This is a genomic window from Burkholderia sp. BCC0097, from assembly GCF_902832985.1.
Lineage (GTDB): Bacteria > Pseudomonadota > Gammaproteobacteria > Burkholderiales > Burkholderiaceae > Burkholderia > Burkholderia orbicola.
Map to the genome: position 1 here is coordinate 1 of NZ_CADFDM010000004.1, position 56,638 is coordinate 56,638.

General features: G+C 65.7%; 52 protein-coding genes (1 of these 52 cut by a window edge). 31 read left to right on the forward strand and 21 right to left on the reverse strand.

Annotated elements, in window-relative coordinates; translation table 11 throughout:
* The first annotated feature begins 179 nt into the window (after window positions 1-179).
* From HWX07_RS13815 to HWX07_RS13830, 4 genes are read left to right on the forward strand one after another with little or no spacing between them, the layout of a single operon-like run.
* Window positions 180-914, forward strand: coding sequence for a DUF2345 domain-containing protein (locus tag HWX07_RS13815; protein WP_244129977.1), 735 nt, complete (start codon window positions 180-182; stop codon window positions 912-914).
* Between the two features lie 11 nt (window positions 915-925).
* Window positions 926-3,115, forward strand: a complete 2,190-nt coding sequence (locus HWX07_RS13820; protein ID WP_012339062.1) for a DUF3274 domain-containing protein — start codon at window positions 926-928, stop codon at window positions 3,113-3,115.
* 6 nt (window positions 3,116-3,121) lie between these two features.
* The gene (locus tag HWX07_RS13825; protein ID WP_175876582.1) at window positions 3,122-4,741 is read left to right on the forward strand and encodes a DUF2875 family protein; all 1,620 of its coding nucleotides are present in this window, start codon (window positions 3,122-3,124) and stop codon (window positions 4,739-4,741) included.
* 19 nt (window positions 4,742-4,760) lie between these two features.
* A complete protein-coding gene (locus HWX07_RS13830; RefSeq protein WP_012339060.1) occupies window positions 4,761-5,021 on the forward strand; it encodes a PAAR domain-containing protein in 261 nt (86 codons plus the stop codon).
* Window positions 5,022-5,090: 69 nt separating this feature from the next.
* Here HWX07_RS13830 and HWX07_RS13835 read toward each other — a convergent pair whose 3' ends face one another.
* The 3 genes from HWX07_RS13835 to HWX07_RS13845 are packed head-to-tail and all read right to left on the reverse strand — an operon-like array spanning window position 5,091 to window position 8,735.
* Window positions 5,091-6,305, reverse strand: coding sequence for an aromatic ring-hydroxylating dioxygenase subunit alpha (locus tag HWX07_RS13835; RefSeq protein WP_226104992.1), 1,215 nt, complete (start codon window positions 6,303-6,305; stop codon window positions 5,091-5,093).
* Window positions 6,206-7,786, reverse strand: a complete 1,581-nt coding sequence (locus HWX07_RS13840; protein WP_012339058.1) for a GH3 auxin-responsive promoter family protein — start codon at window positions 7,784-7,786, stop codon at window positions 6,206-6,208. Before HWX07_RS13840 ends, HWX07_RS13835 begins: the two co-directional genes overlap by 100 nt.
* A 13-nt stretch (window positions 7,787-7,799) precedes the next feature.
* Window positions 7,800-8,735, reverse strand: a complete 936-nt coding sequence (locus HWX07_RS13845) for a fatty acid desaturase (protein ID WP_175876583.1) — start codon at window positions 8,733-8,735, stop codon at window positions 7,800-7,802.
* Between the two features lie 113 nt (window positions 8,736-8,848).
* Between HWX07_RS13845 and HWX07_RS13850 the strand changes: the two genes are divergently transcribed.
* Together HWX07_RS13850 and HWX07_RS13855 are read left to right on the forward strand one after the other, a co-directional pair.
* Entirely contained in the window at window positions 8,849-9,733 is an 885-nt protein-coding gene (locus HWX07_RS13850) for a metal-dependent hydrolase (protein ID WP_226248162.1), read from the forward strand.
* Entirely contained in the window at window positions 9,730-10,650 is a 921-nt protein-coding gene (locus HWX07_RS13855; RefSeq protein ID WP_175767125.1) for a hypothetical protein, read from the forward strand. Before HWX07_RS13850 ends, HWX07_RS13855 begins: the two co-directional genes overlap by 4 nt.
* On the opposite strand, the gene HWX07_RS13860 is transcribed toward HWX07_RS13855, so the two are convergent.
* The gene (locus HWX07_RS13860) at window positions 10,638-11,756 is read right to left on the reverse strand and encodes a hypothetical protein (RefSeq protein WP_244129978.1); all 1,119 of its coding nucleotides are present in this window, start codon (window positions 11,754-11,756) and stop codon (window positions 10,638-10,640) included. The genes HWX07_RS13855 and HWX07_RS13860 overlap by 13 nt on opposite strands.
* Entirely contained in the window at window positions 11,749-12,438 is a 690-nt protein-coding gene (locus tag HWX07_RS13865) for a hypothetical protein (RefSeq protein WP_012339053.1), read from the reverse strand. Before HWX07_RS13865 ends, HWX07_RS13860 begins: the two co-directional genes overlap by 8 nt.
* Here HWX07_RS13865 and HWX07_RS13870 point away from each other — a divergent pair.
* From HWX07_RS13870 to HWX07_RS13900, 7 genes are all read left to right on the forward strand, one after another.
* Complete coding sequence (locus tag HWX07_RS13870; RefSeq protein WP_244129979.1) at window positions 12,437-13,996, forward strand: fatty acid desaturase family protein; 1,560 nt, start codon at window positions 12,437-12,439, stop codon at window positions 13,994-13,996. The two genes, HWX07_RS13865 and HWX07_RS13870, sit on opposite strands and share 2 nt — an antisense overlap.
* Window positions 13,997-14,324: 328 nt before the next feature.
* Window positions 14,325-14,588 (forward strand): hypothetical protein, encoded by a 264-nt coding sequence (locus tag HWX07_RS13875; protein ID WP_175876584.1) that lies wholly within the window; start codon window positions 14,325-14,327, stop codon window positions 14,586-14,588.
* Between the two features lie 107 nt (window positions 14,589-14,695).
* Window positions 14,696-15,697 carry an FHA domain-containing protein gene (locus tag HWX07_RS13880; protein WP_175767121.1) on the forward strand — a complete coding sequence of 334 codons (1,002 nt, stop codon included), beginning with the start codon at window positions 14,696-14,698 and terminating at the stop codon, window positions 15,695-15,697.
* Window positions 15,694-19,746, forward strand: coding sequence for a TOMM system kinase/cyclase fusion protein (locus HWX07_RS13885; RefSeq protein WP_175876585.1), 4,053 nt, complete (start codon window positions 15,694-15,696; stop codon window positions 19,744-19,746). Before HWX07_RS13880 ends, HWX07_RS13885 begins: the two co-directional genes overlap by 4 nt.
* A gap of 33 nt (window positions 19,747-19,779) precedes the next feature.
* Window positions 19,780-20,124 carry a BMA_0021/BMA_0022 family TOMM bacteriocin gene (locus tag HWX07_RS13890; RefSeq protein WP_175876586.1) on the forward strand — a complete coding sequence of 115 codons (345 nt, stop codon included), beginning with the start codon at window positions 19,780-19,782 and terminating at the stop codon, window positions 20,122-20,124.
* 16 nt (window positions 20,125-20,140) lie between these two features.
* On the forward strand, window positions 20,141-20,503 hold the full coding sequence (locus HWX07_RS13895; RefSeq protein WP_175876587.1) for a BMA_0021/BMA_0022 family TOMM bacteriocin: 363 nt from the start codon (window positions 20,141-20,143) through the stop codon (window positions 20,501-20,503).
* 93 nt (window positions 20,504-20,596) lie between these two features.
* The gene (locus tag HWX07_RS13900; protein ID WP_175876588.1) at window positions 20,597-22,834 is read left to right on the forward strand and encodes a TOMM precursor leader peptide-binding protein; all 2,238 of its coding nucleotides are present in this window, start codon (window positions 20,597-20,599) and stop codon (window positions 22,832-22,834) included.
* A 67-nt stretch (window positions 22,835-22,901) separates the two neighbouring features.
* Here HWX07_RS13900 and HWX07_RS13905 read toward each other — a convergent pair whose 3' ends face one another.
* The 5 genes from HWX07_RS13905 to HWX07_RS13925 form a co-directional block, all read right to left on the reverse strand.
* On the reverse strand, window positions 22,902-23,993 hold the full coding sequence (locus HWX07_RS13905) for a porin (protein ID WP_175876589.1): 1,092 nt from the start codon (window positions 23,991-23,993) through the stop codon (window positions 22,902-22,904).
* A 181-nt stretch (window positions 23,994-24,174) separates the two neighbouring features.
* Window positions 24,175-24,897 carry an SDR family oxidoreductase gene (locus HWX07_RS13910; protein WP_175876590.1) on the reverse strand — a complete coding sequence of 241 codons (723 nt, stop codon included), beginning with the start codon at window positions 24,895-24,897 and terminating at the stop codon, window positions 24,175-24,177.
* Window positions 24,875-25,996 (reverse strand): 2,3-butanediol dehydrogenase, encoded by a 1,122-nt coding sequence (locus tag HWX07_RS13915; RefSeq protein ID WP_175876591.1) that lies wholly within the window; start codon window positions 25,994-25,996, stop codon window positions 24,875-24,877. Before HWX07_RS13915 ends, HWX07_RS13910 begins: the two co-directional genes overlap by 23 nt.
* A 1-nt stretch (window position 25,997) precedes the next feature.
* Entirely contained in the window at window positions 25,998-27,302 is a 1,305-nt protein-coding gene (locus HWX07_RS13920; RefSeq protein ID WP_175876592.1) for an MFS transporter, read from the reverse strand.
* A gap of 18 nt (window positions 27,303-27,320) precedes the next feature.
* Window positions 27,321-27,854, reverse strand: coding sequence for a 2,4'-dihydroxyacetophenone dioxygenase family protein (locus tag HWX07_RS13925; protein ID WP_006480150.1), 534 nt, complete (start codon window positions 27,852-27,854; stop codon window positions 27,321-27,323).
* Window positions 27,855-28,029: 175 nt separating this feature from the next.
* On the opposite strand from HWX07_RS13925, the gene HWX07_RS13930 reads away from it, so the two are divergent.
* Window positions 28,030-29,010 carry a helix-turn-helix domain-containing protein gene (locus tag HWX07_RS13930; protein ID WP_175876593.1) on the forward strand — a complete coding sequence of 327 codons (981 nt, stop codon included), beginning with the start codon at window positions 28,030-28,032 and terminating at the stop codon, window positions 29,008-29,010.
* Window positions 29,011-29,226: 216 nt separating this feature from the next.
* On the opposite strand, the gene HWX07_RS13935 is transcribed toward HWX07_RS13930, so the two are convergent.
* On the reverse strand, window positions 29,227-30,174 hold the full coding sequence (locus tag HWX07_RS13935; protein WP_175876594.1) for an aldo/keto reductase: 948 nt from the start codon (window positions 30,172-30,174) through the stop codon (window positions 29,227-29,229).
* A 356-nt stretch (window positions 30,175-30,530) separates the two neighbouring features.
* On the opposite strand from HWX07_RS13935, the gene HWX07_RS13940 reads away from it, so the two are divergent.
* The 4 genes from HWX07_RS13940 to HWX07_RS13955 are packed head-to-tail and all read left to right on the forward strand — an operon-like array spanning window position 30,531 to window position 36,458.
* Window positions 30,531-33,035 (forward strand): type VI secretion system Vgr family protein, encoded by a 2,505-nt coding sequence (locus tag HWX07_RS13940; protein ID WP_175876595.1) that lies wholly within the window; start codon window positions 30,531-30,533, stop codon window positions 33,033-33,035.
* A 13-nt stretch (window positions 33,036-33,048) separates the two neighbouring features.
* Window positions 33,049-33,954 (forward strand): DUF4123 domain-containing protein, encoded by a 906-nt coding sequence (locus tag HWX07_RS13945; protein WP_175767107.1) that lies wholly within the window; start codon window positions 33,049-33,051, stop codon window positions 33,952-33,954.
* A 56-nt stretch (window positions 33,955-34,010) separates the two neighbouring features.
* Window positions 34,011-34,688: a DUF3304 domain-containing protein gene (locus HWX07_RS13950; protein ID WP_175876596.1), complete on the forward strand. Its 678-nt coding sequence runs from the start codon at window positions 34,011-34,013 to the stop codon at window positions 34,686-34,688.
* 36 nt (window positions 34,689-34,724) lie between these two features.
* Window positions 34,725-36,458, forward strand: a complete 1,734-nt coding sequence (locus HWX07_RS13955; protein WP_175876597.1) for a DUF2235 domain-containing protein — start codon at window positions 34,725-34,727, stop codon at window positions 36,456-36,458.
* A gap of 80 nt (window positions 36,459-36,538) precedes the next feature.
* Here the strand turns inward: HWX07_RS13955 and HWX07_RS13960 are convergent, their stop codons facing one another.
* Window positions 36,539-37,159: a LysE/ArgO family amino acid transporter gene (locus tag HWX07_RS13960; RefSeq protein ID WP_011548718.1), complete on the reverse strand. Its 621-nt coding sequence runs from the start codon at window positions 37,157-37,159 to the stop codon at window positions 36,539-36,541.
* Window positions 37,160-37,268: 109 nt separating this feature from the next.
* Between HWX07_RS13960 and HWX07_RS13965 the strand changes: the two genes are divergently transcribed.
* Window positions 37,269-38,162, forward strand: a complete 894-nt coding sequence (locus HWX07_RS13965; RefSeq protein ID WP_006480142.1) for a LysR family transcriptional regulator ArgP — start codon at window positions 37,269-37,271, stop codon at window positions 38,160-38,162.
* A gap of 48 nt (window positions 38,163-38,210) precedes the next feature.
* On the opposite strand, the gene fnr is transcribed toward HWX07_RS13965, so the two are convergent.
* The 3 genes from fnr to HWX07_RS13980 form a co-directional block, all read right to left on the reverse strand.
* Window positions 38,211-38,957 (reverse strand): fumarate/nitrate reduction transcriptional regulator Fnr, encoded by a 747-nt coding sequence (fnr, locus tag HWX07_RS13970; protein WP_027809557.1) that lies wholly within the window; start codon window positions 38,955-38,957, stop codon window positions 38,211-38,213.
* A gap of 103 nt (window positions 38,958-39,060) precedes the next feature.
* Entirely contained in the window at window positions 39,061-39,528 is a 468-nt protein-coding gene (locus tag HWX07_RS13975) for a universal stress protein (protein ID WP_175767105.1), read from the reverse strand.
* Between the two features lie 528 nt (window positions 39,529-40,056).
* Window positions 40,057-40,464, reverse strand: coding sequence for a DUF3005 domain-containing protein (locus tag HWX07_RS13980; RefSeq protein WP_175876598.1), 408 nt, complete (start codon window positions 40,462-40,464; stop codon window positions 40,057-40,059).
* Between the two features lie 278 nt (window positions 40,465-40,742).
* Here HWX07_RS13980 and HWX07_RS13985 point away from each other — a divergent pair, with 278 nt between their 5' ends.
* Window positions 40,743-40,976, forward strand: a complete 234-nt coding sequence (locus tag HWX07_RS13985; RefSeq protein WP_006480138.1) for a hypothetical protein — start codon at window positions 40,743-40,745, stop codon at window positions 40,974-40,976.
* A gap of 137 nt (window positions 40,977-41,113) precedes the next feature.
* A complete protein-coding gene (gene epsC / locus HWX07_RS13990; protein WP_175876599.1) occupies window positions 41,114-42,034 on the forward strand; it encodes a serine O-acetyltransferase EpsC in 921 nt (306 codons plus the stop codon).
* Window positions 42,035-42,197: 163 nt separating this feature from the next.
* On the opposite strand, the gene HWX07_RS13995 is transcribed toward epsC, so the two are convergent.
* The 3 genes from HWX07_RS13995 to HWX07_RS14005 all read right to left on the reverse strand — a co-directional run bounded on the left by HWX07_RS13995 (window position 42,198) and on the right by HWX07_RS14005 (window position 44,658).
* Window positions 42,198-43,001: an SDR family oxidoreductase gene (locus HWX07_RS13995; protein ID WP_012339036.1), complete on the reverse strand. Its 804-nt coding sequence runs from the start codon at window positions 42,999-43,001 to the stop codon at window positions 42,198-42,200.
* Window positions 43,001-43,636 (reverse strand): GTP cyclohydrolase I FolE, encoded by a 636-nt coding sequence (folE, locus tag HWX07_RS14000; protein ID WP_011548713.1) that lies wholly within the window; start codon window positions 43,634-43,636, stop codon window positions 43,001-43,003. Before folE ends, HWX07_RS13995 begins: the two co-directional genes overlap by 1 nt.
* Before the next feature lie 95 nt (window positions 43,637-43,731).
* Window positions 43,732-44,658 (reverse strand): LysR family transcriptional regulator, encoded by a 927-nt coding sequence (locus tag HWX07_RS14005; protein ID WP_006480134.1) that lies wholly within the window; start codon window positions 44,656-44,658, stop codon window positions 43,732-43,734.
* A 116-nt stretch (window positions 44,659-44,774) separates the two neighbouring features.
* On the opposite strand from HWX07_RS14005, the gene pobA reads away from it, so the two are divergent.
* The 7 genes from pobA (at window position 44,775) to HWX07_RS14040 (ending at window position 51,748) form a co-directional block, all read left to right on the forward strand.
* Entirely contained in the window at window positions 44,775-46,007 is a 1,233-nt protein-coding gene (pobA, locus tag HWX07_RS14010) for a 4-hydroxybenzoate 3-monooxygenase (protein WP_175876600.1), read from the forward strand.
* A gap of 144 nt (window positions 46,008-46,151) precedes the next feature.
* On the forward strand, window positions 46,152-46,868 hold the full coding sequence (locus HWX07_RS14015) for a 3-oxoacid CoA-transferase subunit A (RefSeq protein ID WP_175876601.1): 717 nt from the start codon (window positions 46,152-46,154) through the stop codon (window positions 46,866-46,868).
* A gap of 20 nt (window positions 46,869-46,888) precedes the next feature.
* A complete protein-coding gene (locus HWX07_RS14020) occupies window positions 46,889-47,545 on the forward strand; it encodes a CoA transferase subunit B (RefSeq protein WP_006482308.1) in 657 nt (218 codons plus the stop codon).
* Between the two features lie 88 nt (window positions 47,546-47,633).
* Window positions 47,634-48,992, forward strand: coding sequence for a 3-carboxy-cis,cis-muconate cycloisomerase (locus HWX07_RS14025; protein ID WP_175876602.1), 1,359 nt, complete (start codon window positions 47,634-47,636; stop codon window positions 48,990-48,992).
* Window positions 48,993-49,008: 16 nt separating this feature from the next.
* Window positions 49,009-49,794 carry a 3-oxoadipate enol-lactonase gene (gene pcaD / locus HWX07_RS14030; RefSeq protein ID WP_175876603.1) on the forward strand — a complete coding sequence of 262 codons (786 nt, stop codon included), beginning with the start codon at window positions 49,009-49,011 and terminating at the stop codon, window positions 49,792-49,794.
* Window positions 49,795-49,804: 10 nt separating this feature from the next.
* A complete protein-coding gene (pcaC, locus tag HWX07_RS14035) occupies window positions 49,805-50,194 on the forward strand; it encodes a 4-carboxymuconolactone decarboxylase (RefSeq protein WP_175876604.1) in 390 nt (129 codons plus the stop codon).
* A gap of 195 nt (window positions 50,195-50,389) precedes the next feature.
* Window positions 50,390-51,748, forward strand: coding sequence for an MFS transporter (locus HWX07_RS14040; protein ID WP_175876605.1), 1,359 nt, complete (start codon window positions 50,390-50,392; stop codon window positions 51,746-51,748).
* A 131-nt stretch (window positions 51,749-51,879) separates the two neighbouring features.
* Here HWX07_RS14040 and HWX07_RS14045 read toward each other — a convergent pair whose 3' ends face one another.
* Both HWX07_RS14045 and HWX07_RS14050 read right to left on the reverse strand, forming a co-directional pair.
* On the reverse strand, window positions 51,880-52,128 hold the full coding sequence (locus HWX07_RS14045; RefSeq protein ID WP_011548706.1) for a hypothetical protein: 249 nt from the start codon (window positions 52,126-52,128) through the stop codon (window positions 51,880-51,882).
* Window positions 52,129-52,236: 108 nt separating this feature from the next.
* Entirely contained in the window at window positions 52,237-52,854 is a 618-nt protein-coding gene (locus HWX07_RS14050) for a LysE family translocator (protein ID WP_006480126.1), read from the reverse strand.
* Between the two features lie 626 nt (window positions 52,855-53,480).
* Here HWX07_RS14050 and HWX07_RS14055 point away from each other — a divergent pair.
* On the forward strand, window positions 53,481-53,705 hold the full coding sequence (locus HWX07_RS14055; protein ID WP_244129980.1) for a 2OG-Fe dioxygenase family protein: 225 nt from the start codon (window positions 53,481-53,483) through the stop codon (window positions 53,703-53,705).
* A gap of 6 nt (window positions 53,706-53,711) precedes the next feature.
* Window positions 53,712-54,971, forward strand: coding sequence for an MFS transporter (locus HWX07_RS14060; RefSeq protein ID WP_175876606.1), 1,260 nt, complete (start codon window positions 53,712-53,714; stop codon window positions 54,969-54,971).
* 251 nt (window positions 54,972-55,222) lie between these two features.
* Here the strand turns inward: HWX07_RS14060 and HWX07_RS14065 are convergent, their stop codons facing one another.
* Window positions 55,223-56,002 carry a TetR/AcrR family transcriptional regulator gene (locus HWX07_RS14065; RefSeq protein ID WP_175876607.1) on the reverse strand — a complete coding sequence of 260 codons (780 nt, stop codon included), beginning with the start codon at window positions 56,000-56,002 and terminating at the stop codon, window positions 55,223-55,225.
* Window positions 56,003-56,120: 118 nt separating this feature from the next.
* Here HWX07_RS14065 and HWX07_RS14070 point away from each other — a divergent pair, with 118 nt between their 5' ends.
* Window positions 56,121-56,638, forward strand: the start of a protein-coding gene (locus HWX07_RS14070) for a bifunctional 3-(3-hydroxy-phenyl)propionate/3-hydroxycinnamic acid hydroxylase (protein ID WP_244129981.1). The gene runs 1,177 nt beyond the window's last position; the window shows 518 of its 1,695 coding nt (coding positions 1-518); its start codon is at window positions 56,121-56,123; its stop codon lies beyond the right edge, outside the window.

A 56,638-nucleotide genomic window follows, 5' to 3' on the forward strand; every position in this document is an offset into this window, starting at 1 on the left:
CTTGAAACCGTTCGAATCCGCGTTTTACCCCCGGTTCTGCTGGCGCCATTACGCCGCCCATCCCCGGCTCCTTTACGCCGCCCCGCGACAGCGAATGCGCGGAGCTGTTCAAGGCGTTGGGAGATTACGCCGGACAGCACGGTGGCACGGCGACCGATGCGACGGGGCAGCAAGCTGTCGTGACCGCCTTCAAGGGTTGGGCGCCGGGCGGCCATGCGTCAGGCGGCGATCGTGCGCCGAACGCCGACGCAGGCGATTCTCAGGCGCTGATGGCATTTGGCGCAAAGGCCGGTGCGCTCAATATCACTCCCAAGACTTACGTGACCTACGCCGGCGAGAACATCGATCAGATCGCGCAGCAGAACCTGCAATTCGCCGGGGGGCAGCGCGTGATCACGACGGCTGGCAAGGGCATCCACCTGTTCGGGCGCGGAGAAGGCGTCCGCGCGATTGCGGGCGAAGGCCCCGTTGTCTTGCAGGCGCAACAGGACACGCTTGCGGCGACCGCGCAGAAGGGGATACAGATCATGTCGGTCGGCGACGAAGTGTTGATCTCGGGCAAGTCGATCCGGCTCGTCGCGGAAGACGGAAGCTACGTGAAGGTTGGTGGCGGCGTCGAGGTCGGTTCCGACGGTGCGTTCACCGCATACACGGCGGGACATGATTTCGTCGGTCCGAAGACGGACCACGTTGCGCCGCCGGCGTTCAATCGCGGAGGAGCCGATCAGAAGTTCCGCTTGCGGTACCCGGGCACCGACGGTGACGATGGCACGCATCCCGTGCCGAATCGTCCGTACAAGATCACGCTGCGCAATGGCCAGGTCATTAACGGTGTCTCGGATGCACACGGGTTGACGGAGCTTGCATCGAGCGACGCGATGCACATTGCACACATTCAGGTTTTCGACGCTTAAGGCAGGCGATCATGTCCGATACCAAAACCCCTTCGCCCCGGATCGTCGGCGAACATCAGGCGATTCTCAATTGCAACCGGCCGCAGAATGCGTTCGTCAATACCGACGTACAAAATCGTTTCCCGTGCACGACGATCCTGATCCATGGCGTGAATGACCTGGGAACGGATTTCGGCACGGTCGAAGGCGGACTGTGCGAGGGATTGAACGACCGCCTCGGTCGCACCGATTTCAAGGGCGCGGAGTACTCGCACGGCCGCATGGCGAACGACCCGAGCCAAGTGAGCGTTGCCGACATGATGAAGAACATGGACGACGTCATCTATCGTCGGCAGGAAAGCGAAGAGACGAGGAGCCCGTTGATTCCGTTTTATTGGGGATTGCGTGTCGGGAAGGAGGATTTGCCCCGGGACCCCAATAAGGAAACCGTCAACGGCCAGTACGTCGACCGGTTCGGCAATCGCCTCGATGAGCACCGTGCGCGCAACGGCGGATTCTTCGCCAATGCGACCAACAACATCCCCGACATGTTCGACTCGAATTTCAAAGGGGGAATGGCGACGAAAATTCTCGACAGGATGCAGGGTGACCCGACGCATCCGCTTCGCGAGGCGGAAAATCGACATTACATGGTGCTGGCAGCACGGCGGCTCGCGGCATTGGTGCGGCAAATCCGTCTTATCGACCCGGACGGGACGGTCAATATCATTGCGCACAGTCAGGGCACGCTGATATCGCTGCTCGCCCAGGCCTATCTCGTCGAGGGGCTGATTCCAAACCAATGTGGCCCCGCTGACCGCCCTGCCGACACGTTGGTTCTGATCGACTCGCCCTACAGCTTGAGCGAGGAGTTCATGGATCGGCTGCTGCAACGTGGGGATCAGCAGCAGACGACTTATGCGCGTGCAAAGACCCTGGCAAACCTGGTCGGGCATGTGGCGAGCGGCAAATATCCGACGCCACCATTCGATCAATTGAAGTACGAGCCGGGCCGGGACAATTTTGGCGTCGTCGGGCCGACGTGGGATCCCGCGCAGGCGAGGCGCCTGAGCGGGCCGCAAGGCAATGACTGCGTCGTGTTCGCCGAGCGCGACAATCGCGGCAAAGTGTATATGTACTTCAGCCCGGAGGATGCGACCGTTGGGCTGAGCGGCGTCAATGGCATGGGTTGCTCGGGCCTGCCCGACTCAATCGACGTGCGTGCGGCGCAGCAGGGAAGCAAGCCGGAGACTATCAATTTGCTGTCGGCGGCTTTCCGGCAGCGCGTCTTTACCCGGCGTCTGCGACAGGGCAAGCCGGTTCAGGTTGGTACGCCGCCCGGAAACTTTACGATACGGGAAAAGGGCGAAACATCCCATGGCTTGCCCGGTGGCTTTACGACGTGGATCAAATCGGCGCAGATAAGCGTGGGTACCCAGCGCAATATCAATGGCGAAGCATTGACGCCACCATTCGATCCCGAAATGGAAGGCAATGTGCTGCCGGGAACCGCAGCGACGCCGCTCTCGAAAAATAATGACGGCGAGTTTGCGCCCGGCAAGCAAGCCATTGACCAGCTTGAAGCGGAAATTGCATTGAGCACGAACAGTGGCGAAGGTGCGTTGCAGGCATTGCCTGCACAAACCATCGACTGGCCAACGAGTGAGGATGGGACGCTGCCCACCTCCACCGAGGTCGAGGCGTCGCTGAACGCGGGCAAGGGCCCCGACGATCAGTGCAAGGTAAGTCGGGTCGTATCGACGGTACCGTCGTCGCCCGGGCACATCGTCGTCTATCGGCAGGAGACGCTCAATGAAGCCAAGGTTCGGCTGATGAATCAGCATAAGGGAGAAAGCTCATATCACTCGGCGGTCATGAGTGGTCGCAGAAATCACCGCTGTGCGACCGCGTTCGATGTGTCGGTAGGCCAGGCGCGTGCGCTGGACGATCCGGACTGGGCGACGCTGCTGCGTGCTGTCGCCGACTGGCGTACACCAATGAGCAGGATCGACAAATTGACGAAAGCCCATACGAACCTGGACGAGCAGACGCTGCACATCATAAGGGCGAACTGCGAATACTACGACCAAGGGAATTTCCCTGGAGAAGACGTCATTCCCAAGGCCTTTCCTGCAGGCGTAGTCAGCGAAACCATCGAGATGAGAACCGATGAAATCAACAAGCAGGTTCGAGCTCGTTCACCCCACCATATGCACGGTTGACGCTACATGACGACGACATCGGTACCGCGTCTATCAGGATCGCGAATATTTATTTTTTTGTTCGCGAGCCTCACTTTGATTTGGCTCGTGGCATTCGAGTTGACTGCGAGATATGGATTTTCGTTTCTGGAAAATATGACGATGATAAGGCGATTGCTATTGTTGGTTCTGCCGCCACTGTTACTGGCTGCTGGCGTGAGCCTTACCTATGGTGCATCGCTGCGTAAGGACTCGTCACGTCCAGAGGAAGCCAGTACCGCACAGTCTGCTCTGAGTGTGGCACCGGCCGGAGCGGGATCGCAGGATCCTCGATTCACATTGGAGATTCGGCGTATCGGCGTGACGGTTGACCGCTTCCGGCAACGGGCACTGTTGATGCGCCTGGATGAAACTGGGGCGAGCGGACCGCTGCTGCTGCAGGATCCCAAGCAATATCCGTGGTCAAGTGATACGCGCGATTCGGAATACGCCAAGCGCCAGAACAACGTGTTCGGCTATGCATTGCGCAACTGGGTGGATTACTGGCCTATTCCCGTTATCGTGCTGGGACCGCCCCGTAACGTCGACGACCCGCATGCCGATCGCATGGCGACCCACATCAATAGCGCCGATAACGGCGCGGGAATTGGTAACACGCTATACATCCGGCTCGACGAGATTCACGGCGAACATGGCGACACGGCGGTAGCGCGCCTGTTCGATTTCTTCGACCAGCATCCGGATTTGCCAGCTGTCGTGGTGCTTGCCGAAGATGGTCTTGTGACGCGAGGCTACATGCGCACGCCACACGGTAATTATCTGGACAAGTCGAACGCGAACGGCAATTTCGTTCCGCAATATCCGGATAGTTTGGTTGCGATGCTGGTGACGCGCAAGGATCGCGTCGATCGGACGATTCGACCATATGTTGTCGATGCGCCGGAGGCGATCGACAAGACCAAGACACAATTTGATGTCATCAAGCTGTGGAACTACTTCTGGGCACAGCAGAAATCCTATCCCAGGCCGGCGCCCGGTGTTTATGAAATGTCCTGGGACTATTGGCACGCGAAGCTCCCCGAGTTCTGGAAGACCGCGGCGCTGAAGATGCCGGACGGCTTCAAGCCGAATCCGTGGGTGCCGATTCCGTGGACGACGTGGCAACTGAAGGAGTACGACAAATGGCCAGTCCTGGCCAATCTGCATCGGCCGGTGCGAATCGATCTGAGCAACGGGCACGGGGCGCCGTTGAAGAAGGGCGAGCGAATCGAAAAGATCCGCGCCGGCTGGCAGCAGGCAGTGGGCACGCTTGCGCCCGGCGAGCAGCCGGGACGGATGTTCTACGATACCGGCACCTCGACCGCCAATCTCGCGTTGCTGGTGCAGTCGCTGCACGACAACCCGCAGCATATCGATATCGACGATCCGAAAGACGCATTCGACATGCAACGTCGTATAGGCGGTGACACCGGAACGAGTTCGATCTGGGTTCAGAGCGCGCTCGCGCTGATGATGGGTTATGGCGACGGGAAGACGAGCGCACTGATCAACCTGAGGGACCCGCTGCATGCCACGATCGTCATGCTGACGCCGCCGGACGCCGCGTCGCGGCAGGCGCATCCGCAGACCTTCAGCTGGGATTACTGACGGACCGGATCGACACGTCATGGGTCAAAAGCGATACATCATCGAAGGCGATGTGCACAGTCACGGCGGACGCGTCGTGTCCGGGGCGCCGAACTCGCGAATCAACGGGCGCGCAATCGCACGCTTGCACGATCCCGCGATCTGCGAGATTCACGGCCTGACCTTCATTGCGACGGTGTCGGGCCACGCCCGGTTCGACGGGCAAGTCGCCGCATGCGATGGCGACTTGCTGGCATGCGGAGCACGCCTGATCGCGAGCCAGCACCAGACAGGAGGCTAACGGAAATACGGGGCGCGTGAGCGGTGCGCCTCGAGCCGGGCGGGCCTCGGCTGATCACGCTGGTCACGCTCAGATCACGAATTCCATCGGCTTCGTGCCGCATTGCGCATCGGGCAACGGCTCGCCACGCTGCGTCGCGGCCAGCAACCGTCCGATCGCAATATGGACCACATCGGCGCGCACGCTCGACGGCGTGAAGCCTGCGGCGTTGTCGAGTCCCTCGCGGTGCGCACGCATGATTCGCACGTCTTGCTGGATCACGGAATGCGTGTAGAGGTGCAGCAGCGGTTTCAGCGCGCGCAGCACCGCGGCCGGCAACGCAAAGCGATAGGCGATGTACGTATAGACACGCGATCGACGCGTGTCGAGCGGCGTGATCTGGCTGATGATCAGAAAACTCGAGCGGCTACCCCAGTGATAGTCGCATCGCGTGACGTTCGGTGCATAAAAATGATCGGTATGCCGAAGCGGTTCCCTGGATGGATTGGTCAGCCAATCCAGCATGCCGATCTTGTCGCCGTCGTCGTGATACGTGACCTCGACGCTTTGCTGCTTCAGTTCGACGGTCGCCCGTAGTCGCCGCCCAGTGGATGAACGAAAAATCCGGTCGTGCACGAACACCGTATGTGGGACGTCCATGAAGTTCTCGACCAACGCACCGAGATCGCCATCGAACGTATTGATCATGTAGTAGGACTGCCACGGCCGTTCGCCGTGGTGCGGCATGTCGAACGGTCGCTTCAGCGCTGGATCGCCTCGCCCGCGATAGACCCAGACGAGGCCGTGCCGAGTCAACACCGGCAATCTGCGCTGACGATATGGGTAGGTCGTACCGGTCGGTTCGGCGCTTGCGCTGTCGATGCTGGGAATTCGGGTGACGCTGCCGTGCTGGTCGTAATGCCAGCCGTGATATGGACAGACGAGGCAGCCGTCGATGACTTTCCCGGCCGACAACCGGGTGCCGCGATGCACACATTGATCGACGAGCGCGACGATCTCGCCGTCGGCCGCCCGGAATAGCACGATGCCGAGGCCGAGTACGCGAGTACCGAACGGTTTGTCCCGCTTGACCTCGGCTTCGGTGCTCGCGACGTACCATTGCTCGACGAGTGCGCCGAAGGCTTCGCCATCGGCATCCGGCGCGGATTCGTCGCACGGCGAACACGTTGATGCGATCGATATGTTCAACATGAGCACGCGTCCTCGATAAATGCGCGGAGTGCGTTCGCCACGGCGGGCTTGGCCACCAGAGCGCGGGGTTTGACATCCCCAGCCCGGATGCATGCACGCTCGTGGGCTCGCTGGACGAGATCCGCCAGTTGGGCGGAACCCCCGCGTATGCGAACCGCGCGCAACGGACCAAGCTGGCCGACCGTGCGTGCGTGCCGGTAGTGAAAAGCGCGGGCGAGAGCCTGTTCCAGCGCATCGCCCAAGGCGGCGACGTCCGGCGTATCGCTTGCAAGCAACAGCAGGTAATGGGGCGGATCCGCGTCCGCGCACGGAATCACGCAACCTTCATCGCCCGGTTGCAGTAACTCGGAAAGCGACGCGGCCAGATAGGCTTCGTCCAGCTTTTCACCGACCAGATCGCTTTGCGTGTCCGCCCGCCCGACGAAGGCCACGCATGGCGTTCGTCCCGCATGTCCGGTCACACGGACCCGATCGCCGAGCCGATAGCGGTACAGACCGCCTCCGGTCGTCACGACGACCTCGACCGTGTCACCCGGCTTCAGTTCTTCCACGCCTATCGTGGTTCCATCATCGAGAAGGAACTCGAGGAAGTGGCTGTAGACGGCGAGGGGACAGCCGGCCGTATCGCCGAACGGCAGGCTGACCACTGCCTCGGTGGAAAACAAGCCTTTCGGAAACCATGCGGCCTGCGGTAACAAGGTGCGGGCATGTGCGGCGTAGTGTTTGCTTGGACCGTCCATCCAACAACTCACTGCCGCGAGTTGAGGCCACAGCCGGCCGCAGTGACCATCGTCGAGTGCGCGCCGCAGCGCGGCCGTACGGTTCGGCGGCAGCGAATCGAACAGGAAGGTGAGTGTATCGCGGCGTTGCGGCTCGGCGTTGTCGAACAGCGGACGAAGCAGACTGGTCAGGAAGGTTGGGCTCCATACGCTGACGAAGGCCAGATCATGAGCGGCGATCAACGCGCGCAACGTTTCGGTGCGCCACGTGCGAGCATCACCCGATAGCGATGGTACGACGAGCGTCGGCAGCAGATCGACGAGCGGGCTGTCGGCCAGATAATCGAGATCGCTGTCCGACCCGATCATGATGCCGTTGGGAGCGCGCCCGCGCGCTTGCAGCGGAGGCGACATCGACCAGTACGCGCGGCCGGCTGCGACGCCGGGCACGGCGTGATGCAGATCGGAGAGCCAGACGACCAGTGCGAACTGCAATTCTTCGAGAAAGGCAGGCGTATAGGGAATGAGCTTTTGCTGCTCGCTGCCGCCGCTTGTGCGCTCGAAGAAGCGTGGCGGTTGCGCGGTCAGGATCGGAGTGGACTCCTGGAGTGCACGATCGATCCATCGGGACACGCCAGCGTAGGGGGCAACCGGCACGCGTTCGCGAAATTGTGCCGGATCCGCGATATCGGCAAACCCGTGGGCGATGCCGAACGCCGTGTTCCGATTGGCGGCGAGCAAACGCGACAGATAGGTCGCCTGCGCGTCTCCCGGCGCGTCGAGCGCCGTGAGCCACACGCGGCGAAAGGGTTCTGCAGCAGCGCCGAACGCGGCCCACGCATCCTGTGCACGCACGTGTGTCCTCTCGTTAGAAATAGGTTTTTTCGAGTTGTGTCGGATCGCTAGGCAAACGCCGGGGCGCTTCGAACACATGCAGCCAACCGTACCACAGCGGCCGCGTCTCCGCCGCGTCGGAGCACGCGTGAAGCTCCTGCCAGCGCAGGCTCGGACGCCGGTGATGTGTCAGGTTGTAGTTGAAGTTGAGGAATGCCCAGCGGATCAGTATGGGGGCACGCATATTGTATGTGCCCTCGACAACGTCGAGCGGCGTGTGCATGTGATAAACCCATTGGAGCGACGACCACGAAAACGCGAATGCGAGGTAGGCAAGCGTGATGTCGAGCACGCGCCAGTCCAGCAATGTCCCCAGTGCAATCCATGCGGCCACGCCTGCGAGGGTTTCGTATCGAATTCGTCGGAATTCCGCGTGGCCGAAGTCTCTGAACGCGGCCGCATAGGTGTTGTCGTGTCCGTACTTGGCCCAACCATACGGAATGCGACTCGGAAGCACGGCCAGGACGAAGCTGCCCGCGAAACTCGCGAACCAGATGCCGCCGACGATCGCCGCGTAGTATGCGATTCGCTTGCGCCACAGCGAAGCATCCGGCTCGACGAAGTCCACCCGCTCCGCAGGCGTTCGATTTCGCACGTGGTGGCCGAGATGATTCACGTGAATCAGCGTTGCCGCGGCGCCGAACATCGTCGATGCCCACCACATCATCAATTGGTTGATTTTCCCGCGCCGATGCCCGAAACCGTGGAATGTTTCGTGCATCATCGAAAACACGCCTTGCATGATCAGGCAGAACGGTACGAGCGCCCCCCAGCGCCACGGGCTCGTACCGTGCGACAGCCACGTCAGGATGCCCGCCCATACAACGCTCTGTAGCGCGAGCACGCAGAGATTCAGCCGATCGAACCGTCGCGAACGATTATCTATGGCGCTTGCATTGGCATCGAACATACAATTCGGACATGGATGGTGGCAGCGACGCAGAGCATACCTTCGATCGCCGTCGTCGAACAATACGCCCGCCTGCGCTGACCCTGCGCGTTACGTCACGATCAGCCACGACCATGTACGCCAAACGAACCGACGATTCAATGCATGAACGCCGCAACGACGCGGCAGACATCCGTCGGCGCAATCCGCGGTTTTGTTTTGCCGACGACATTCCGCGCTATTGGTATCGTGACAACCGCAGGGTGACGCGCTTTTTCGACGCGTTCTCGATCATGTTTCCGCTTGGCGAGAAGTTCTTTGTCGATAGCGTGAGGCAGTACTGCGACGCGCTGCCGGCCGACGGCACGCTCGCCGCGCAAGTGGATGCATTCCTGTACCAGGAAGCCACTCACATCCGCGAGCACCGCGCGTACAACCGACGCCTGGCTCGCCAAGGCATGCCGGTCGACGCACTCGAGGCGCTGATGAGGAGACGGCAGGAACAATGCCGGCGTGTCGCGTCGCCGCTGCTTCAGTTGACCTTCACCGCATGTCTTGAGCACTACACCGCCATTCTGGCCGATCTGCTGTTGCGCGACCCCACCATTTTCGACGGTGCCGACCCGTCGATGGCGGCGATCTGGCGGTGGCATGCTATAGAGGAAACTGAACACAAGTCTGTCGCGTTCGACGTATTTCGCGCTTGCGGCGGCGGCGCGATCAAGCGCTATGTCATACGGACGGCGGCGATGCTTGGTGTCACGGCATGCTTCATCGTCGATCTGGGCTATTTCATCGTCCGTCTCGCGCGTGCTGACCGCGACGCCGGCAATTGGCGAAGCTGGACACAGCTTGGCTGGTGGCTGTTCGGCGCGCGGGGCATCGTTACCCGCGTGCTGCCCGCGTGGCTGGCATGGTTCTCGCCGCGTTTTCACCCTGACCGAATCGGGAATCCAGCCACGCTGGCTGCTGCTCGCGCGGCGCTCGCTGCCGATGGCGTGACAACGGAGCCGGCATGAGTGCACGGTATCCGGCATGGTCGCCGTCCGGCTTCGACGAGTGGCGGCAACACTACCCATTGACGCCGTTCGAACCGGCGCCCACAGCACTCGACTGGACCGAGCGCTTCATCGAATGTTGGCACGCGCATGACGCCCATGCATCCTCGAACATCGTCATCGTGCTGATTGCGGGACTCTATTCCGAGTGGATACCCGCCTGCTTCCGGCATGCTGCGCTGGCGTTGCGGGCCGCGCGGTACTCAATTCTGCGTGTGCCGGTACGCTCGTCGCGCGCGGTTGCCGAGCAGGGCGCGCATATCGTTCGCAATCTGTATGCGCGCTTACCCGCTGATCGCCGCTTTATCGTCCTTGCCCACAGCAAAGGGGGACTCGATGCATTGGCGGCGCTGCATGCGGATTCAGGGCTTCGTGCTCGCTGCGACGGTATCGCACTCGTTCAGCCGCCCGTCGGTCCGAGTGCGATCATCGATGGCTTGCTCGAGCAAGGGGGGGCGCGCGTCGATCCCGCATGGTTGGGTGGAGTCGCCGGGAGATTGCTGCGCACACGCTGGTTGTATGCAGGCTCGCGCGATATTGGCAGCGGGCGCGACGCCGGCATCGCGAATCTGTTGTCTACGGTGCCCGGTGGCCTGCACTGTGTGCATGTCGTAAGCTGGTCGATAGAACGCACGTCCCGGTTCGATGCACATCACTCACGCCTCGACCGCTACCGTCCCGGCTGTGCGCATGACGGACAGTTCTACCTCGACCACCAGACGATTCGCGGCATACCGCGAGTTTGCGTGCCACATCTCGACCATGGCCAGCCTGTGCTCGGCGGCGCCGGCTTCGATGCGGGGCGTTTCTGGCTTGCACTCGTTGCGCTCCTGAACGGCGCGCGGGCGGCAACGGTCGCAAGCGGTCAGACGAGATAGATCTCGAATCCTGGGATTGCTTCGGTGGTGCCGGAATCGAGTGCGCTCGCGCCGGGCGCGGATAGCGTGTATAGATCCATCGGTAATGCGGTGTATCGATAGCCCTGCAAGGCGGGCCATAGCGGATCGTGATCGTACAGGCAAAGCTGCAGCAAGGCATAGCGGCTCCGCTCTCGTTGCCAGACCGCATCGAGCAACGCCTGTGCAATGTCCGGGTCGCGTCCGCTCACATGCAGATGAGTCAGGTAGATATCCCGGAGCGGCTGGCCGGGAGCTGCGATGGGGGGGCGTCCGAGCAAGGGTGCGATGGCGTTGAAGCTGTGACGCAGCGCACCGAGCGAGCGCGGCAGACGTTCCAGCACGATGCGTTTGATACGCCCTGCATCCCACGGAGCAACGCAGCCCACGATACGCCGCTGCGCGTTACGTGCGACCAGAAAGCGCTCGATTCCGAAGTCGGGCCAGGCGTTCAGGCGGCGCGCGAATTCGTCCGCCGTAAAGACGCAACCGAAGGGTTGGGAACGAGACTCTTGGTCCAGGAACGTGCGGAGTGCGTCGGCATCGGCAGCCGACGCGTTCGTGATCCTGACCGAGCCGGCGCTCCGCGCGGCAATACGCCGCGCATAGATCGATACGTTACTGTAGCCGCGCCAATGTCGAAATCCGAGCCGTGGCCGCTTGCCTGTCCTGAAAAGCGATTGCGTCGCGATCCGGTTGTCGCGAATGACGCAACAGTACGTATGCTGTACGCCTTCGTGCCGGGCGAGATCGGCGAGGCGGTCGACGACATAGTCGACCCAAGTGTGCGCTAGTTCGCGATCGGGTGCGATGCGCAAGTCTCCGAGGTAAGCGATGCGCTGCTTCTCGCCGGCGAGGTAGCCGTCGCGAACGACCATGCTGGCTATTCCCTTGACGCGCCCTGCGCTGTCCTCCGCGAGCCACGTTCGACAGTCGTTCGAATGACACCGATGCAGTGCGAAGTAATCCGGTGAACGGTCGAAGCGAAGTGGCATCCCGCTGAGCATCGCGTAACGTGTTTGAAACGCGAGGAGCCGTTCGTTGTCGACCGCTGTGGCTAGCCGGATCCGCGTCATTGGCTCATTCACCGGTGAAGATTCGTCTTGCCATCGGGCGTAGGTTTTCCGGCGTCAGTTCGCACAGGCATACGAGCTCGTTGCCGCACGCGTATTCTGGATTGCGCTCCAGAAAATAGGCGACATCCGGCAGCCGTCGATGCGCGTCCGGCACTTCGGCGAGGGTTGGGGCGAGGCGGCCTTGCGGTACCGGAAATTTGAGCACGCCAGACGCGGCGTCGTATGCGTGCCCGAAGCGCTCAACTGCCAGATGATCCAGTAGCGCCTGATTTACGGGTTCAGTCGATCGGTCGAATCGCGGGGTGAAATCATGTGCGAACGCTCGCAAGTAGCGGTACGTACGATGCCCCTTGCAGATCAGAAACCAGTATAGTGCGACGTCAGGCACGGTGCGTTTGAGCTCACCGGCGAGTCGAATCCAGCAAAACGCGAGTTGCTGACTGCCCCAACAGGCCGGATCCACAATCGTGTCACCGGAAAACAGGATGCGCAGTGTGGTGTCTTGCCACTGCTGTTCATATAGTTTCAACGTGGAGAAGCCGCGTAACTTGCCGGTGTCGTCACGCATGATGACGCAATGTGTCTTGTCGTCGAGATCGTGTTCGAAGCGTGCCTGTTCCGTATCCCGGTAACAGGTCGAGTAGAGCGCGTACATATGTGCAACGTCGACGTCGCGCAGCTGCGCACGTGTCATGGAACTGGCTCGAAGCGGCATAGCGTCGTCATTCATGCGAGCTGAAACGATTTATCATGATACGCGATTGAGCCGCTCCTTTTTTCACATGCGTGCCATACCTCCTGTTTCCCCCTCCTATATACCGTCAACGTTCGACGCGTGGCGCTGGCTCGCGATCTATGTCGTCGTGTCGGGTGCACTGTACTTCTGGGTCACACACGCGCCGATGGCACCCGTGACGCTATTGCGTCCGGGACCGTACGATGCGGTCATTCCGCGTGTGTCTGCCAGCGTACCGCTTTATTTGAGCTATGCACTCGTGATGCCGTCGATTGTCTGGTTCGGCCGCGGCCGAAATTGGCTGCTGCCCGCATTTTTTGCCGGGGTACTTGCCGCAGGCCTGTGTATCGTCTGTCATCTGTTATGGCCGACTGCCGTGAGCCGATCGCCGGCAGCGACAGGATGGATCGCGTGGCTGTATCGGATCGACACGCCGCTCGCGGCGAGTCCCTGCGGACATGTTGCGCTGCCTGTGGCTGTAACCGTGGTGCTGGCTGCGCTACGCGTCCGGGCAGCGCGCTATTACGCTGCGTGGAGCGCGATGCTAGCGATCACCGTCTTAACGACCGGACAGCATTTGCTCGCGGACATGCTCGTGGGACTCGCACTCGGCATCGGCGTCGGCTGTGCGACGACCGTACTCATTCGTCTCGACGTGGACCTGCGTACGGCCGCCGCATTACTGCTTGAATGGCTATGTATCGTAGTTACGCTGCGAGTTGCGTTATCGGTGGGGCATTGGGGAGGCTACCTTGTCGCCGCCGTTGTTGTCGCGACTCGGCAACACGCATTATTCATTCTGTATCACGACGCGACCCACTATCACTTGACCCGCCGCCGTTCCGCGAACGACTTTCTGATCAACTTGGCAATTGGCGTACCGGGGCTCGTGCCCATCGAATTTTATCGCCCGCTGCATCTTGCCCACCATCGACATGTCGGGACCGCGGAAGATCCTGAGCGGAATTATCTGTACCACGCGCAGCCATGGAAATTCGAGCCGCTCGACACACTCCCCCTCGTCCGGCAACTGCTCGGTGATTTGCTCCTGGTCAACATGGTGAAAAACATGCGCGCATATCGGCGTGCGAACGGGCGTGGTGCATCCATGTCACTGCCGCTGCTTACGGCGATAGTGACGTGGGGTATCCTGCTTTTGCCGCTCGTGCATGCATGCACAGTACGCGAACTCTTGACGCTTGCTGCGCTTTGGTTCGTCCCTCTCGTGACAATCGGGGCATTGGTCCAGAAGATCCGTAGTATTGCAGAGCACAGCGGTGGGCCTGGTGCCACGGCTGGCTGGAATGACTGGACTTATTCGTGGCGCGTCGGGTTACTTGGCCGCTTCTTTATCTGGCCGTACAACATTAACTATCACCAACAGCATCATCGCGAACCCGGCGTGGCGTGGCATCGCCTGCCCGACTTGCGTGCGTCTGACGAGCCGGTTCTGTCTTCGCGGCAATTGCTTGCATTGTTATGGTCGGGTGCCTCGCGCAGTGGTAACCAAAGATAGAAAAATCCCTTCGACGGCGCGATGAAGTTTCCCGTTGGTCCTGGTGCAAAAGATCGGCACGACCCGTCGCGCTCCGGCTGACGCGTGCCGCACAGCCATTGGCCTCCGCGCATGGTCGGGCCGGCCCGTCTGCGTTTGCGATTAATCGCTGGCTATTCCGCCCGTGCGGGATTCCTGAATAAGTTAAACAGCGCCGTTTATAAAAACGGCGATGAAAATTATTTAAATAATAGAAATTATTCTATTTTATTTTCTCCCGATCAAACAAAATGTCCGCAGCGCCAAAGTCCATTAAATCCGCCCCATCGTTCAATGTCGTGATGCTCGCGTGATGTATGGCTGGCGCAGATTCGAGCGCAGGCAAGAAGCGCGCCCCTTTATTCGCACCCCGAAAATTCATCGAAAAGGTAAAGCATTGCAATATAAAATCGTTATCCAGGTATGCCGCTTGCGGAGCACGATTTTATTTGGCAGGATTTTCATCGAGGCGCTCGTTTTTAAAACAACAAAGCAATCGACCGTTCAATTTACTGAAATGACGCACGGCGCTTGGGTAACGCCCGGCAAGGCAACTGACCAGAAAAACAGGTAACGAGGCGGCGAACGGGCGGCACTGTTCGCGATCATCGAATCAATCGCTTGCCCGGCAGCGTCGATGCGTCATTCGAACGACCCGGGCGAATCCGACACGGGGCGGCCATGGCGATACTCAAGAACGACGCTTCCGGAGACGCATGCCTGCTCCGCGCGTATCACGTGTTCGGCCGCGACGACGCGCGCTGCGACACGGTCATCCGGGACGGCTCGGTGTCCCGCGTCCATGCCCATATCCGCTGGGTCGGCGGGCTCTGGGAACTTCACGATCACAGCAGCAACGGCACGTCGGTATCGGGCGTATCGCTGCGCGACGGCGAGCATGCGGTGCTGCAGCAAGGCGACGTGATCCGCTTCGGCAGGGCCGGCACCGCGCCGTGGCGGGTCGAGTCGCTCGACGATCCGGCCGATACGCTGTGGCCGATCCGCGGCGCCGCCGCACCGATCGTGCTGGCGCCGTGCCAGATCCTGCCGGTGCCTGCCGCGCAGCCGGTCACGATCGTCCGTTCGCCGGCCGGCGAATGGCTGTGCGACGACACGTTGCCGCCGCGCGCGCTCCATGACGGCGACGAAGTGTCGACCGGCGACTTCGCGTGGCGCCTCGCCCTCGCGCGCCACGGCTCGACGGTGATGCTTGCCGCCCCCGCCGATCCGGCCGCGCCGGCGCCATTGCTCGAATTCCTCGTCAGCCGCAACGAGGAGCACGTGCGCATGCTGCTGCATGTCCGCGGCGGCGTGGTCGACCTCGGCGAGCGCGCCCATCACTACAGCCTCGTCACGCTCGCCCGCGCCCGCTCGGCCGACATGCAGGCCGGCTACGACGCCGCCACGCAAGGGTGGATCGAACTCGACCGGCTCGCGCGCATGCTCGGCATCGACGCGTCCCATGTCAACGTGCAGATTCATCGCGCGCGGAGCCAGTTCGCGGCGCTGCCGGGGCTCGGTGCGAGCCAGCTCGTCGAGCGCCGGCGCGGCAGCGTCCGTTTCGGCGATGTGCCGTTCCGGGTGATGCGCGGCGAGCATCTCGAATGCGAGTCGGTGCCGGCCGCCGGGCCGCGTATCGGCGTGCCGCTGGCGGTGCCGCGCCCGATCGCCCATTGCCCGTGAACGCGGGAGAACCGGCCGTGCTGCCGACCGTATCCCGCCCCGTCGCCCGGCCGGATGCACCTGAACCGACGAAGCACGCGGCGCCTTTTGCGACGCTCGCCGGCAAATGGCATTACCGGCTCGGCCCGCTGCTCGGCGAAGGCGGCAACGGCGTGGTGTTTCGGGCGACCTGCGACGAGACGGGGCACGCCGTCGCCATCAAGCTGATGCGCGACGATGCCGCGCTGACTGCACCGGAGCGGATGCACCGGCGTGCGCGCTTCCGGCGCGAGACGAGCCTCTGCGAGGCGCTGCGGCATCCGAACATCGTCGCGCTGCTGGACCGCGGCGAAGCGCCCGACGGGCGGCTGTTCGCCGTATTCGAACTGGTCGAGGGCCGGACGGTGCGCGACCGGCTCGCGGCGGACGGGCCGCTGTCGGCCATCGACACGGGGCGGCTCATGACGCAGGTGCTCGACGCGCTCGCGGCCGCCCATCGGCGCGGCATCGTGCATCGCGATCTGAAGCCGCAGAACATCGTGATCGCGATGGCCGACGACGGGCCGCACGCGAAGCTGCTCGATTTCGGCATCGGCGCGTTGCTGCCCGGTACCGAAGACATCGCGCGCCAGACCGCGACGCTCGCGACCGAGGTACTCGGTTCGCCGCCCTACTGCGCGCCGGAGCAACTGCGCAACGAGCCGCCGACGCCCGCCAGCGACCTGTATGCGTGGGGCCTGATCGTGCTCGAATGCCTGACGGGCGAGGTCGTCATGCAGGGCGCCAGCGTGGCCGAGATTCTCTATCAGCAGCTGAGCCCGGTGGATGTCGCGCTTCCGCCGTCGATCGCGGCGCTGCCGCTCGGCGCGGTGCTGCGGCACGCACTGAACAAGAATCCGCGGCAGCGTGCCGCGTCTGCCGACGCGCTCGCGGCGCAGTTTCGTGCGCTCAACTTCGCCGCGCTCGTCGGTCAGTTCGACGCCGGTCGCGCCGGCCGGCAAGCGCGTTCGCGCCCGCTTGCGCCGCGCGGCGAGACGCTCGCCGAAGTGGGCGAGTACCGGCAGATCACCACGCTGTGCTGCTGCGTGACGATCGCCGGAGAGGGCCGCCAACGCCATGCCGGCACCGAGCACGGCATGGCGCTCGACGGCTACGAGGAACAGTGGCTGACGAAGTGCGCCGATATCGCGGTCGGCTACGGCGCGCATGCGGGCGGACGGCTCGGCGACACGCTGCTGTTCCATTTCGGCCTGCAAGGCGACATCGACCGGCCCGCCCGCCGTGCGGTGCGGGCGGCGCTCGACATGGTGCGCGTCGCCGAGCGCGCGCGGCTGCCGGCACCGCCGGCCGCCGGCGGCCGTGCTGCGGCCGGCGCGGTAGAAGGCTGGCGGGTCGAAGTGGCCGCCGCGATTCACGTCGGGCAGGTGCTCGCGCATGCGTCGCACATGTCGGGCGTGTCGACGTCCGCCGCGGCGTCGCGGCTGCTGCGGCTGGCCGGCCCCGGACAGATTCTGATCAGTGACGATGCGCGGCTCGTGCTCGAACGGCATGCCGATTCGCGGCCGACCGCGTTGCGGCTCGCGCGGGCGGGCCTCGTGTCGCAGCCGGTTCATGAACTGCTCGGCGAGCGGCACGCCGATACGCCGTTCGATTCGCTCGATGCCGGCAGACGGACGCCCATGGTCGGCCGCGCGCGTGAGTTCGACGCACTGCTGCGCGCGTGGCAGGACACGCTCGGGCGGCATCGTCGCGCGCTGCGCGGCGAACCGGCGCCGCTCGGCGTGCCGCGGCTCGTCGTCGGCGATGCGGGCTTCGGCAAGTCGCGGCTCGTGCACGAGCTGTGCGAGGCCGTGCGGACCCGGGGTCACGCGTTCGCGCAGTGCGGCTGCCTGCCCGAACGCGAGAATCATGCGCTGTTTCCGGTCCTGCGATTCATCGCCGCGCACTGGCACGTCGACGCCGATCGCGCGCCCGGCGTGGCGCTCGCGGCGATCGACGCGATGATCGCGCCGCTCGATTGCGACCATGCGGCGGCGCGTGTCGCGCTCGCGACCTGGCTCGGGCTGCCCTGCGACGCGAACGGGCTCCTGTGGTCGAGCGCGCGCGAGCAGCACGCGCTGTTCGACGTCCTCGAGCAACTGCTCGTGTCGCTCGGCAACGGCGCGCCGGTGCTGCTCGTGATCGAGGACGTTCAGTGGCTCGATCGTTCGACCGAGGAGTTTCTCGCGTATCTGCGGCGCTCGCCGCGCGCGGCGGCACTGTGCATCGTGCTCACGTCGCGCCCCGACAAGCTCGCGCGCTGGCGCGGCGCGGCCGACCGCGTGGTGCTGCGCCGCCTGCCGCGCGACGACGCGCAACGCCTGATGTCGGCGCATCTCGGCCCGGGCGCGTTCGATCCGGCGTGGCTCGACCGGCTCGCCGATCGCACCGCGGGCATCCCGCTGTTCATCGAGGCCGTCGCGCGCGAACTGACGGTGAGCGGTGCGGACGGTCCGCTTGCCGGGCCCTCGGCAACGGACCCTTATCCGCTGCCGCTCAGTCTTGGCGGCATGCTCGGTCTGGCCTTCGACCGGATCGACGACGCACGCGACACCGCGCAGCTCGCCGCGACCATCGGGCTCGAAGTCGATGCGCAGCTGCTCGCCGATGCATCGCCGCATGATCGCGCCACGCTCGACGCCCATCTGCGGCTGCTGCTCGAAGAGCGGATCGTGTACGCGCAACATCGGCGCGATCGCGTGTTCTATGCGTTCCGCCATGCGCTGATTCGCGACGCCGCATACGAATCGATGCCGCCCGCAGTACGGCGCGGCAACCACGCGCGCGTCGGCCGTGCGCTGCTCGCGCGGGCCGATCGCGGCGCCGGTGCGCACGCGTTCGGCGTCGCCGGGCACTTCGCGCGCGCCGGCGCGTGCGCGGACGCGATCGCCCAAGGCATCGATGCGGCGCGGCGCGCGCTCGAACGTTCGCGATACGACGACGCGATCCGCTACGGGCAGGCCGTATTCGACTGGCTCGCGACCGCCGACCACGCGCAGCGCGAGCACGACAGTGCGCGCATTCGCGCCACGTTGACGCACGCGACGATGGCGCGATTCGGCTGGGCCGATCCGCAGGTACGCGAGCATGCGGAACGGTTGCTGCGGCAGACCCAGACGCTCGACGACCCGGAGCTCGAGATCAGCGCGTTGTGGACGCTGTCGACCTACTACCACGTCGCCGGCGACCGCTCGACCGTGCGCCGGATCGGCAAGCGGCTCGACACGCTCGCGACCGAGCGCGGCGAGGCGGGCGTGCAGGTCGCGGCGGACGCGATGCGCGGCATGAGCCTGTGGGTCGACGGCGACTATGCACGCGCCCGTGCCGCGTTCGACGCGGTGCTGGCCGGCTACGACGCGCGGCGTGACGCGGGCCACCGGCGCATCCTGGGGCTCGATACGCGCGCGTGGACGATGGCGTCGCTCGCCAGCGTGCGCTGGTGCATGGACGACGATCCGCAACCGTCGCTCGCGATGGCGCGCGAAGCCGTGTATTGCGCGACCTGCCTCGACCATCTGCCGACGCTTGGCGTCACGATGATGTACCTCGCGCGCACGCATCAGCTCGCGGGCGACCGCGACGCGGCACGAGCGGTGTCGGAGGCGATTCTCCGGCTGGCGGATGCGCACCGGCTGCGCGCGGTCGGGCACTACGCCGCGATCATTCATGCCTGGACGCAGCGCGATCGCGCGGGCGTCGTCGCGCATCTCGACGCACAGCGGCAGTCGGGCGGCCTGCTCGGACTCACCTACTACGCATCGCTGCTTGCCGAGCTGGATGCCGAACGCGGCGACTACGGCGCGGCGCTCGCGCAGGTCGGGCAGTGCCTCGCCTGGTGCGAATCGAGCGGCGAACGGTATTACGAAGCCCAGCTGTTGCTCAAGCAGGGCGAGTACTTACGCCGCGCCGATCCGCGTTGCGGCGGCGTGGCCGCGCTGGACGCATGCCGGCGCGCAGTCGAAATTGCAACGACGGCGGGCATGGGCCGGATCGCCAGGCTTGCCGAAGCGACGTTGCAGTCGTTGCCGTAAGCAGTTCAAACCGTCATTCAGGAGAGCATAAAGATGAGCAAGGATCTTCGATTACCGACGTACGAACAGTTTCTCGAATACCGCGCGACCGTCATCCGGGCAATCGCCCTCGCCTGGCATTCGCCGGCGTTTCTCGACAAGCTCGAAGCCGATCCGGTCCACGCATTGCGCGAGCAGTTCGACTATCACTTTCCGTTCAAGCTCGACCTGAAGGTGCAACTCAAATCGTCGGAGTGGACACCGACCGTCAACGGCGACTGGACGGCCGGCCAGAAAAACAGGCTCACGCTGTACCTGCCGCCCGCGCCGGCGGACGACGCGCAGTTCGCGCAGGCGCTGGCCGCGTACAACGCGGACCACGTCACCATCATGGAATGACTCCGGGGAAACCGACATGGCAAAGGACAACGCTAATCCGACGCTCGAATCGATGCTGGAGTTTCAGAAGGTCTATCTGCGCGCGATCGCGCTCTCGTGGCGCGACCCGGCGTTCAAGGCCGAACTGCTGGCCCGGCCGCTGGATACGCTCGCGAAATACTTCGGCTATCAGTGCCCATGGATCATCGATATCGACATCGAGAAGACGGGCGGCGATCATGGCTGGACGAGCGACGGGAAAGGCGGCGGGCGCTGGAACCTGCCGCGCAACGTGATGACGGTCGGCATACCGGAGCAGCCGACGCACCTGGACGAGGAGGCCGTGGCGCTCGCGGCCTACTGCGACGCGGGGCCGTGCTACCTGTTCACCTGCTGTTGAGCGGGCGCGGCCGACCCGCGCACCGTCGCGCGGCCCGGAGAGGTTGCACGGGCCGCGCGACGTTTGTCCGACCCGTCGCACGGAACCCGACGCATGCTCGATGATCTTTCGCGCGTATTGCGCTTCAAGCCGCACCTGCTCGTGCTCGATGCCGGGCCCGAGACGCTGTTCGTCGTCGACGAATTCAGGCGCGCGATGCTGTCCGGCGCGATCTTCGTGCGGATCGCCGCGTGCCTGCGGGCGCGCATGACGATTGCCGAGATCGTGACGTCGCTGGCCGGCACGTTCGGCGAATGGGACGTGCTCGCGCGGCTCGATCACTTGGTGCGGCGCGGCTACGTGCGCGCCGATCCGCCGCACGGCGACGATGCGGCGCGCGGCTTCTTCGAACGGGCCGGGCTCGACGGCGACGCCGCGTGCGCGGGCATGGCCCAACTGCGGGTCGCGGTGGAGAGGTTCGGTGCGGACGGTGCGGCGCTCCGGCGCGCACTCGACGCGGCCGGTATCGGCATCGCAAAGGAGGCCGAACTGACGGTCGCGATCGTCGATACGCACGACCGTGACGATCTCGCCGCGTGCGCCGCCCGCGTGGCGGCGCGCGGCGGTGCGCTGCTCGTCGTGGCGACCGGCGGCGTGCAGACGCTGATCGGGCCGTTGCTGGCTGGCGGCGGCGCGCTCGCCGAGGCGCCGTGCATCGAATGCGTGCGCTACTGGATGCGCGTCAACCGGCCGGTCGAGGCGTTGCTGGCGCGCCATCACGGCAGCGAAGCGACGCGTGTACCGGTGGCCGCCTCGCGTGCGGCCACCGCCGCCGCGGCTGCGCTCGTGGCCGCGACGGTCGAGCAGCTCGCGGTCAACCGCGCGGTCGCGGAACGTGCGCAAACGCACCTCATCGCGCATCGCCTCGACACGCTGGGCGTCGAACGGCACCGCGTGGTCAGGCGGCCGCAATGCCCGTGCTGCGGCAATCCCGCGTGGATGCGCGAGCAGGCGGCGCGTGCGCCGCGGCTCGCCGGGGATGCGCCGCTGGCGCGGGCAGACGGCGGCTACCGGAGCGCCGATCCGCAACAGGTGTTCGCGCGTCACGCGCATCTGATTTCGCCGGTCAGCGGCGCGATCGCGTATCTGCACCCGATGCCGAAGCGGCACGCGGGCCTGCGCAAGGTCTACGCGTCGGGCTTTCTCGTATGCCCGGCCGCCGTGCCGGACAGCAACCGGTTCGACCGGCTCTGCTCCGGCAAGGGCCGCACCGACGAGCAGGCCCGCACCAGCGCGCTGTGCGAGGCGCTCGAACGCTTCAGCAGCGTGTATCAGGGCGACGAGGCGACGGTGACCGGCAGCCTCGACAGCCTGCGCGCCGATCCGGCCTGCGACGCCGAACCAATCCATGTGAACGCGCTTCAGCAGTTCAGCGAACGGCAATTCGACGCGCGCGACGCGATCAACGCATTGACCCGCGATGTCCGCAAGCAGGTGCCTCCGCGCTTCACGTCGCGCGACGTGATCGACTGGACGCCTGCGTGGTCGCTCGTGAACGGCCGGCGCCGCCTCGTGCCGCTGAGCTACTGCTACGCGGAAACGCCCGACAGCGCGCAGGCCACGGCCGCCTGCGTGCACAACCCGAACGGCTGCGCGGCAGGCTCGAGCCTCGACGAGGCGATTCTGCAAGGCATGCTCGAGTTGATCGAGCGCGATGCGGTCGCGATCTGGTGGTACAACCGGATCGCGCGCCCCGGCATCGATCTCGCGGCTTTCGACGATCCGTATTTCGACGCGCTCGTGCACGAATACGCGACGCTCGGATGGCGCGTTTGGGCGCTCGACATCACGACCGATCTCGCGGTGCCGACCGTGGTCGCGCTCGCGGAGAATCCGCGGGACGGGCGTTTCTCGATTGGCTTCGGTTGTCATCCCGATGGCCGGATCGCGGTGCAGCGGGCGCTGACTGAAGTCAATCAGTTGCTCGATATCGCGGCGGATGCGCCGCATCCATGGGATCGCGACACGCTTTCGTCGACCGGATTTCTGTATCCGGCGGCAGGTATGCCGGCAACGACGCCTTCGACGTGGCAGTCGGCCGATGCCGCGTCGTTGCCGGCGGTGATCGCGGAGTGTGTTGGGCGCATCGCGGCAGCCGGCATGGACGTGCTCGTCGTCGACAAGACGCGGCCCGACATCGGCTTGTCCGTGGTGCAGGTGATCGCACCGGGGCTGTGCCATTTCTGGCCGCGTTTCGGCGCGCGGCGGCTGTATTCGGTGCCGGTGGCGCTGGGCTGGCGCGCGCAGCCGTGCGACGAAACGGCGTTGAATCCGGCGCTGCTGTTTCTGTGATCCGAGCGCGGAATCGTGTCGTCGGCGAACGGCGCCGGACGCCGTACCGCCGACAGCCCGCACCGGATCAGAACCGAGTACTGAACCCCACCCGCGCGATCGACTGCAACGCGCCGCTCGACGCGCCGTTCGCGTCCATCACGCCGTTGATCTGCGCGTTGCTGCCATGGCTCGCGCGTTGATGCACGCCCGCCACGTACACCATCGTGCGCTTCGACAGCCAGTACTGGATGGCGGCGAGCAACTGATGCGCGTGCGCGTTGTCGAGCGTATCGTTGCCCTTCATGTACGTGTAGCTCGCGCCGATCACCCATACCGGCGACGGCCGCCACGCGGCGCCGGCTTCCGCCGACCACGCGCCCGCGCCGTTGCGCGCATTGTGCACGGTCGTGACGAGCGCCTTGGCCGTGACCGTACCGACCGTGTAGTGCACGCCCGCGCCCCAGTTGCGTACGCTGGTGGGCGGCAGCCCGTCGGCCGCGCCGTATTTCTGGTTCGTATAGGCGGCGCCCGCGCCGAACGGGCCGTGGTCGTAGCTGGCGCCGACGCTGACCGTGTTGTTCGCGCCGACCGATCCCGCGACGTTGCCGAAGCCGTACAGCGCGCCGACGGTCAGGCCCGACAGCGACGGGCTCGTGTACTTGACCGAATTCGCGACGCGATTGCTGCCCGCGACGCGGTCCCAGTCGAACGCGCCGGTCGGGTTGTTCGGCAGCGCGAGTCGATCGAACGGCCCGTTGCGAAAGCCGTACAGGCCGACGAGATCCTGCGCGATCTCGTTGCCGCTTGCGGCCAGTGCGTCGACCATGAATTCGTACTGGTTGCCGAGCGTCAGCGTGCCGTACCGGTCGTTCTGCAACCCGACATAGGCGGTGCGCGCGAACAGCCCGCCGCCGATGATCGAGCCGTTGCCGAGCGAATACTGGTTGACGAGCCGGAAGATCGCAAGCGTGCCCGCGCCGAGATCCTCCTTGCCCTCGAAGCCGAGCAGGTTCGGAAAGAAGATGTTGTCGTCGAATTTAGCGGCGTCGTGGCCGCCTTGATTGCTGACGTAGCTGATGCCGGCATCCATCAGCCCGAACATCGTCACGCTGCTCTGCGCGAACGCCGCGGCCGGAAGCGCGCAGGCCGTGAGCGCCAGAAAGGTCTTTTTCGTCATCTCCAAAGTGCTCCTCACATGATCCGATCGAGCCGGATATTTTTAATGGGACTACTGATTGATATGAAGAAACATGAACCGGGCGAACCCGGTTCAGCGACGGTCAAAGGGAGCGTGGCGCGCAACGGGCATCGGCAGGTCGCGTCGCTCCGGTGACCGCCCGCGGCCCGCGCGCCGCGCGCTAGACCGTCGAATACCCGCCGTCCACCGGCACGACCGCGCCGGTGACGAACGACGCGCCGGGCGAGCACAGGAACAGGATCACTTCCGCGACTTCGTCGGCCGTGCCCCAGCGCCCGAGCGGCGTGCGCTCGAGAGTGCGGCGCGACGCCTGCATGTCGGCCATCAACCCGCTGCTGAGCGGCGTGTCGATCCAGCCGGGCGCGACCGCGTTCACGCGGATGCCGCGATCGGCCCACGCCTGCGCGAGCGAACGCGTGAGCTGCGCGATGCCGCCCTTGCTCGCGCTGTACGCGGGCCGGTCCTTGCTGCCGAAGTACGTGTACATCGACGCGATATTGACGATGCTGCCGCCGTTGGCCGCCAGCGCGGGCCGCGCGGCGTCGGATGCCCGCATCACCGACGTCAGGTTCACGCTCAGCACGTGCTCGAACTGGTCCATCCGGTATTCATCCGCGTGCCGGCTGATGCCCACGCCGTTGACGAGCACGCCGAGCCGCGGCAGCGCGGCGATCGTGCGCGTCAGTGCCGCGCCGTCGGCCACGTCGAGTTCCACGCATCGGACACCGGCATGCACGGGCGCATGCGGGCCGGTGGCGTCGAGCCCGAGCGCGACGACCGATGCGCCGGCCTGCGCGAACCGCAGCGCGGTGCGCGCGCCGATGCCCGATGTGCCGCCCGTCACCACGACGGACTGCCCGTCAAACGCCCATTGATGACTCATGCTCGATGCTCCCGGTGGTGGACGCGCGACGGGCCGGCCGTTGCGTGGGTGAAACGAGGATCTTGATCTGCGTGCGATCGGCGAGCAGCGCGTCGAAGCCGTCGGCGACGGCATCCTCGAGCGACACGGTGCGCGTGACGATCGACGTGAGGTCGAGCGTGCCCGACGCGACGATGCGCAGCAGGTCTTCGTATGCGTGCCGGTAGCCGACGCTCGTGGTGACGGTCAGCTCGTCGTTGACCGCGCGGAACGCGTCGAAACCCGCGTGCGGCATCAGGCCGACCATCACGACGCGGCCGCCCTTGCGCAGTGCGTGCATCGCCGATTCGAACGTGGCCTGCAACCCGGCCGCCTCGAAACTCGTATCGACGCCGAGCCCGCCCGTGGCCGCGCGAATCGCGTCCTGCAACGCGGCGGCATCGAGCCCGCGCGCATCGAATGCATGCGTCGCACCGAAGCGCGTGGCGGCCGCGAGCCGTTCGGGCGACACGTCGACAGCGACGATCGTGGTCGCGCCCTGCAGCTTCGCGAGCATGATCAGCAGCAGGCCGATCGGCCCGAGCCCGAACACCGCGCAGGTCTCGCCGAGCCGCAGTTCGCCGCGCCGCAGCGCGTGCAGCGCAACGGCGGCCGGCTCCATCAGCGCGGCCTGTTCGAGGCTCACGCCGTCGGGCAGCCGATGCAGCATGTAGGCCGGCACGACCGCGAAGTCGGCCATCCCGCCGTCGCCCATCAGCCCGGCGAAGCCCATCGATACGCACAGGTTGTACGACCCCGAACGGCAGTACGCGCACTGGCTGCAGCGATACTCGGGTTCGACCGCGACGCGGTCGCCCGCGCGCAGCGTCGTCACGCCTGCGCCGACTTCGACGACGGTGCCGCAGAACTCGTGGCCAAGCGTCAGCGGCGCGGTGCGGCGCGACAGCGGATGCGGCGCATCGACAGGAATCGCGTGCGGGCCGTCCGCGTATTCGTGCAGGTCGCTGCCGCAGATCCCGCAATAGGCGACCGCGATGCGCACGTCGCGGGGGCCGACGCGCGGCGTGTCGATTTCCACGAGACGGACGTCGCGCGGGCCATGCCATTGAAGTGCGCGCATGTCAGCGTCCTCCGAGATTGTGCGTATCGAGGCGGCCGGCCGCGGCGCCTGCGGGCGCGCGCTTGCGCAGCACGGCCGGCGCGGTTTCGACGAGACCGAACGACAGCACGCACGCGAGGAGCGCGCCGGTGGTCGAGGTCCACATCGCAAACTGCAGGCCGTACCTGTCCGCCGCGAAGCCGGCGACGGTCGGCGCGACGAAGCCGCCGATCAGCTCGCCGGCGCCCATGATCAGCCCGAGCGCGCTTGCGATCGCACGCGGCGGCACGGTTTCGGCCGGGATCGTCGCCATGAACAGCGTGAAGCAGCCGAGGCCCGTGTACGTGACGAACACGAGCGCGCCGAGCGCCCAGACCGAGCCGACGTGGATCAGCACGACCGGGCACATGGACGCGATCAGCGCGAACCCGATCATCGTCGGCTTGCGGCCGATCCGGTCGGAGATCGCCGGTACCGCGAAGCCCCAGAACACCCACGCGGCGCCGAGGCAGGTCATCACCACGCCCATGTCGGACGGCGCCAGGTGACGGCTTTCCACGAGGAACACCGGCGCGAACGAGATGATCACGACGAACCACGTGAGAAAGAAGCAGCTGATCAGCACGCAGAGCAGGATGTTGCGCTCCTTCAGCAATGCCCAGCGGCTGAGCTCGGCGCCGCTTGCGGCCGGTACCGCGGCGGTATCGGCCTGCACGTGGCGCACGCCGCCGGGCGGCGCTTCGCGCACCCAGCGCCAGATGCAGAACGCGATCAGGAAGCCCGGAATGCACGACACGTAGAACGCCTCGCGCCAGCCGTACGCGGTGGCGATGCCGATCACGACCGGCGGGCCGATCATCGCGCCGAGCAGGCCGGCGGCCGAGCCTTGCAGCAGGCCCATGTTCAGCCCGCGGCGGCTCGGCGTCGAACTCTCGACCATCAGCGATTGCGACAGCGGCAGCACGGGGCCTTCGGCGATGCCCATCAGCGCGCGAAACGCGAGCAGGCTCGCGAAGCCGCCGACGAGCCCCGACAGCGCCGAGCACACGGAAAAGCCGAGCACGGCCGCGACCAGCAGCGGCTTGCGGGTGCCGCGCGCGTCGGACCACGCGCCGGTCGCGGCGCCCGACAGCGCCCATGTGAGCGCGAGCGCGGACGACACCATGCCGAGCTGCGTGTTCGTCAGGTGCAGCTCGGCCGACATGAACGGAAACAGGAACGACAGCGCGAGGCGGTCGAAGAACACGAAGCCGAACGTCATGAACAGGATCAGCAGCAGCCTGTTCTCGTACGTCCAGGCGCGCCGGGAGGAGGAAGGGGACGTCATCGTGAGCCTCGCCGCGCGTCAGCGGAACAGCTTCTCGACCGCTTGCGCGCCGAGGCCGACCTTCTCGTAATGCGCCTTGCACATCGCGATGTACGAATGCACGTCGAAATAGCCGTCGGGATTGCCTGCGTCGTCGAGCCAGATCAGCGGGCCCTTGACGATGAAGAACGCGCGCATCGGCTCGGGGTGATCGAACGCGACGAGCGTGTGGCCCTCGCCCGGCGTCTCGTACACGAAATCGCCGCGCGTCGCGGTCCATTCGTGTTCGAGGTAACCCCATTTCCCCGACAGCGTGTACGCGAACACCTCGTGCGGGTGATAGTGCCGGTTCACGAGCCCGGCTTCCTTCGCCATCAGGATGTCGCACCATTTGTTCTGCGACGGCGAGATCCACAGCGGCCGCGACGAAACCGTTTCGGTGAACGGAACGTAATAGCGCTCGTCGTCGGTGGCCGCGTTCGGGATGTAGGCCTCGGGCAGCGCATCGGGCTTGAACGGATTGGCAATCGCCGGAATGTTTTGCCAGAATTCGGATACGGCTTTGTCGACCACGGGGTGTCTCCTTCATGGGTTGTCGTGGGCTCGACTTTAGCCAGCCGGCGCGCGCCGCTCTTGACTGGGCGGGACGCATTGCTTGACCGCGCCGGACATTGCATCGCACCGGAATCCAGACGAACCATCCCCCAATCCGTGCCGCTCCGCACGACAGGCGCCAGCAGGAGGCGACGTGACGAATTCGACCGTTTTTTCACGCACGCGAGGCTCGACGGCCGACGTGCCGGCGCGCGACCGGATGGCGTACTGGGATGCGTTCAACGCGGCGACGCTGGTCGGCCTGCGCTGCTCGTCGCTGTCGCCGGCGGGGCTGGAAGCCGAGAAGACCGATATCGCGCTGCCGGGCCTCGGCATCGCCGACATCAGCGGGCAGGATCACGTGATCGAGCGCAGCCCCGCGCTGGTGCGTCAGTTGCCGAAGGAGTCGCTGTTCGCGTGCCAGATCCTGAGCGGGCACGCGTATTTCATCCAGCACGACCGGTGCCTGCTCGCGGAGGCCGGCGATCTCGTCGTCTACGACACCCGCGTGCCGTATCTGTTCGGATTCCTGACGCCGATGCGGCAGTTGCTGATCGATATCCCGATCACGACGTTCGACGACCGCCTCGATGCGGAACTGGCCGCGCTGCCGCTGCGGATCGCGCCGAAGCCGGGCGCGGGCGCGATGCTCGGCGCAACATTGCGCGCGAGCGTCGAGCGGTTCATGAAGGCGCCGGTGGAGCGCGACGCCGCGCGGTTCGCCGAGCACACGCGCACGCTGATCGCGGAACTCATCGACGCGGAAGTGAACGGTGCGGGCGCCTCGCGCGCGTCGCTGTCGTACCTGCTGACCGCGAAGCAGTACATCGCGACGCATCTGGGCGAGCCGGAACTCGGGCCGCAGGCCGTCGCCGATGCGGTCGGGCTGTCGCTGCGGCATCTGGGCCGCCTCTTCGCGGCCGAAGGCGAGTCGATCACGCAGCACATCTGGTCGGAACGGCTGTCGCACGCGCATCGCGAGCTGACGGATGCGCGGCTGCGCAAGACGAGCATCGGCGAGATCGCGTTTCGCTGGGGGTTTTCGAGCCAGGCGCATTTCAGCCGCGCGATCCGCGAGCGCTACGGCGCGTCGCCGATGGCGCTGCGCGATGCGGCGCGCGAGGCCGCGGGCTGACGGCGGTTTGCGGATGGTTTGGCGGCGGCGCGTGCATCACGCGCCGTTTTCGTTTGCGGCGCGGCGAGGGTGTGGTCAGGTTCGGCACGAGGAAGCGCGGTCGAACCGCGCGGCCACCGGCTGCCCGCCATGGCTCCATCCACCTTGCGCGCATCGCAGGCCGGCCGTGGAACCGCGATGCTGTTCTCCCGGCCGGCGCTGCCAGCGCCACGGACTTCAGGGCGCGCTGGCTTCGTCGATCTGACGGACGTCGTCCTGATCGAGCGTGACGCGGATCGCTTCACCGAGCAGCGCGAGCTGCTCGAGCGACGTCGCGCTCGCGATCGGCGCGGTGATCGTCGGCCGCGCGATCTGCCAGGCGAGCGCGATCGCGGCCGGCTGCGTGCCGTGCTTCGCCGATACGGCGTCGAGCGCCGCGAGAATGCGCAGCCCGCGTTCGTTCAGATAGCCGGCGACGCGATCGCCGCGCACGCTCTTCTTCAGGTCGGCTTCACTGCGGTACTTGCCCGACAGGAACCCGCTCGCGAGCGCGTAGTAGTTGACGACGCCGAGCTTCAGGTCGCGCACGACCGGCTCGAGATCGCGTTCGTAGTCGGCGCGGTTGAGCAGGTTGTATTCGGGCTGGATGACCTGGTAGGCGGGCAGTGCGTCGCGCGCGCTGATGGCCGCGGCTTCGCGCAGCCGTGCGCCGCTGTAGTTCGACGCGCCGATGATGCGCACCTTGCCCGCATCGATCAGCGTTTGATACGCGCCGAGCGTTTCTTCGAGCGGTGCCGTGTCGGCGAGATCGCGGTGCGAGAAATACAGGTCGATGTAGTCGGTCTGCAGGCGGCGCAGCGAATCGTCGACGGCCTTCAGGATGTTGTCTTTCGACAGCCCTGCGCGCGTGCCGAGGAGCCCGACCTTGGTCGCGATCACGACCTGTTCGCGCTTGCCGGAGCGCTTCAGCCACTTGCCGATGATCGTTTCCGATTCGCCGCCGTGGTTGCCGGGAACCCAGGCCGAATAGACGTCGGCCGTGTCGATGAAGTTGATGCCGGTGTCGGCGAGCGCGTCGAGCAACGCGAACGATGCGTTTTCGTCGACGGTCCAGCCGAAGACGTTGCCGCCGAACGCGAGCGGCGAAACCTGGATGCTGGATGTACCGAGGGTGCGATGTGCCATGTTCTGCTCCGTAAGCTGCGGGTGACGGGAGGGGACTGCGGGACGTGAAGCCGGTCGCGTTGAGACGGCGAAGCGCGTCGCGAGGTTCCGCCGCCGGCGCGCCAACCGGCAGGTTTCGCGCGCGTGCGCCGGCATGCCGGACGCGGCGACATCATCACGGCGGCGACCTCCGTTCGAGCGCCGGCCCCGCCGCGCGCAAGGCACTGTATTTATTACCGATTTTCCGTGCCAGGTTAGGGAAATGACGCATGGCGTCAACGTTGTCGCGGCGCGTTGTCTACGATATCCTTTCATCCCAAAATTAAGGGAGGCAGCGGGCCGCTGCCACACGAACGAAAAATCATTCTGAGGCGGTCATGGCTGACCTGGCGGCATTCATTCGAACCCCGTTTTTCCAGCAAGACAAACGCCTGCTCGCGCTGTCTTTCCCCCACGACGACGCGCCGTCGGTGACCGACTCGTACGGGCGGCAACGTCCGGCGCGGCTGGTGGCCGAGCGTCTCGTCGCGCACGAAGGGCTCGGGCTCGATTTCACGTTCGAGGTGACGCTGTTGTCCGGCGAGGCGGGCGTCACGCTGGCCGACATGCTGGGCAAGCTGCTCGCGGTGTCGATGGTGCGCCCCGACGGCGGCCTGCGTTATTTCACCGGTTACTGCACCGAGTTTTCGCTGGTCCGCAACGACGATTCGATCGCGGAATATCGCGCGGTGCTGCGCCCGTGGAGTCACTTCCTGCGGACCCGCGTGAACAACCGCCTGTTCCTCGGCCAATCGCTGCAGCAGCAGATCGGCACGCTGCTTGCCGACTACCAGGGGCTCGCGCCGTCTTGGGAGTGGCGCGTGCGCGGCGACGATCCGGCGCGCACGATGAACGTCCAGGGCGGCGGGCTCGGCGAAAGCGACTGGAACTACATCGTTCGCCATCTGGAAGCCGTCGGGTTCCTGTACTGGTGGGAGCACGACGAGAAAGGCCTGAAGCTGATCGTCGGCGACGACAGCACGGTGCAGTGCCCGGCCGTCGACGGCCGCTCGCCGCAGATCCGCTTCCAGACGCACGACGGCCCGATGGCCGCCGACGCCATTTCGCAATGGTCCGCGGTACGGTCCCTATCGGCCGGCAGTTACAGCGCGACGGCGTTCGACTTCAAGGCGCCGCATGCGGCCCACGCGCAGATTCCGACGCTGCATCCGCCGGGTGTCGCGCCGCAGGTCGAGCATCACGAATACGTGGGGCACTACGGTTTCGCGAAGCAGACGCGCGCCGGCGACGCGCTCGCGCGTGTGCGGATGGAAGAGATCGAGGCGGCCGCGACGCGTTTCGACGCGGCCGGAAATCATCACGGCATCCTGCCCGGGCGCTGGTTCCAGCTGTCCGATCACTTCAGCGTGGCGTCGGGCAGCCCGCAGGATCACGAGTACCTGATTCTCGAAGCCCGTCACGAAGCGGCGAACAATTATCTGCAGGCCGACGGCAAGCCCGAGTATCGCAACCGTTTCGTCGCGGGCCATCGACGTACGCCGTGGCGCCCGGGGCGCGGGTTCAACAGCGAACCGGTGCGCGTGCTGGCGCCGCAAACCGCGACCGTCGCCGGCGCGAAGGGAGCCGGCAGCGTCGACGTCGACGAGTACGGGCGCGTCTGCATCGTCTATCACTGGGATCGTGCAGCGCAGATCAGCGCGCGGATTCGCGTGGCCGCCGGCTGGGCGGGCGGCGAGAAGGGCATGATCGCGCATCCGCGCGTGGGCAGCGAGGTGCTCGTGATGTGCCTCGACGGCAATCCCGACCGGCCCGTCGTGTCGGGCACCACGTACAACGCGGAACGGATGCCGCCATGGGCGCTGCCCGACCAGCACGTGCTGACCGGCCTGCGCAGTCGCGAGCTGTCGGGCGACAGCGGCAATGCGGCGGGCGGACGCTCGAACCACGTGCTGCTCGACGATACGCCGCAGCAGCTCCAGCTGAAGCTGCGCAGCGATACCGACGCGAGCGAACTGACGCTCGGGCACAACGTCCGCATCGACGCGACCCAGGGGCGCACCGATCAGCGCGCCCGCGGCTTCGAATTGCGGACCGACGCGCATGGCGCGGTACGGGCGGCCAAGGGCCTGCTCGTGACCAGCGAGGCGCGCTACGACGCGCGTGCCCATGCGACCGACATCGGCGAGACCGTCGCGCGCCTCGACAAGGCGCACGACCTGCACGAATCGTTGTCGGGGTCCGCGCACGACGTGAAGGCGCAGGAGTCCGGCGATCAGGATGCCGTCCATCAGGCGCTCAGGACGCAGAACGACGGCCTGAGGGGTAGCGGCGGCAATCCGCAGCAGGGCGAGTTTCCGGAGTTCGCGCAGCCGTTCCTCGCGCTCGCCAGCCCGGCGGGGATTCTGGCGACGACGACGGGGTCGACCCATGTCGCGAGCGACCAGCACGTCGCGTTGACGAGCGGCGCCCACACGAGCATCGGCGCGGGCAAGAGCATGCTGGTCAGCGCGCAGGAGGCGGTGCGCGTCGCCGCGTTCGAGAAAGGCATCCGACTCGTGGCCGCCGCGGCCGACATCGACATCCAGGCGCTCAAGGACAGCGTCAACGTGCTCGCCAAGCTGGACGTGAAGGTCGATGCGAACCGCATCACCATCACCGCGAAGGAAGAAGTCCTGATCAACGGCGGGACCAGCTATACGCGCTGGAACGGCAGCGGCATCGTGCACGGGACCAAGGGCGAATTCACCGCGCATGCGGCGTCGCATACGTTCATCGGGCCGGACAGCCTGCCGGTGCCCGCGCGCGTGTTCCCCGGCACGGCGTGCGCGCCGTGCATGGTCAACGCGGCATCGATGGCGTCGCCGTTCGCGGCCAAGGCGTGAGGCAGGGCCGCGCATGACGAATGACCTGATCGCCGCGCAGGCGGCCGACGCGCTGCAGGCGGCGCTGTCGTCGCAGGACGGGCTGCGCGCTTACGTCCTGATCGACGGCGCATTGCTCGATACGTTGCCGGACGATGACAAGGCGTCGTGGCCCGCGTTCGTCGCGGCCTCGCTGCTCGACGACGACACCGACGACGACGCGAGAGTCGTCGGGCCGCTGCTGTTCGAATGGCAGCCCGCCGCCGACGGTGCCGAGGCCGCGGACGCGCTCGAGCCGCGCAGCATTCCGTGGCCGGCGGCGAGCGTGCTCGTGTCGCCGCTGTCGCTCGAGCGACTGGCCGCGCATCTGGCGCCGATGGTCGATGTCCAGCTCGAGCAGATGGAGAGCGTGATGCTGATGCGCTTCTTCGATCCGCGCGTGCTGCCGTTCTGGCTCGACATGCTGCCCGCCGCCCATCGCGCTTATCTGGCGCAGGGCGTGCGGCACTGGATTCACCGCGATACCGCGCTGCAGCTCCAGACGGCGGACATCGCCGCGCCCGCCACCGTCAGGCAGGCCGCCGAGTTTCCGCTGCAGTTGACCCAGGCGCAGGAAGACGATCTGCTCGCCGCCTGCTATCCGTACACGATGCTCGAGCGGCTGCGTGTCGAAAAGCCCGCGCTGCTGGCGTCATTGCCGGCCGCGCAGCATTACGGCTTCGTGCGCGATCAACTGGCACGCTGCCAGGCGCACGGCGCCGAAAGTGCGGCGTCGCTGCTGATCTATTGCGAACTGGCGTTGCGCTACGGCGCGCGCTTCGACGAGCATCCGGCGATGGCCGCCGTGTTCGACGCGGTGGCGCAGGGCGAGGCGTTTCCGGACGCGCTGGCGCGGGTGCCGGCGGAGGACTGGCGGCGGATGCAGGAAGCGGCCGGGTGATGGCGCGTGTGCAACGCGACTCGAATGAAATCGACTGGAAGAGAAGGAAGTTCAATATGAACCGCTGCTGGATCACTTTGCTGTCCGTGATGGTGTTTTCCACGGCTGCGTGCAGCAAGAGCGTGAACGATGCCGAAAAGGATAGCTTGGCGCCCGGCGAAGTGAACAAATGGAACGACTCGAACTACGACATCATCACGGCCGGGTCCTTCAACTATACGGATTACGACATCTACGGCGTCTATCTGCTGCCGCCCGAGAAGAACAGCCTCGACGATGCGGCGAGCGCCGACGGCGCGCATGCCACGCCGCGGAGCGCGAAATACTGGTCCGGCGGCGGCGGCTCGCGCCCGAGTCTCGCATGGGATTTCCGCTGGAAGACCCCGAAGACGTTCAAGGTGTGGTGGGAGCGCGTGGTCGACAAACGCGCGATGGAAGCGTCGTCCGCGAACTACGACCCGTACACCCACCGGGAAACCCAGCCGGGGATGGCGTGGTGCGAAGGCGAGATCACGGTCACGCGCCCGCCCGTCAAGGACAAGAGCGGCGGTATCGTGCTGCACTTCTTCCCCGATGGCCGCGTGGAAGGCGACATGGATTTCGGCGCCGACGGCCCGGACCCGAAGGTGGCCCTGTCGAAGCGCGACGCGCAGCGCAAGCTTACCGACCGCGCGTGCCTGAAGGAAATTCCCAATCCGTTCTATGGGCGCAAGAAGCCGGCCCAGTGGAATTGACGCTGGACGCGTGACCGGAACAGGAGCGTAACCGCCATGAGCAATCCCCCCCTCATTCGACGCATCACCGATATCACGCCGGTCGAGGACTCGATCCGCAACGGGCATCGCGAGGCGCTCGATCCGCTGCGGGTCGAGCAATGCAAGGAGTGTCCGAAGCCCGTGTGGTTCACGGCCTTCTTCGACGGCACGGGCAACAACTACGGCGAGGACGGCAACGGTTCGACGGACGTCGCGAAGACCAAGTACAGCAACATCGCCAAGCTCGCGATGTTTGCCCATGTCCCGTTCAACAAGGCCAATCCGCGCACGATGGGCCGGTACGTCGAGGGCGTCGGCACACCGTGCAGCAAGGTCGGCGATTCGGGCAAGGGTATCGACGGTGCGCTCGGCATGGCGGCCGCGAGCAAGGGCGAGGCGCGCATCCGCTGGATGCTCCGCGAGCTCGAAAAACACGTGGCGAACCACATGCCGGCCGTGAGCCAGATCAACGTGGCCGCGTTCGGCTTCTCGCGCGGCGCCACGGAGGCGCGGGCGTTCGTCCGCATGCTGACCGAGCAGCTGGCCGAGAACATCGGCGGCCGGCTCTGGTGGAACAAGAAGAACATGAAGGGGATGCGTCCCGAAGTGGTCGTCTACTTCATGGGCATCCTCGATACGGTGGCGTCGACAGGCTTCGGCGGCAGCCGCCTGGAGAAGGCGGCGCCCTACATCGTCGGCGCGATCCTCGGGCCGGTCTATGGCGGCATGCTCCACAGCATCGACAAGGGCGGCCATGCGGAATGGGCGAACGACATCCGCATTCCGGACTACGTGCGGGAATGCGTTCACTATGTCGCGTCGCATGAGGTCCGGGAGAAATTCCCCGGCGACTCGGTGCGCGAGGATCAGAAGCTTCCATCGAACTGCCGCGAGGTGTATTACCCCGGCATGCACTCGGACGTGGGCGGCGGCTACGAGCGCAACTATCAGGAAGGGCGCACCAACGAGCTGGCCAACGTCGCGTTGAACAATCTCTATATCGACGCGTGGAAGGCCGGCGTGCCGTTTCGCGAGCCGAAGGAGATCATGGAATCGGCCGGCGGGCTGTTCGCGATTTCCCCCGAGCTGGAGACGGCCTGGAACGTGTACATGGGGCAGGGCAACGAGCGGCGCGCGGGCGTGGCGTCGAACAGCGGCCGGCTCGAGTCGCAGATCATCTGGCACATGAACCGCTACTACCAGTGGCGCGCCAGCCGCAGCCGGCGCCTGCACGATGGCCGGCTGAAGCCGCCGGGCGGCGTGAATTCCTACATGGCGATTACCGACCGCGAATGGAACGAGGATGCGGATCTCATCCGTCGCGCCAACGGGGGCGTCCTGACGCGCACCATCTCGGAGCAGTACAAGGCGATCGACGCGGCCACGCGAGTCACCGGCAACTGGCTGGGGGGTATCGATCCGGCGGCGCGCGCGACGTTCGACCGGTTCTTCGATCACTACGTGCACGACTCGATCGCGGGCTTCAAGAAGCAGATGGAAGACGGTCACGTCGGATTCGCCGAATCGAGCCGCTGGTCGGTCAACCGCCAGTACTTCATGGGCAAGCGCGGCAAGAAGTTCCTGTACTGGCGCTACGAGGGCGACAAGGCCGAGCAGGCCGCCACGCAACTCGCCAAGGTCGATCCGGCCAGGCAGCAGGACCCGACGGCAGCCAACGAACCGCAGCTGGCCAGCAACCAGCCCGCGGCGATCGGCGGCGCGCTGCCCGACGCGACCTCGACGGCCTGACGCCGAACGCGATACCGGTCGCGACCGCGGCCGGCTGCCCGACGTCGCGGCAGACAGGATCTGCCGCGACACACCCCTCCCTACCGCAACTGCACGGCCGCGAGAAACAGCACCATGCTGCCGATCGCGCCGTCCAGCACGCGCCACGCGACCGCCTTGCGGAACCACGGCGCCAGCAATCGCGCGCCATAGCCGAGCCCGAGGAACCACACGACGCTGACCGTCATCGCGCCGATCGCGAACGCGAGCCGCGCGCCTTCCGGCTCGCGCGCGCCGGCCGTGCCGATCAGCAGGAACGTGTCGAGGTAGACGTGCGGGTTGAGCCACGTGAATGCGAGCGTCATCAGCACGATCGCGAGCGCGCCTTGCGGCGGCGGGGCGACCGCGTCGCCGCGCACGTCGAGCGTGTCGTGGCCCGGCTTGAACGCACGGCGCAGCGCGTTGATGCCGAACCACGCGAGATACGCGAGGCCGACGTACAGCACCGCATGGACGAAGGTCGGATAGCGCTCGACCAGCACCGATGCGCCGCCGACGCCCGCGCCGATCAGGATCATGTCGGATACCGCGCACAGCAGCACGATCTTGCCGACGTGCGAGCGCATGATGCCCTGGCGCAGCACGAATGCGTTCTGTGCGCCGATGGTGACGATGAGCGACGCGCACAGTGCGGCGCCGTGGGAAAAAGCGAGCCAGTTCATGATGGGGACAGCCGTGGAAGCAGTAGACGGATGAATCGGGTAGCGCTAGTCTGCGATCGGGGCGGGAATAAGAGAAGCTAAATCACCTAATGCGGATTAAGGAAATCTAATGCTCGACTACGCGTTGCTCGATGCCCTCGCGGCCGTGATCCGGCACGGCTCGTTCGAGCGGGCGGCCAAGGAGCTGAACGTCACGCCGTCGGCGGTGTCGCAGCGCGTGAAGCTGCTGGAGGAGCGGGTCGGCAGCGTGCTCGTCAAGCGCGGGCAGCCGTGCGTCGCGACCACGTCGGGCGCGCTGCTGTGCCGGCATACCGAACGCGTGCAGCTGCTGGAGGCCGAACTGGGCGGCCGGATGCCCGCGTTGCCCGGCCAGATCGCGAGCGCGTGGCCGACGCTGCGCGTGGCCGTCAACGACGACAGCGTCGCGACGTGGTTCATCGACGCGGTCGGGCCGTTCTGCACCGAGCGCGAGACGCTGCTCGACCTCGTGATCGACGATCAGGATTACACGGCCTCGCGCATTCGCGACGGCAGCGTGCAGGGCGCGGTCACCGCGCAGGCCGAGCCGATCCAGGGATGCCGGTCGGAGCGGCTCGGGCGAATCCGCTATCGCGCGGTGTGCTCGCCGGCGTTTTACGCGCGTTATTTCGACGCGGGAATCACGCGCGATGCGCTGCGCCGCGCGCCGTGCGTGATGTTCAATCCGAAGGACGGGTTGCAGGCGCGTTTCATCCGACGCGTGACGCGCGCGGATCTCGATCCGCCGCAGCACTGGATACCGCACGTCGCGGGCTACCTGCGCGCGTGCGAAACGGGATTGGGATGGGGGATGTGCCCTGACCGGATGGTCGACCGCCAACTGGCGGCGGGTGAGCTGATCGACATGTCGCGCGGCCGAACCATCGACATCGATCTGTACTGGCAGAGCTGGCGTCTGTCGATCGGCTGGCTCGACGATTTCAGCGCGGCGCTGAAGGCGCGTGCCGCGCTGTTTCTCGATTGACCGGCGACGTCATGCGGGCGGCGCGCACGCGGTGCGCGCCGTGCGATGTCAGAGGTGTTGCAGGCCGTCGAAGTCGACGATCTGCACGTGGCGACCCTGCATTTCGATCAGGCCGCGCTTCTGGAATTTCGACAGCGTGCGGCTGACCGTTTCGAGCGTCATGCCGAGATAGCTGCCGATGTCCTCGCGCGTCATCCGCAGGTTGAATTCGGACGGCGAGTAGCCGCGTTTCAGGTAGCGCGACGAGACGTCCAGCAGGAAAGCGGCGACGCGCTCCTCCGCATTCAGCGAACCGAGCAACATCGTTTGCGACGTTTCACGCACGATCTGCTCGCTCATCAGCTTGTGCATGCGCAACTGCATCGAGCCGGCTTCCGAGCACAGCGCCTTGAGCGCGCTGTACGGGATCACGCAGACGGAGCTGTCTTCCAGCGCGACCGCGGTGCGCGGGTGCGTATCGTCGCAGATGCCGTCGAGGCCGAGCGCTTCGCCCGCGAGGTGCAGGCCCGTGACCTGTTCGCGGCCGTCGTGGCGCGTCGCGACGGTCTTCAGCGAACCCGAGCGCACCGCGTACAGGTTGTCGAATGCGTCGCCTTCGCGGAACAGCGCTTCGCCGCGCTTGACCGGGCGTGCCGCGCAGATGACCGACTCGAGGCGACTGAGCGCTTCGGGCGCCAGGCCCTGCGGCATGCACAGGTGCCGCATCGCGCACGACGAGCAGTGCGGGGCCTGACGGGGAGCCCAGCTACCGGCATGGGGCGTGGCGGCGGGGCGGGTGGCGACGGGCGTCAGCATGATCGTTTACTCCGGCGTTGAATCGACGAAATCATTGTCCCACCGCAAGTTGCCGCTGTCGGGTGACAAAACGTCGCGACCGGGCGCACGTGCCGAGCGCCGCTCAGGCAGCCGGTTCGTCCGCGTTGGCGGCGGCCGGAATCAGCAGCACGGGCAGCGTCGCGTGGCGCACGCATTGTTCGGCGATGCTGCCCAGCACGAGGCGGCGGAAGCCGCGGCGGCCGTGCGTGCCGAGCACGAGCAGATCGGCGCCGAACGCTTTCGCGCCGTCGAGGATCAGCGACGACACGTCGTTGAGCGACGTCGCTTCGTTCAGCTGCGTTTCGCCCTTCACGCCGGCGGCCTGCATCAGCTTCGCGAAATCCTGCGCGAGCGCGTTGCCCTGCGCGAAGAGCTGATCGCGCAGCACGGACGGATCGTAGCCGGGCACGTTGTAGTAGATCGCGGCGTTCTCGACGACGTAGAACGGCTGCAGCTCCGCGCCGTGCGCTTTCGCGAGCGCCAGCGCGGCATCGAATGCATGGCGGGACGTGTCGCTGCCGTCGACGGCAACCAGAATACGCTTGTACATAGTGTCTCCGAGTGGCGGGTTGAAACGAAGTCGGCCGGATGGCCGAGCGGGCCGGGCAGTGCTGCGAGGCAGAGTAAACCAACGGGCGCGATCGTGCAGCGAGGTGCCCGCCGTGCCGCGCGGCCGCGTGGTTCCTGTCGCTGTCGCGCATGGCCATGCGCGCGACGCATGCTGCGCCGCGCGACGCGTGTCGCGTGAGGCGGCAAGCGTCGAGCCGCATTGCTGACGTAAACGTATGCGCACGCATCCACCCGGCCCGGCTGCAACCATGCCGATGCGCCGCACGCACCGTCATTCAATCGCAATCGCGCCGTGGCGCCATGACTTCGGTCAATGCCGGTGCGTCGACGCGATGCGCTGCATGCATGACTGCGAAGCCGATGCCAGTGCGCGGAATCGTTCGTTGCGACAACGTGCGAGCGGGTATCGGCGTGCAGTTCGATCGCACGCGCCGGTTCATCGCCATCGATCATCGTGATCGACCGATAGCGCCTCTCAAACGAACGACCGATTCAAACGCGGCGCCAGCTATCTCGGCACGACCGTCAACTCGATGACGCGCTCCGGCCGGCGGCCGTGGCCGGGCCAGTACGCGCTGCCGTACATCCGGTGAACGGGGCCGAACGGCGCGTCGCCCGCGGGCGGCGTGTCGAAGCCTTTCTCGATCACCATATAGCCGGCGCGCAACGCGAACGCGGGATGGTTGCCGTCGGGGCGGCTGTCGAACCCGGCGAAGCCGTCGCCGGCTTCCGGCATCGCATTGACGAGCGACGCATTGCTGCGCGTGATCTCGTCGGGCGAGATCGGCCCGACGCCGGCGAGCCGCGACGCTTCGCGGTGCTTGCCGTCGGTATCGACCGTGCTGTCGTGCGTGTCGTCGTTGTCGAGTTCGATGCTGCGCGGGCGCGCACGACCTGTTTGAGCGGAGGATTCCATCGCGGCTCTCCTGGCGGCGACACGCTCCGGATCGAAGCAAATCCCGTTCCGGGCACGACGGGAAAAGGCGCGCGGGCGATCGCCGCGGTCGCGCGACGCGCACTGATTTGTCATGATTTATTTCAGCTAGAAGACACGTTTTCTACAGAGTATGATTCTTTTCCTGCGAAGCGGCGACAGGGGATGAAGTCTCGCCGCCTCTGCCCGCGCCGGGGCGCCGCAGCACCCTTAAAGACGGGTAGCGAACAACAAAGCAAGGGACTAGAGGTGGCGGATTCATGCAAGCGACTACTGCCTTCACGCACCGCGGTTATCTGTTGAATTGCGCGCCCGCACGCGCCAGCGACGGTTCATTCAAGCCCTACGTCGTGATCTCCCGATCGAGCGACGGGGAGCTCGTGGCTAACCGGTTTTTTCCGATCGAGCTCCAGTTCAACGACGAAGGCGACGCGATCGCGCACGCGCGCGACTGGGCCGTGCGCTGGATCGACGCGAGCAGCATCTCGATGTGACGCCGTCGCAGTCGAACGGCGCTGGCCGTCCGGCCGATCCCCGGGGTGCCGCTCCCGGACAAAAAACGCGGTAATCTTGCGGAACCCGTCACTTTATTAGCGGCCGCGCAACCGCGCGCGGCTGCCCGCATTGGCTTATGTCGACATCACCCGCCCGTCAGTGGGGCCTCGAAGAAATCGTCGCCGGCTTGCGCGAGTCGCGCGAGGAACTTCATCGCACGCGCCATCCGCGCGGCATCCGCGAACTGCCGTCGCGCGATGCGATCTGCAAGATTGTGACCGGCCTGCGCGCGTCGATGTTTCCGACGCACTACGGCGCGCCCGACCTGACCGACGAAAGCGTCGACTTCTACGTCGGCCACACGCTCGAAAGCACGCTGCGCATCCTGTCCGAGCAGATCCGCCGTGCGCTGCCGTTCCTGCCCGAGCATGTCGATACGCCGTTCGCCGAGCTCGACGAACGCGCGTTCGAGATCGCACGCGAATTCGGCCGCCAGTTGCCGGCGATCCGCGCGCTGCTCGTCAGCGACATCCAGGCCGCGTACGCGGGCGATCCGGCCGCGCAGCACATCACCGAGATCCTGCTGTGCTACCCCGGTGTGTTCGCGATGATGCACCATCGGCTCGCACACGCGCTGCACCGGCTTGGCGTGCCGCTGCTCGCGCGGTTCATCAATGAAATCGCGCACTCGGCCACCGGCATCGACATCCACCCCGGTGCGCAGATCGGCCCGAGCTTCTTCATCGATCACGGCACCGGTGTCGTGATCGGCGAAACCGCGATCATCGGCGAGCGCGTGCGCGTGTACCAGGCCGTCACGCTCGGCGCGAAGAGTTTCCCGGCGGACGGCGAAGGCGCGCTGGTGAAGGGTAATGCACGGCACCCGATCGTCGAGGACGACGTGGTGATCTATGCGGGCGCGACGATTCTCGGCCGTGTGACGATCGGGCGCGGCTCGGTGATCGGCGGCAACGTGTGGCTCACGCACACCGTGCCGCCCGGCACGAGCGTCGCGCAGGGCAAGGTCCGCGAAGGCGGGAGCGCCGAGAAGCCGTAACGCGGCCGGCGAATGCGCGGGCGTCGTTCCGCGCAACGCGGCGGATGACGCGCAATGGATCGGCGGCCGGGCCGCCTTCTGGCGCGCGTGGGCGTGAGCGGTGCGAAGCCGGCTCAGCCCGGCGCACGAAGGCGGCGTGCAGCCGCCTGCATTCATCGAAGCCTCAGTGCTTGCCGTCCGGCGAGCGGTGCTTGTACAGCACGTCCTGGTCGACGCGGATCAGGTTCTGGCCCGCGTCGACGACGAAATCCACGCCGTTGTACGCATTGCCCGTCAGCAGCAGGATAGCGCTCGCGACGTCGTCGGGGCCCGCGATGCGCGCGAGCGGCGTCGATGCACGGCTCGCGTGTTCGAAGTCGGCCTGCGTCTGGTCGTCGCTCGGCAGCATCAGCCCCGGGAACACCGCATTCACGCGCAGCACCGGCGCGGATGACAGCGCGAGCATCTGCGTCAGGTTGCCGAGCGCGGCCTTCGCGACCGTGTAGCTGAAATGGTCGCGGTGGAAGTTTTCCTTGATCTTCTGGTCGACCACGTTCACGACGACGCCCTGCGTGCCAGCCGCGCGGGCCCGCTCGTAGAACGCGCGCGTAAGCAGGATCGGCGCGCGGCAATTGACGGCCCACGCCTGGTCGAACGCGGCGAGATCGAAGCTCGGGAAATGGTCCTGCCAGAACACCGACGCGTTGTTGACCAGCACGTCGAGGCGGCCGAAGCGCGCATAGACTGCATCGATCAGCGCGGTGATCTGCGCGGCATCGGACAGGTCGGCCTGCAGTGCCACCGAATCGTGCCCGCGTTCGGCAATTGCGCGTGCGGCGGCCTGCGCGGCATCGGCCGAACGGTCGTAGTGCACCGCGGTGCGATAGCCGTGCGCGGCGAAATACTCGGCGAACGCGCGCCCGGCCCGGCGCGCGGCGCCGGTCACGAGCACGACGGGCGCGTGCGCCGTTTGCTTCGTCTGCTCCATCAGGTATTCGTCAGATTGACCGAGGAAGGATTCGCGACGATCGACAGGAATTCGCGACGCGTCGACGGATCGGTGCGGAACGTGCCGAGCATGCGCGACGTGACCATCTCGACGCCCGGCTTGTGCACGCCGCGCGTCGAGATGCACTGGTGCGCGGCTTCGAGGATCACACCGACGCCCTTCGGCTGCAGCACGTCGAACAGCGTGTCGGCGATCTGCACGGTCATCTTTTCCTGGATCTGCAGGCGCTTCGCGAACGCGTCGACGAGGCGCGCGAGCTTCGAGATGCCGACGACGCGATGGTTCGGCAGATACGCGACGTGCGCGCGGCCGATGATCGGCACCATGTGGTGCTCGCAGTAGCTCTCGAAGCGGATGTCCTTCAGCACGATCATTTCGTCGTAGCCGTCGACTTCGCTGAACGTGCGCGCGAGGATGTCGCGCGGCTCCAGCGCATAGCCGGCGAAGAACTGCTCGTACGCGCGCACCACGCGCGCGGGCGTGTCGAGCAGACCTTCGCGCGCGGGATCGTCGCCGGCCCAGCGCAACAGCACGCGGACGGCGTCTTCTGCTTCTTCACGGCTCGGCCGCGAGGCGACCGGCTGGGGCTGTGTGGTTTTCTTTCCCTTACCCATGTAGTGGCTCCATCGAAGGCCGCCTGCGGCGGCCGATATCCGGCCATTGTTTCATGCTTTCGCCGCTCGTGCGTGCGGGCCGCCGCGCCCCTTCTTCACTTCGGCCATTCGTCCTGCTCGTCGTTGAACAGCGACGCGACCACGCCGCGCAGCCACGCGGTGCGCGGGTCGTTGTGGTACTTGCGATGCCAGTGCTGTTTCAGGTCGAAGCGCGGCAACGCCAGCGGCGGCTCGACGGGCACGATGAACGCGTGCTCGGCTGCATACGCATAGCCGATCGCGTGCGGCACCGTCGCGATCAGGTCGGTGCGGCTCAGGATGAACGGCAGGCTCATGAAGTGCGGCGTCTCGAGCACCGCGCGGCGCTGCATGCGCTGCTTCGCCAGATATTTCTCGAGCACCTCCTGGCTGCGGCCTTCGGCGCGCACCACCGCATGTCCGCACGCGAGGAACTGCTCGACCGTGAACGGCGGCGTCTGCTCGAACGGATGGCCGCGCCGCATCAGGCAGACGAACCGGTGCGTGAACAGCCGCTGCTGGAAGAAGTTGTTGCCGTCGAGATCGGGGAAGTAGCCGACCGCGAGATCGATCGACCCGGCTTCGAGGCCGCGGCCGACTTCGTCGTGCGCGAGCGAGACCGAACGCAGGTTCGCGTGCGGCGCAAGCGTCGCGAACGCCTGCAGCAACTTCGGCAGGAACACGATCTCGCCGACGTCCGACAGCGCGATCGAGAACGTATGCGTGCTCGCGGCCGGATCGAAGTCGTGCGGCGCGACGAGGCCGCGCTCGATCTGCGCGAGCGCGTCGCGGGCGGCGGGCAGTAGCGCGAGCGCGCGCGGCGTCGGCTCCATGCCGCGCGACGTGCGCACGAACAGCGGATCACCGAAGTATTCGCGCAGCCGGCCGAGCGCCGTGCTCACGCGCGGCTGGCTCACGCCGAGCAGGTCGCCCGCGCGGCTCACGTTGCGCGTGTCGTCGAGGGCGACGAGGTAGGGAATCAGGTTCAGATCGAGCGCATCCATGGCCGGGCCGGTATCTCCAGAACGTATACAACATATCTCCTGAATCGCGTTGCCGCATAGTCGGGAAAGCGCTCAAATGTGTTCCATTACTCGAACCAATGTTCTGGAGACGAACAATGCGCACCCAAGTCGCGATCATCGGCGCCGGTCCGTCCGGCCTTCTGCTTTCCCACCTGCTGCGCCTGCAAGGCGTCGATTCCATCCTCGTCGAAGCGCGTTCCCGCGAATACTGCGAGAACCGCATCCGCGCCGGCGTGCTCGAGCAGGGCACGGTCGACACGCTGAACGAAGCCGGCCTCGGCGACCGGATGCGCCGCGAAGGGCTCGAACATCACGGCATCGAGCTGCTGTTCGACGGCCAGCGCCACCGTATCGACCTGTCCGAACTGACCGGCGGACGCGCGATCACCGTCTACAGCCAGCATGAAGTCGTGCGCGACCTGATCGCGGCCGGCGTCGAACACGGTCATCAGATGCACTTCGAAGTCAGCGACGTCGCGCTGCACGACGTCGAAAGCGAGCACCCGTTCGTCACGTTCAAGCACGCGGATGGCCGCGCGGACCGCATCGATTGCGATTACATCGCCGGTTGCGACGGCTTCCATGGCATCGCGCGCCAGACGATTCCCGCCGAGCGGCTGAACACGTTCGAGCGCGTCTACCCGTTCGCGTGGCTCGGCATCCTCGCCGACGCGGCGCCATCGCTCGACGAACTTGTGTACGCGCATCACGACAACGGCTTCGCGCTGTTCTCGATGCGCTCGCCGACGGTCACGCGCCTGTACCTGCAATGCAAGCCGGATGAAGACCTCGCCGAATGGTCCGACGCGCGGATCTGGGACGAACTGCACACGCGCTTCTCGAACGACACCGGCTGGACGCCGACCGAGGGCCGGATCACGCAGAAGAGCGTGACGCCGATGCGCAGCTTCGTGTCGGAGACGATGCAGCACGGTCGCCTGTTCCTCGCCGGCGACGCCGCGCACATCGTGCCGCCGACCGGCGCGAAGGGGATGAACCTCGCGGTGGCCGACGTCCGCGCGCTGTCCCGCGCGCTCGGCGCGCGCTACCGGACGGGCGACGCGACGCCGCTCGAGCGCTATTCGGCGACCTGCCTCGAACGCGTGTGGCGCGCCGAGCACTTCTCGTACTTCATGACGAACATGCTGCACGCGTCGCCGGACGATTCGCCGTTCGTCAATCGCCTGAAGTTTGCCGAATTGAAATACGTGACGCGCTCGCGGGCCGCTGCGCAGTCGCTCGCCGAAAACTACGTCGGTTTGCCGTTCGACGACGCGACGCCCCCCGAGGGAACCCGCCTTGACAACGCGCTGTGCGCGACTCTATGATCGGCCCATCGTTCGCTAATCGAATCTAGGTTCGAATAGCGAACAAAAGCCGAGGGTCGACGAAGGCCTCCGGCGCGGCACGCGGCACGCGCGTGTCCCCTCGACAGGCCGCGCACGAGCCGCGGGTTCGCATCAGGAAGAGACATGGTCAACAAGATTTTCGAATCGCTTCAGTCGGCGGTTGCCGACGTCCACGATGGCGCGACAATCATGATCGGCGGCTTCGGCACGGCCGGCATGCCGTCCGAGCTGATCGACGCGCTGATCGAACAGGGCGCGCGCGACCTGACGATCGTCAACAACAACGCGGGCAACGGCGAGACGGGTCTCGCGGCACTCCTGAAGGCGAAGAAGGTGCGCAAGATCATCTGTTCGTTCCCGCGCCAGAGCGACTCGCAGGTATTCGACGCGCTGTACCGCGCGGGCGAGATCGAGCTGGAGCTCGTGCCGCAGGGCAACCTCGCGGAGCGCATCCGCGCGGCGGGCGCCGGCATCGGCGGCTTCTTCACGCCGACCGGCTACGGCACCAAGCTCGCGGAAGGCAAGGAAACGCGCGTGATCGACGGCAAGCCGTATGTGTTCGAGACGCCGATCCACGCCGATTTCGCGCTCGTGAAGGCGTACAAGGGCGATCGCTGGGGCAATCTCGTGTATCGCAAGACCGCGCGCAATTTCGGGCCGATCATGGCCAGCGCGGCGAAGGTCGCGATCGTCCAGGTGTCGGAAGTCGTGCCGCTCGGCGGGCTGAACCCGGAACACATCGTGACGCCGGGCATTTTCGTGCAGCGCGTCGTCGAGGTGCCGCAGGCCGCCCACGCGGCCGAGCTGGCCGCCGAACACGCTGCATCGCAAGCCGCCTGACCGCCTGGAGGAAAAACGACATGAAACGACTGACCCGCGATGAAATGGCCAAGCGCGTCGCCCAGGACATCCCCGAAGGCGCGTACGTGAACCTCGGCATCGGCGTGCCGACGCTGGTGGCCAACCACCTCGACCCGAGCAAGGAGATCTTCCTGCACAGCGAGAACGGCCTGCTCGGCATGGGCCCGGCGCCCGCGCCCGGCGAGGAAGACGACGAACTGATCAACGCCGGCAAGCAACACGTGACGCTGCTCACCGGCGGCGCGTATTTCCACCACTCGGATTCGTTCGCGATGATGCGCGGCGGCCACCTCGACTACTGCGTGCTCGGTGCGTTCCAGGTATCGGCGAACGGCGATCTCGCGAACTGGCATACGGGCGCGCCCGATGCGATTCCGGCCGTCGGCGGCGCGATGGATCTCGCGATCGGCGCGAAGCAGGTGTTCGTGATGATGGAGCACCTGACGAAGCAGGGTGAAAGCAAGATCGTCGCGCAGTGCTCGTATCCGGTCACCGGCGTGCAATGCGTGAGCCGCATCTATACGGATCTCGCGGTGCTCGACGTGACGGCCGACGGCCTCGCGGTAAGCGAGATCTTCACCGACCTGTCGTTCGACGAGCTGCAGAAGCTGACCGGCGTGCCGCTGATCGACGCGACGCAGAAGGCCGCCGCCTGAACGGCAAGCGTGCCGGTGCGCGCATTCGAGCGCACGCCGGCACGCTTGGGTAGACAATAGGCGCACGCCGTATCCCCATTCTGACGCCATGCTTGAAGACAGCGCCCGCCTGACCTCCCTGATTTGCGGCACCGAGCCGCTCAACCGGATCTGGTCGCCCCGCGCGACGATCCAGCGGATGCTCGACGTCGAGGCCGCGCTCGCGCGCGCGCTCGCCGCGCAGCAGGTGATTCCCGCCGCCGCGGTCGCGCCGATCGAACGTGCGTGCGACGCCGGCCGGCTCGACGCCGAGGCCCTCGCGCACGGTGCGGCGCTCGGCGGCAATCTCGCGATTCCGCTCGTCAAGCAACTCACCGCGCAAGTGAAGGCCGACGACCCCGAGGCCGCGAAGTTCGTGCACTGGGGCGCGACGAGCCAGGACATCATCGATACCGCGACCGTGCTGCAGTTGCGCGACACGCTTGACGTGCTCGAGCCGCTGCTCGACGAAGCCTGCACGTCGCTCGCTGCGCTCGCGCGCACCCATCGCGCGACGCCGATGATCGGCCGCACGTGGCTGCAGCAGGCGCTGCCGATCACGCTCGGACTCAAATTCGCCCAGTGGCTCGATGCGCTGCTGCGCCATCGCGCGCGTTTTGCCGAGCTGCGCGAGCGCGCGCTCGTGCTGCAGTTCGGCGGCGCGGCCGGCACGCTCGCGAGCCTGCGCGAACACGCAGCCGGCGTAAGCGCCGCGCTCGCGGCCGACCTGAAGCTCGCGTTGCCGGCCGTACCGTGGCATACGCAGCGCGACCGCATCGCGGAAGCCGCATCGTGCTTCGGGATGCTGACCGGCACGCTCGGCAAGATCGCGCGTGACGTGTCGCTGCAGATGCAGACCGAAGTCGGTGAGCTCGGCGAACCGGCGGCTGCCGGCAAGGGCGGTTCGTCGACGATGCCGCACAAGCGCAACCCGGTCGGCTGCGCGGCCGTGCTGACGGCCGCCGTGCGTGCGCCGAACCTCGTCGCGACCGTGTTCGCGGGGATGGTGCAGGAGCATGAGCGCGCACTCGGCGGCTGGCAGGCCGAGTGGGATGCGTTGCCCGACCTCGCGCGCCTGACCGGCGGCGCGCTCGCGCAGATCGCACAGATCGTCGCCGGCCTCGACGTGAACACCGACCGCCTCGCCGCGAACCTCGACCTCACGCACGGGCTGATCCTCGGCGAAGCGGTGATGCTCGCGCTCGGCGATCGCATCGGTCGGCTCGATGCGCATCACGTCGTCGAGCATGCGTCGAAGGAAGCCGTGCGTACCGGCGCGACGCTGTTCGACGTGCTCGCGGCCGATGCGACCGTGTCGGCGCATCTGTCGCGCGACGCGCTGGCGCGGCTGCTCGATCCCGCACATTACGTCGGCGAGGCGCAGGCCTATGTCGACGCCGTGCTCGCGCTGCACGCGGGTGCGAAATAACCAGGAGAACCTTGAGATGCCTTTCGCCACTGTCAACGGCGTGAAACTGCATTACCGGATCGACCGTGCCGCACGCGACGACGCGCCGTGGCTCGTCTTCTCGAATTCGCTCGGCGCCGACCTGCAGATGTGGGCGCCGCAGATCCGCCCGCTCACGCAGCACTTCAACATCCTGCGCTACGACACGCGTGGCCACGGCCATTCCGACGCGCCGGCCGGTTCATACACGATCGAGCAACTGGCGGGCGACGTGATCGGTTTGCTCGACCACGTCGGCATCGACTGCGCGCATTTCTGCGGCATCTCGATGGGCGGGTTGACGGGCGCCGCGCTCGCCGCGCGCTACCCGTCGCGTATCGTGCGCGCGGTGCTGTCGAATACCGCCGCGAAGATCGGCTCGCCGGAAGTGTGGGCGCCGCGTGCGCAGAAGGCGCGCGCCGAAGGGATGGCCGCGCTCGCCGACGCCGTGCTGCCGCGCTGGTTCACCGACGCATTCGTCGAACGCGAGCCGCGTCTGTTCGACGCGATCCGCGACACCTTCGTGCATACCGACAAGGATGGCTATGCGGCGAACTGCGACGCGCTGAACGCGGCCGACCTGCGCGACGAAGTGAAGGGCATCGCGCTGCCGGTGCTCGTCGTGACCGGCGCGAAGGACATGTCGACGCCGCCCGACCAGGGCCGCGCGCTCGCCGCCGCGATTCCCGGTGCGCTGCACGTCGAATTCGACGCCGCGCACATTTCGAACATCGAATGCACCGCCGGGTTCAACCGCGCGCTGCTCGATTTCCTGACCGCGTGAGGCACCGGCGATGGACGACCAGGAACGTTATGAAGCAGGGATGAAGGTGCGTCGCGCGGTGCTCGGCGACGCGCACGTCGACCGTTCGATCGCGAACCGCACCGAGGTGACCGACGAATTCCAGAACCTGATCACACGCTATGCATGGGGCGAGATCTGGACCCGCGACGGGCTGCCGCGCCACACGCGCAGCCTGCTGACCATCGCGATGATGGTGGCGCTGAACCGCGGCGAGGAACTGGCGCTGCACCTGCGCGCCGCGCGCAACAACGGCGTGACGCGCGACGAGATCAAGGAAGTACTGCTGCAGACTGCGATCTATTGCGGCGTGCCGGCCGCGAATTCCGCATTCCATCTCGCGGACAAGATCTTCAAGGAACAGGATGATGCTGCTGGTTAAGCGCCGGCAGTGATCCGATCGCGCGGCCCGCTGATGCTGGCGAGCCGTGACGATCAACTAGCGCGTCGGCAGCGAATCGGCGCGTGAACGAAGGAAAGGCGCGGCCAAGAGGCCGCGCTTCTTGCATATATATCAATGTTGGATGCGACCGGATCGAGCGCTGACGCGCCCATTCGGCCGACAAGGAGACTAGCGATGAATCGCACACCCGTGGTCGATGTCCAGACCTTCATCAACGAGCAGCCGTTCGGCGGCTTTCAGTGGCTCGTGTTCCTCATGTGTTTCGTGATCGTGCTGCTCGACGGCTTCGATACGGCCGCGATCGGCTTCATCGCGCCGTCGTTGCTGGGCGAATGGAACCTGACCAAGCCCGATCTCGCGCCCGTGTTGAGCGCCGCGCTGTTCGGCCTCGCATGCGGCGCGCTCGTGTCGGGCCCGCTGTCCGACCGGCTCGGGCGCCGCTCGCTGCTGCTCGGCTCGGTGTTCCTGTTCGGCGTCGCGTGCCTGATGTCGGCGTTCTCGAACACGATAGGACACCTGACCATCCTGCGTTTCATCACCGGCGTCGGGCTCGGCGCGGCGATGCCGAACGCGGTCACGATGATGGGCGAATTCTGCCCGGACAAGCGTCGCGCGACCGTGATCAACCTGATGTTCTGCGGCTTCCCGCTCGGCGCCGCGTTCGGCGGTTTCCTCGCTGCGTGGATGATTCCGCATTTCGGCTGGCGTAGCGTGCTGATGCTCGGCGGCGTGACGCCGCTGCTGCTCGGCGTGTTGTTGCTGCTGAAGATGCCGGAATCGGTGCGCTTCATGGTTGCGAGCGGCCAGTCCATCGACAAGATCCGCGCCACGCTCGCGCGCATCTCGCGCGACGCGCTGAACGCCGGCTCGTTCGCATTGACCGAAGCCGCGCCGCAGACGGGCGGAAAGGGCCTCGGCGTCGTGCTGTCGCGCTCGTACATCGTCGGTTCGGTGATGCTGTGGTGCGCGTATTTCATGGGCCTTGTGATCTTCTACGCGTCGATCAACTGGATGCCGATCCTGCTGAAGGATGCGGGCCTGACGCCGAAGAGCGCGACGCTGATCTCGGCGCTGTTCCCGCTCGGCGGCGTGGGCGCCGTGCTGTGCGGCGTGCTGATGGACCGCTTCAACGCGAACCGCGTGATCGCCGTGTGCTATGCGCTGACGGCGGTGAGCGTGTATGCGATCGGGCAGGCGGCCGGCAACGTCGGGTTGCTGGTGCTGGTCGTGTTCGTGGCCGGCGTGCTGATGAACACCGCGCAATCGTCGATGCCGGCGCTGGCCGCCGCGTTCTATCCGACCGAAGGGCGCGGCACGGGTGTCGCGTGGATGCTCGGCGTCGGCCGTTTCGGCGGGATCGCCGGGTCGTTCCTCGTCGCCGAACTGACGCGCCGGCATTTCTCGTTTGCGGGTGTGTTCGCGACGATCGCCGTCGCGGGCGTGCTTGCGTGCGTCGCGCTGCTGATCAAACAGATGGCGCGGCCGCATGGCGTGGCGCAGCCGGCAGGCAAGATCGAGTCGCTCGGGCATTGAGCGACGGGCGGGCCGGTGCGTGCATCGCCCCCGTGCATGATCGATTCAGGCTGGTCGCGAGCAGATCGACCGGCGCACGACAGCAGACCGGGCCGCTTTCGCGGCCCGTCGACATTTCGGCCGTCGTACCGTTACTCCTCCGCATCGTGTTCCTTGACGAAGTTGCGCAGATACGCGCGCAGCGCGGCTTCCCGGCCGCGATGATCGTCGTGGTTCGCGGCGCCCATGCCTTCCTCGTCGCCGAACAGCGTCGGCGGCGCGCAGTAAGTGCCGACTTCGATGTTCTCGCGCAGCACGCGGATATCGTGCGTGAGCGGGTGGTATTCGGCGATCCAGTGCATGCCTTCGATATGCTCGCCCGCTCTCAGCATTGGCTTCATCAGCAATCTCCATGCAGAGCAGCGGTGCAACCGCCGAAGCGGCTGCACGCGCCCGTACCGAAAGGGTACGCCTGCATCACGTGAAGCTCAACGGGCGCTTGTGAGCGCTCACTGCGGCAGCAGATGGGCGACGAGCGGATACAGCGACAGGATCAACAGCACGGCCATCGTCACGTTGAAGAGGCGCAGCGCGCGGGGATTCGACAGGAAGCGCCGCAGGCCGAGGCCGAACGCGGCCCACAGGCAGATGCACGGGAAGCCGATCAGGATGAACACGACGGACATCCATGCGGCGTTCATCCCGTAATCGGCGGACAGCCGGATCGTCGTCGCGGCCGTCAGCACCATCATCCACGCCTTCGGATTGACCCACTGGAATGCGGCGGCCTCGATGAACGTCATCGGCCGCGGCTTGGCGCCGTGCGCCTTCACTTCGCCCGACGTGCCGATGCGCCATGCGAGGTACAGCAGATACGCGACGCTCGCGGCTTCGAGGATCGTGTACAGCAGCGGCAGGCGCTTGAACGCTTCGCCGAGGCCGAAGCCGACGCACAGCATCAGGATCGCGACGCCGATGCTGATGCCGAACAGGTGCGGCATCGTGCGGCGGAAACCGAAGTTGACGCCGGATGCGAGCAACATCGTGTTGTTCGGGCCGGGCGTGATCGACGTGACGAGCGCGAACAGCATGCCGGCGGGCAGCGCGCTGAGGGTGAGGAATTCCATCGCGGATTCTCCATTCGGTTCGAGGCTGGGATGGAGATCAGTGTAGCGACGGTTTTATGTACAGTACCGGTACAGTTGGATTGACGATTGCCGGTACGGGGCGTGGAGGTAGGTAGGTGCGGGTATGTAGGTGTCTTGGATGTGTAAACCTGACATTTTTACGATGTGGGTGATTCCTTTAGCTATTTAATTGATGTTGGTTGGTAGTTGTGGAAAATTTGAGAGGAATTTGTATTTTCCAGCTAAGAAAAGCGAAAGCGAAGTACGGAAGATGTGCATCACGCATTCGCTGGAAGAGGACGTTGCGGATGAAGGAAGATTTTTCTTGTGCTACTTAAATTTGTTAACTTAGGATTGAGGGGCATCAAATCATGGGGCCATATCCGGAACGGAAGGTCTTTCAGATTCCTTCTTCCTGACGGCTGCAAGCGGTAATTTGGTAAGCGTGCAATGGTTCTCGGCGATCTCGACTGAACATGGGTAGAAGCTGTCGTGTTCCGCACGCCGAAGAGGAAGTAATCAATCATCGAAGAAATTTATTTTCTTTAATCTCAGCCTCTCTGTGTCATTCGGTAGGCTGAGCAGAGTAGCGCTCACGTTTCATTATTATCGTCGCGCCGTGTGTCGTGCCTTCTGCCATTGCTGCAGGTTTGATTGAAAATCAAAAACTTATCCACGCGTCGAAAGTTTCCACCGCTCCCTTGTTCGCACGGCCGCTGACGGATTTCCTCGATACCGTGATCGTGAACGATGCCGTGCTGTACCACAGTGCCAATGCCGTTCAGCAAGCCAACCCGGACGAACTCGCGTTCCGGGACATGTTGCTGATTTCCTTTTCCTCAGCGAGATGAGCTGCCATGAAATCCGAGCTGGTTCTAGAAAAACGCGCTTCGTCTTCGTTGGCGCAGTTGTACGTCTGGTTGTCGTTCAAGACGATCTCGGACATCAGTTCGACGATGATCAGCATCGTTCTGGCGACCTACGCGCTCGAGGTCACGGGCTCCGCCGCGCTGCTCGGCTTGACGATGGCGTCGCGCCTGCTGGGCGCGGTCGCGGGCGGCGCCGCGGTGCCGCGGCTGAGCCGGTTCTCCCGCCGTACCCTGATCTTCGCCGCGGAAGCGGGCAGTGCACTGGCGATCGGCGTGCTGGCCACGTCGTCGCGTGCCGCCGACGCGTCGCTCATCTATTTCGTGCCGTTCTTCATCGGCCTTTTCCAGGGGATCTACCGGGTGTCCATCATGTCCGAGGTTCCGGAAATGGTTGGGCAGGAGGGGCGGCATCGTTTCAATGCGATCCTCAGCGCGACCGATGGGGTGTCGGTGGTCGGCGGTAGCCTGCTCGCGTCGGTGATCACGCAGTACCTGGCCTACAAGAGCGTATTCCTGATTGATTCGATCACGTTCGCGATCTCCGCCATCGCATTTCTGATGCTGGTGGGCAACATGCCGCGCCGGCACCGACCGACCGAGGAGATGCACGCTGCGGCCGAGGCCGGTGCACTGCCGCGCGCGGCGCGCTATCTGTCGGTCATCGTGATGCTGGTGATCGGCGCGCGATTCGTCGAAGCGTTCGGCTCCGGTACGCACAATGTCGGCTTCCCGATCAGGTCGCAGCTGTTCGACCCGAATCAGCCCGCGTTTCTGTACGGCTGGCTGATGGCTGTGTGGGGCGTCGGACGGCTCGTTTCCGCGGCAGTGACACCGCGCTTGCTGGAGCGTCTCGAATCGCGTCACCAGCCGCTCGAGCCGTGTTTCATCGCGTTGCTGATTCTGACCTTCGCGTGCTTCCTCGGCGTCTTCGAGGTGCACGGCATGCCGGGGATGTTGGGCTTCGTTTTGCTGGCGGGCATTTTCGACGCCGCCACGGAGACGATCTACTATTCGCTCCTGCAGTCGACGCAGGCCGCGTCGCGCGATCGCGTGATCGGTATCTCGTACGTTGCCGAGCGCACCGGCCTCGGATTGGGCATGCTGGCGGTCGGGTTCGTGTTCTCCCGGCTCGGAACGGACGTGACGGCATTGCTGTTCTATGGTGGCTCCATCGCGCTGGCCGGCGTGGCGTTCGTGGGCGTCAAAAGACGGCTGGCGCAGGGGGCGGCGGTCGGGCAGATCGACTGATTCCGGATGTTTTCCCTGATTCGTCAAGACGACCCGAGGCATCTTCTCCGAGCGCCCGCAACGGGTCGACGAGCGCGACCGTCGAACCATGAGCGTCGAACAATCAAAGAGGCTTCCACCAGTGCCCTCGCGTCGGTGAGGGCATGAGCCGGCATGCCCCGCGCTGCGCGGCCGGCACAGGGTGACGACGGCCGTCAGCGCTACGCGGGTACCCGGCAGCGTTCTACCTATCCCAGACGAACGATAGATCGCTAGCGCTCCGGCGACTCCTCGGGCGCAGACGTCACAGCCGGCGGCAACGGGCGATTCGCAATTTCTGTCGCTTCAGTTCGCGGCACACCCAACGTCTGCAACAGGGATGAAGCTGCACGCTCGGCAAAGCCGTTCTGACTGTACCCGAACATGTTCAACATGTCGGTAACCGGCTTCTCGTCCGCATCGAACCGTAGTTCGATCGCAATGGCGGTCAGTACCGCGCCCCCGACCGTGATCACGCTCATCAGCGGGTCACTTGCCGAGAATCTCCCGGCGAGGATGCCTTTCTGAATATCCCTCAGCAACCGAGGTCCGAGGCCGCGGCTGAGTGCTCGCATGGACAGCCCTTCGCGGAGGAGAAATTGCCCCCAGACCGGCTCGCTTCTGGCTCGCAGCAAAGTATGGCGCAACGATACCGAGATGATCTCGGCAGGGTCGGTGAGATTGCCTGCGATGCGGTCCAGGGTATTCGCGAACTCCTCGAACACGATTTCCAGAACCGCGGCATGAATCGCTTCTTTCGATTCGAAGTGGTTATAGAACGACCCGAACCCCACATCCGCGGCTTCCGTGATTTCATTGATCGCGACGCCTTCCATCCCCTTTTGCGCCATGAGTACGAAGGCGGCATCCAGCAGGCGCGCCCGCGTTTCGCGCTTTCGGCGCGCGCCTCGCGGCTCGCGAACCTCGGGGCTCGACGGCGCTTGCCCGTTCGAGGCGGCCGGCGACGGTGTTCTGGTGCGACGGGAAGAAGTGTTGGGCATCGGCGTGCGCATGGGTTCGGTGTTTGAGTATACGTTCGAACGTCAAAATTGACAAAATCATCAGTTATGACTTTAATGTCATCGAGGCGGCCCGCAGCGGCCAGTCCGAAGAATTGGAGGCAGAACGGTGGTGGAGACAAAACTGACGTGCGAGCCGGGCGTCCATGAAGGCAACGACAACGCGAGCCGTGCCGGCGGCCGCGACTTGCCATCGGAGGTAGACGTGCTGGTGGTGGGCTGCGGTCCCGTCGGCGCGGCGATCGGCGCGCTTCTTGGCCGGGACGGCGTGCGTGTGCTTGTCGTCGACCGGGCGGCGGAGATCTTCATGGCGCCGCGCGCGATCGCGCTCGACAACGACGCGCTTCGCATCCTGCAGTACATCGGGGTGAACGAAGCCGACCTCGATACGGTGGCGATCCCGTACGTCCGGATGCGCTCTCCCTGGTTCGGCGAGTTCGGGCGCATCAATACGCTGGGGAGCGTCGATGGCCATCCGAAGCTCGTGACGTTCTATCAACCGGACCTGGAGCGATGCTTGCGTGCCCGACTGGCCGCGCACCGCACCGCCCGAATGGCGCTGGGTGTGACGCTCGTCTCGCTCGACGAGCACGCCGATCACGTCGCCGCCACGCTCGACGGCGGGCAGGG

What these genes read in the sequence shown, in the direction of transcription:
- HWX07_RS13820 (WP_012339062.1), top strand. Translation starts at nt 926, where the DNA reads ATGTCCGATACCAAAACCCCTTCGCCCCGGATCGTCGGCGAACATCAG.
- HWX07_RS13825 (WP_175876582.1), top strand. Translation starts at nt 3,122, where the DNA reads ATGACGACGACATCGGTACCGCGTCTATCAGGATCGCGAATATTTATT.
- HWX07_RS13830 (WP_012339060.1), top strand. Translation starts at nt 4,761, where the DNA reads ATGGGTCAAAAGCGATACATCATCGAAGGCGATGTGCACAGTCACGGC.
- HWX07_RS13835 (WP_226104992.1), bottom strand. Translation starts at nt 6,305, where the DNA reads ATGCATCCGGGCTGGGGATGTCAAACCCCGCGCTCTGGTGGCCAAGCC.
- HWX07_RS13845 (WP_175876583.1), bottom strand. Translation starts at nt 8,735, where the DNA reads ATGTTCGATGCCAATGCAAGCGCCATAGATAATCGTTCGCGACGGTTC.
- HWX07_RS13850 (WP_226248162.1), top strand. Translation starts at nt 8,849, where the DNA reads ATGTACGCCAAACGAACCGACGATTCAATGCATGAACGCCGCAACGAC.
- HWX07_RS13855 (WP_175767125.1), top strand. Translation starts at nt 9,730, where the DNA reads ATGAGTGCACGGTATCCGGCATGGTCGCCGTCCGGCTTCGACGAGTGG.
- HWX07_RS13870 (WP_244129979.1), top strand. Translation starts at nt 12,437, where the DNA reads ATGGAACTGGCTCGAAGCGGCATAGCGTCGTCATTCATGCGAGCTGAA.
- HWX07_RS13865 (WP_012339053.1), bottom strand. Translation starts at nt 12,438, where the DNA reads ATGACACGTGCGCAGCTGCGCGACGTCGACGTTGCACATATGTACGCG.
- HWX07_RS13880 (WP_175767121.1), top strand. Translation starts at nt 14,696, where the DNA reads ATGGCGATACTCAAGAACGACGCTTCCGGAGACGCATGCCTGCTCCGC.
- HWX07_RS13890 (WP_175876586.1), top strand. Translation starts at nt 19,780, where the DNA reads ATGAGCAAGGATCTTCGATTACCGACGTACGAACAGTTTCTCGAATAC.
- HWX07_RS13895 (WP_175876587.1), top strand. Translation starts at nt 20,141, where the DNA reads ATGGCAAAGGACAACGCTAATCCGACGCTCGAATCGATGCTGGAGTTT.
- HWX07_RS13900 (WP_175876588.1), top strand. Translation starts at nt 20,597, where the DNA reads ATGCTCGATGATCTTTCGCGCGTATTGCGCTTCAAGCCGCACCTGCTC.
- HWX07_RS13905 (WP_175876589.1), bottom strand. Translation starts at nt 23,993, where the DNA reads ATGACGAAAAAGACCTTTCTGGCGCTCACGGCCTGCGCGCTTCCGGCC.
- HWX07_RS13910 (WP_175876590.1), bottom strand. Translation starts at nt 24,897, where the DNA reads ATGAGTCATCAATGGGCGTTTGACGGGCAGTCCGTCGTGGTGACGGGC.
- HWX07_RS13915 (WP_175876591.1), bottom strand. Translation starts at nt 25,996, where the DNA reads ATGCGCGCACTTCAATGGCATGGCCCGCGCGACGTCCGTCTCGTGGAA.
- HWX07_RS13920 (WP_175876592.1), bottom strand. Translation starts at nt 27,302, where the DNA reads ATGACGTCCCCTTCCTCCTCCCGGCGCGCCTGGACGTACGAGAACAGG.
- HWX07_RS13935 (WP_175876594.1), bottom strand. Translation starts at nt 30,174, where the DNA reads ATGGCACATCGCACCCTCGGTACATCCAGCATCCAGGTTTCGCCGCTC.
- HWX07_RS13940 (WP_175876595.1), top strand. Translation starts at nt 30,531, where the DNA reads ATGGCTGACCTGGCGGCATTCATTCGAACCCCGTTTTTCCAGCAAGAC.
- HWX07_RS13945 (WP_175767107.1), top strand. Translation starts at nt 33,049, where the DNA reads ATGACGAATGACCTGATCGCCGCGCAGGCGGCCGACGCGCTGCAGGCG.
- HWX07_RS13950 (WP_175876596.1), top strand. Translation starts at nt 34,011, where the DNA reads ATGAACCGCTGCTGGATCACTTTGCTGTCCGTGATGGTGTTTTCCACG.
- HWX07_RS13955 (WP_175876597.1), top strand. Translation starts at nt 34,725, where the DNA reads ATGAGCAATCCCCCCCTCATTCGACGCATCACCGATATCACGCCGGTC.
- HWX07_RS13960 (WP_011548718.1), bottom strand. Translation starts at nt 37,159, where the DNA reads ATGAACTGGCTCGCTTTTTCCCACGGCGCCGCACTGTGCGCGTCGCTC.
- HWX07_RS13965 (WP_006480142.1), top strand. Translation starts at nt 37,269, where the DNA reads ATGCTCGACTACGCGTTGCTCGATGCCCTCGCGGCCGTGATCCGGCAC.
- fnr (WP_027809557.1), bottom strand. Translation starts at nt 38,957, where the DNA reads ATGCTGACGCCCGTCGCCACCCGCCCCGCCGCCACGCCCCATGCCGGT.
- HWX07_RS13975 (WP_175767105.1), bottom strand. Translation starts at nt 39,528, where the DNA reads ATGTACAAGCGTATTCTGGTTGCCGTCGACGGCAGCGACACGTCCCGC.
- HWX07_RS13980 (WP_175876598.1), bottom strand. Translation starts at nt 40,464, where the DNA reads ATGGAATCCTCCGCTCAAACAGGTCGTGCGCGCCCGCGCAGCATCGAA.
- HWX07_RS13985 (WP_006480138.1), top strand. Translation starts at nt 40,743, where the DNA reads ATGCAAGCGACTACTGCCTTCACGCACCGCGGTTATCTGTTGAATTGC.
- epsC (WP_175876599.1), top strand. Translation starts at nt 41,114, where the DNA reads ATGTCGACATCACCCGCCCGTCAGTGGGGCCTCGAAGAAATCGTCGCC.
- HWX07_RS13995 (WP_012339036.1), bottom strand. Translation starts at nt 43,001, where the DNA reads ATGGAGCAGACGAAGCAAACGGCGCACGCGCCCGTCGTGCTCGTGACC.
- folE (WP_011548713.1), bottom strand. Translation starts at nt 43,636, where the DNA reads ATGGGTAAGGGAAAGAAAACCACACAGCCCCAGCCGGTCGCCTCGCGG.
- HWX07_RS14005 (WP_006480134.1), bottom strand. Translation starts at nt 44,658, where the DNA reads ATGGATGCGCTCGATCTGAACCTGATTCCCTACCTCGTCGCCCTCGAC.
- pobA (WP_175876600.1), top strand. Translation starts at nt 44,775, where the DNA reads ATGCGCACCCAAGTCGCGATCATCGGCGCCGGTCCGTCCGGCCTTCTG.
- HWX07_RS14015 (WP_175876601.1), top strand. Translation starts at nt 46,152, where the DNA reads ATGGTCAACAAGATTTTCGAATCGCTTCAGTCGGCGGTTGCCGACGTC.
- HWX07_RS14020 (WP_006482308.1), top strand. Translation starts at nt 46,889, where the DNA reads ATGAAACGACTGACCCGCGATGAAATGGCCAAGCGCGTCGCCCAGGAC.
- HWX07_RS14025 (WP_175876602.1), top strand. Translation starts at nt 47,634, where the DNA reads ATGCTTGAAGACAGCGCCCGCCTGACCTCCCTGATTTGCGGCACCGAG.
- pcaD (WP_175876603.1), top strand. Translation starts at nt 49,009, where the DNA reads ATGCCTTTCGCCACTGTCAACGGCGTGAAACTGCATTACCGGATCGAC.
- pcaC (WP_175876604.1), top strand. Translation starts at nt 49,805, where the DNA reads ATGGACGACCAGGAACGTTATGAAGCAGGGATGAAGGTGCGTCGCGCG.
- HWX07_RS14040 (WP_175876605.1), top strand. Translation starts at nt 50,390, where the DNA reads ATGAATCGCACACCCGTGGTCGATGTCCAGACCTTCATCAACGAGCAG.
- HWX07_RS14045 (WP_011548706.1), bottom strand. Translation starts at nt 52,128, where the DNA reads ATGAAGCCAATGCTGAGAGCGGGCGAGCATATCGAAGGCATGCACTGG.
- HWX07_RS14050 (WP_006480126.1), bottom strand. Translation starts at nt 52,854, where the DNA reads ATGGAATTCCTCACCCTCAGCGCGCTGCCCGCCGGCATGCTGTTCGCG.
- HWX07_RS14060 (WP_175876606.1), top strand. Translation starts at nt 53,712, where the DNA reads ATGAAATCCGAGCTGGTTCTAGAAAAACGCGCTTCGTCTTCGTTGGCG.
- HWX07_RS14065 (WP_175876607.1), bottom strand. Translation starts at nt 56,002, where the DNA reads ATGCGCACGCCGATGCCCAACACTTCTTCCCGTCGCACCAGAACACCG.